We start from the raw sequence: 56632 nt of genomic DNA, 5'->3' as shown, positions 1-56632 counted from the left end.
AGGCGTTGTCGTTGCGGTGAAGCAGGATCAGATCCAGCACGTCCAGCGGATTGATCGGGCGGATGCCGGGCACCAGCGAGTGCTCGCCGTGGCCGTAGAGCATCTGCAGGGCGAAGCGGCAGCAGTAGACCTTGCCGCCCTCGGACATGAAGGCTTCGAGCTGCTTGGCGAAGTTCTGTGCGCCCGGGAACGCCTCGTCGCCGATCGTCGGAAAACCGCGCTGGATGCCCAGGGTGACGCCCGGACCGTAGAGCAGGATCGAGGTTTCGAAGCCCTTGCGCATGAGGCGCTTGGCCTGAAGGATGTTCACGAGGCCGATCGAGCCTTCGAACGCCACCGTATGAAAGGTCACCAGCGCCTTTTCGCCGGGTTTGGCCTTCACGTCCTCGAAGACTTTCTCTTCGTAGTCGACGAAGAAATCGCCCTTCTTGGTGGCCGGGGTGCTGACTGCGGGCATGGCTGCGCTCCTTGGGATGTTCGGTGATGCGGCGGACCGTCCCGCCGACCCCGTGGAGGGCGCAATCGATGTGCCAATTGTTTCGCCGGATTCGAGGTGATGATCCGATCAATGCGAGACATTCCGGAATGCTCAGAAGATTTTTCTGCCGGCGCAGCCGGGCGTCCGGCGGGGGCTTTCGCCGTCGCCGCGAAACACTGCGAAACACCCTGTTTTCAAAGAAATCTGGGCGCACCTGCAGCAGGCGATCGTGCCTCCGGGCGGTGCATGTGCTGCGCCGATTGCGTGCAGCAAAGCGGCGATTTGTTTCGTTCGGATATGCGATCAATGCGGAACGATTCTTGCGATCAACGGGGCACCCCTGTCCTTTCCGCATGTCCCGACATGTCCAACGAAACCAGCCGCTGGGCCGCGGCGATCCGCAACAGCAGCAAACCGGCCTATGTCGCCCTTGCCGATGCGCTCGCCGCGGATATCCAGTCCGGCCAGCTCGCCGCGCTGCAGCGGCTGCCGACGCTGCGCTCGCTCGCAGGGGCGCTCGATCTCAATTTCAGTACCGTTGCGCGCGGCTATGCCGAGGCGCAACGTCGCGGCCTGATCGACAGCCGCGCCGGCAGCGGCAGCTTCGTGCGCGAGACGCTGAGCAGCGGGCCGGTACGGCGCTCGCCGCCGGCGGGCATCATCGACATGACGATGAACATGCCGCCCGAGCCGCGCGACCCGGCCTTGTTGCAGCGTCTGCGCGACGGCTTCGCCAGCCTCGCCGCCGACGGCGATCCGTGGTCGATGCTGCGCTACCAGGAATTCGGCGGCATGCCCGAGGACCGCGAGGCCGGGGCGCGCTGGCTGTCCCGGCATGTGCCGGGAGTCGACGGTTCGCGGGTGCTGGTCTGTCCCGGTGCCCAGGGGGCCTTGCTGGCCTTGTTCGCCCTGCTCGCGCGGCCCGGCGACAGCATCGCCTGCGAGGCCGTGACCTATCCGGGTATCAAGGGCCTGGCGGCGCAGCTGGGCATCCGTCTCGCCGGTCTGCCGGCGGATGATGCGGGCATCGATCCGGAGGCCTTCGGCGCGCTCTGCGCGGCCGACTTGCCGAAGGCGCTGTACCTGAACCCGACACTGAACAACCCGACGACGGCGGTGATGTCGCCCGAACGTCGCGAGGCCGTGGCCGAGATCGCGCGGCGCTACAACGTGCCGATCATCGAGGACGATCCCTACGCCTGCCTGCCGCAGCAGCGGTCGGTCGCGCTGGCGGCGCTGGCGCCGGAGCTGACCTTCCATGTCACCGGTTTCTCCAAGTGCCTCGGTGCGGGCATGCGTATCGGCTACGTCTCGCTGCCCAGCGCACGCTATGCGGCGCGACTGTCGGCGATCATGCGCACGACGACGGTGATGGCTCCGCCGCCGCTGGTCCGTCTGGCCACGCGCTGGATCGACGACGGCACCGTGCGCGCGATGACGCTGGCGATCCGCGAGGAGTCGCGTGCGCGCCAGCGCATCGCCGTGCAGGTGCTGCGTCGCGCCGACTACTTCACGAAGCCGGAAGCCTTCCATCTGTGGCTTGCGGTCCCGGCGCCGTGGACGCGCATCGAGTTCGCGACGCACCTGCGCGCGCACGGGGTCGGTGTTGTCGTGTCCGACACCTTCACCGTCAGCGGCGCCGCGCCGGAAGCGGTGCGCGTCTGCCTCGGCGGCCCGGCGGACCGCGACGGGTGCCGGCATACGCTGGAGATCATCGAGGACGCGATCGAGCAGGCGCCCGCCGTGATGTCGCGCGTGATGTGAGCCCGTGGGGCGCTGCGGCCAATCCGTCGCGGCGCGGACGCTGGCAGGATGCCGGCCATGATGCGCAAGCGGTCCGGTGCACTGCCGGTGCCGTGAGCGCGGTGCGAAGAAGGGGAGAGTCCTATGAATGCGAAGATCCTGCGGCTGTGGGCCGCGACGATGGTGCTCGGGCTGGCCGCCTGCGGAGACGGCAGCGACGCGCCGGCACCGGTCGGCGACGGCGGCGGCGCCAAGTGGTTCACCTACGAGCGCGCGGAGGCGTATCCGGGCGTCGCCCAGATCTCCGGCCTGAAGATCACGATGGCGGACGGCATCGAGCTGTCGGCCAGCGTGGCGTTGCCGGCCGACGCCAGCGGCAACACGGTCGAACAGCCGTTCCCGGTCATCCTCACGCAGACCGGCTACAACAAGAGCGTGCCGGCGATCCCGGCGTCGAACGACTACCTGGTCAAGCGCGGCTACGCGCACCTGTCGGTGGACGTGCGCGGCACCGGGCTGTCGCAGGGGCAGTGGGAGGCTTTCGGCGAGACCGAGCAGGCCGACTATCTGGCGGTGATCGACTGGGCGTCGAAGCAGACCTGGAGCAACGGCACCGTCGGCACCTGGGGCGCATCGTTCATGGCGATCACCCAGCTCTACACGGCGGCGCACCAGCACCCGGCGCACAAGGCCGTGTTCGCCATCGTGCCGATGGCCGACGGCTACCGCGACATCGTCTTCACCGGCGGGCAGACCAACATCGGCTTCATTCCGCTGTGGATGGGCTTGGTCACCGCGCTCGGCGTGCTGCCGGTGGAGCCCGATCCGGCGGCGCCGGTGACGATCCTCGAACACCTGACCAGCGCGCTGCTGAATTTCCAGGTGCCGGTGATCGCCCAGTCGGCGATCGGTGTCGGCGGCTACAACTACGACGGCCCGTTCTGGCGCACGCGCTCGCCGATCGAGCAGGCCGACCGTATCCGCATCCCGACCTTCATCGTCGGCGGTCTCAACGACATCTTCCAGCGCGGCGAGCCGCTGCTCTACGAGGCGATCTCGCGCAACACGACCACGAAGCTGCTGATCGGGCCGTGGCAGCACCTCGACGGCTCCCAGGGCGCCGGTCTGCCGGCCAACGACGTGCCGGACCTCGACCGCATCGCGCTGATGTGGTTCGACCAGTATCTCCGGGGCATGGACGTGGGCGCGGCCGCAGTGCCGAACGTCACGCAGTACTACTACGGCGCCGAGCGCTACGCGACGACCACCGGCTGGCCGCATCCGCAGGCACGCGCGGAACGCTGGTATCTGCGCGGCGACCGCAGCCTCAGCCGCGAGGCACCGGGAACCGACGAAGCAGGCAATGTGGTGCTGCAGCAGCCGCTCAACGGCATCTGCTCGACCAGCACCTCGCAATGGACCGCCGGCATCCTCGGCCTGGTGCCGCTGCCGTGCTTCGACAGCAACAACCTCAACGAGAATCCGCTGTTCGAGGTCGCCTTCACCACCGACGCGATGGCCGAGGACTACGTGGTCAACGGGCCGATCCAGGCCGACCTACACATCTCGACGACCGCGCTCGATGCCGGCGTGCTCGTGCGCGTCACCGAGGTCTCTCCGGACGGCACCTCGCGCGAGCTGACCAACGGCATCCTCACGGCGTCGCTGCGCCAGGTCGATGCGGCGCGCTCGCGCTACCTCGACGGTCAGATGATCCAGCCCTGGCATCCGTTCACCGAAGCCTCGCGCGAGGATGTCGGCATGAACACCGTGGTGCACCTGCCGGTCGAGGTGTTTCCGTCGAGCTTCGTGATCAAGGAAGGCTATCGGCTGCGCGTCACCGTCGGCGCCAGCGATTTCCCGCATGGCCTGCCGCCGCTCGTCGATCTGGTCGACCAGCTGGTCGGTGCCATGACCGTGTACAGCGACGCGGCGCACCCGTCGAGCATCGTCGTGCCGGCGGTGCCGCTGAGCGCGCTGCCGCAGGACTGAGCTTTTTATTCCGCGCGCGGCAGCCGCAGGCGCCAGTGGGCGCCGCGCGCACTGTCGAGCAGCTCGATGCCGCCGCCGTGCGCGGCGAGCAGTGCACGGATGATCGCGAGGCCCAGGCCGGTGTTGCCGCCGTCGCGCGCGGTGGTGAAGAAGGGTTCGAAGATGCGTGCGCGGTTCGCTGGTGAGATGCCGTTGCCGTCGTCGGACACGTCGAGCTCGACGTCGTCCGCGGTGTCGCGCCATGCCAAGCGCGCGCGGGCGCCAGCGCCCGCGTGCTGCCGGACGTTGTCGAGCAGGCTGCCGAGCATCGAATCGAGCAGTTCGGCGGCGACCGTGACGTGCAAGGGCGCGCCGCCGTCGATCTCGACCGACAGGCCGCTTTCGCGGTGGCGTGCGGTGACCGCAGCAGCCACGATGGCGAGGTCTGCACTGCCGCCGCTCACCGGCTGCATGTCGGCGCGGGCCAGCTCGAGCAGGCGCTGCACGAGCCGTTCGAGCCGCGTCGCATCGGCAGCCAGAATGCCGAGGAACCGCGCGCGCTCGTCGACGGACATACCCTCGCCATGGTCGCGCAGCAGTTCGACCGACCCCTGGATCGCGGTCAGCGGCGTCTTGAACTCGTGCGAGACGTGCGCGGCGAAGTCGCGGATGTAGCGCGCCCGTGCTTCGAGAGTCTGTGCCATGCCGGCCACCGTCTCCGACAGCTCGGCGATCTCGCGCGTGCCCGGGCGCTTCAGCGGCACCACCGCGTTCTGCTCGCCGCGTGCGGCGCGGCGCGCCTGCTCGATCAGACGTTTCACCGGCCCGGTGATCGTCACCGACATCAGCAGCGTCAGCGTGATGACGACGAGCAGCAGGCCGATGCCGGCGCGCAGCAGCGGCTTGCGCTTACCGTAGATGGCCTGCCGGATGTTGGCCGGCGTACGCACCAGCAGCACGGCACCGATCACGCGACCGTCGCGCTCGATCGGTTCGGTGACGTAGACACGGATGCGCGTGCCGCGCGAGATCGAATCCAGCGGCGGTGGGGGTGCTTCCGCGCCGCGCCAGCGCATCGCGCTCACAGCTTCGCCGGTCAGCGCGCGCCGCACCTCGTCCTGCGCCGCGAGCGACAGGCCGATGTCGTCGGCGCGCTCGTCGCCGGTCGAGGCGACGATCAGGCCGCCGGCATCGACGATGCGCATGCCGGCCAGTGTCGTCTGCTGCGCGGCACGCAGCATCGGCGTGAGCTCGCGGCCGATCGTGCGCGCAATGCGGTCCGGTTTGCGCGTGGTCGGTTGCGGATCGGCCGGGGCCGGCAGCACCGGATCGGTGGCGAGGTCGAGATCGGCCCAGCGCGGTCGCCAGCGACCCTCCGGATCGCTCGGCGGCGGCGGGGCGATCGCCGGCGTGCCGTAGTCTCCCGGCACGCGCTTCTGGCGCGCGAGCGCCGCAAGGTACGCCGCCTCGATGAACGCGGCCTGCGCGATCAGCTCGGATTCGGTCTGGCGGATCAGGGCACTCTCGTACAGCCGCAGCCAGGTGATGCCGCCGAGCGGCAGCGCGAGAATCACCAGATTCACCAGCAGCAGCACCGTGCGCAGGCGCAGCCGGCGAGCGCCCGCACAGGGATGTGCGGGCAGGGGTCGGGAAGAGGCCGGTGGTTGCGCCATGGACCGCTACGACGACGCCTGTGACAAGCGGCTTCTCATACGCACGGCCCGAGCTTGTAGCCGACGCCATGCACGGTTTCGATCGGGTGAGCCGGAGCAAGGTGAATGTCCGGTGGACATTCACCCCGGCGAACGCCCGCACAGGGATGTGCGGGCAGGGGGTGGTGGACGCGATGCTGCCGCGCCAGGGATGGCGGCGACGCCCAGGCCGGTGCGGCGCGGGATGCGAGGCTCATGTGCAGGGTCCAAGCTTGTAGCCGACGCCATGGACGGTTTCGATCGGATCTGCTCCTACCTCGTCGAGCTTGGCCCGTACGCGGCGCAGGTGGCTGTCGATCGTGCGGTCGGACACGATCCTGTGCAGCGCATAGGCCTCGTTCATCAGGTGGTCGCGCGTGCACACGCGGCCGGGCCGGGTGATCAGGGTGCGCAGGATGCCGAATTCGGTCAGCGTCAGCACCAGCTCGCGTTCGTCCCACCAGGCCTTGTACTGCTCCGGGTCCAGGCGCAGGCGGCCATGCTGCAGCAGCGCCGGTGCCGCGTCGGCGGCCGGACGGCGCAGCCGCGCGCGCACGCGCGCCACCAGTTCGCGTGGCGAGAACGGCTTGGCCATGTAGTCGTCGCCGCCCAGTTCGAGTCCGAGGATGCGGTCGATCTCGTCGTCCTTCGAGCTCAGGAAGATGATCGGTACGCCGGCGTTGCGCGGGTCGGCGCGCAGCCGTCGGCAGACCTCGGTGCCGTCGAGCTCCGGCATGAGGATGTCGAGCACGACGAGATCCGGCCGTTCCGCAACGAAGCGCGCGAGGGCCTGTTCGCCGTCGGCCGCGGTCGTCGTCGCATAGCCGGCCTTGGCGAGCGCGAAGCAGACGACCTCGCGGATGTTGGCGTCGTCGTCGACGACCAGGATCTTCGTCATCGGAATCGGTCCGGGGAACGGATCGCAGCTTAGCAGCGCCCTGTCGCGTCGCCGCCAGTCTGCACACCATCTGCACGAAGTTCCGCTGAAGCTGCACATCGTCGCGTCGGCGCCTGCACGGCCGGCACACAGACTGCCCGCCATCGAAGACAGCGGAGCGGATCGATGGTGGCGGCGATGCGAGCGAGGGTGGGGGTCGACCGGATCGGACCGGCGCCGGTGTTGCTAGTCGCGGCCCTGCTGCTTGCCATCGAACCGGCGGGGTGGCTGCTGCGCAGCTGGCGCGACGCCGCCTACAACCCGCAGGGGCTGTGGGTCGGTCTGGCAGTCGCCGCGCTGTTCCTGTGGTCGTGGGCCAGCGAGCAGCAGCCGGGATCTGCGCAGAACCGCCGCTATGCCTTCGCGCTGCTGGCCGTCAGCGCCCTGGTACGGCTGGTCGGCCAGGTGTTGCGCGTCAACGTGATCGGTGCGCTGACGCTGGCACTCGACGTGTACGCGCTGGCGACGCTGGCCGGACTGCGGACGCGCGAGCGCGCCGTGTCGCCGTTCTGGCTGTCGCTGCTGTTCGCGTTCTCGCTGCCGCTGGAGCGCGTCGTGCAGCGCCTGGCCGGCTACGGCCTGCAGCAACTGTCGGCATCCGGAGCGTGCGAACTGCTCGGCTGGTTCACCGATGGACTGCTGTGCGTCGGCACCCGCCTGCTGCTGGACGGGCAGGACCTGCTCGTCGATCTGCCGTGCTCCGGGGCCCGCGGACTGATGCTGGTGCTGACGCTGTACGCCGGCCTGTGTGCGCTGCGACGTCCGCGGCCGGCTCAGGCGCTGATCGGCCTGCTGTTCACGCTGGCCGGGGCCTGGCTGTCGAACACGCTGCGCATCGTCGCGCTCGCCGTCGGTCTGGTGCAGGCGCCGCAGCTCGATCTGATGAACGGGCCGGCACACGAAGCGTTGGGGCTGTGTGCCCTGCTGCTGGCGGCAGTGCCGGTCCTGCTGTGGGCGCGACGTATCACCCCGTTCTCTTCGCCGGCGAGGGAACGCGTCCTTGCCGGTGCCGGTGCCGGTGCCGCGCGTGGCGATCGCGAGCCTCGGTCCGCCCCGCTCGACCCGGACGCCGCCGCGCCGGCGATCGGTAGCGCGAACCCGGCACCGGCGCGCGCACGGCCCTGGGCCTGGCTGCTGCTCGGTTTCGCCATCGTCGCCGTGTCGGCGCCGGCGCGACCGGTCGACGTCGTGCGCGACACGCCGCCGCCGCAGGCACCCGTCGTGCTCGGCGCCTACGCGGCGCAGCCGCAAGCCCTCGATGCGGTCGAGCGCGAGTATTTCGCGCGCTATGGCGGCGGTGCCGCGAAAGCCTCTTACGGTCCGTTCGGTCTGCTGCTGGTGTCCACGCGTGCGCCGCTGCGGCATCTGCATGCGCCGGACGAGTGCCTGCGCGGCAGCGGCTATCGCGTCGACTACCTCGGCCTCGAACACGCCGGCCTGCCGAGCGCGCTCTACCGCGCCACCGATGCGGGCGGTCGTAGCTGGCGCGTTGCCGTGTCCTACGTGTCAGACCGTGGCGAGCATGCCGCCAGCGTTGGCGAGGCCGTGTGGCGCTGGCTGCGCGCGCCGGAGGCGACGTGGACGATGGTCCAGCGCATCGCGCCGTGGCCCGGCGCCGAAGACCCCGAACGTCGCGACTGGGAGAGCGCCCTGCTGCGCGCGCTCGACCTGCCGTCGGCGCCCGTCCATCTCGTTCACCGCGTACCTGACGCAATCTAGGGAGTCCGAGTCATGCGCAACCGTTTGCTGTTTTTCGTCAGTTTCGTCCTCGCCCTGTTCCTGGTGCCGGCTTTCGCGGCGCGTGCCGAGGCGCCGCGGCTGGCCGGCACGATCGAGGCCGATATCGATGGCCGCGTGGTGCGCCTGCCGCTGCTGAAGACCGATATCGAAGTGGACATCGCCGGCGATCTGGCTTCGGTGGGCATCGTGCAGACCTTTGCCAATCCGGCGCAGCAGGCGATGCACGCGACGTACCTGTTTCCGCTGAACCACGACGCCGCCGTTCACGAGATGTGGATGGAGGTCGGCGCCGAACGCATCCGCGCGCAGATCCAGGAGGTGCAGCAGGCCGAGCGCACGTTCGAGCGCGCGAAGTCGGAAGGTCGCGCCGCCGCGTTGCTCAAGCAGCACCGGCCGAACATGTTCACGCAGCAGATCGCGAACCTGATGCCGGGCCTGCCGGTCCGCGTGACGCTGCGCTACGTGCAGACCGTGCCGAAGGTCGACGGCGACTACGAACTGGTGCTGCCGCTGGTCGTCGGTCCGCGCTTCCAGCCGCCGGGCGCCGATCGGCCGCCGGCACCGGTGGACGAGCCGGCTGCGGTTCGCGAAGGGACGTGGGCGCTGGCGGCGTTGCCGGACTACGCGCCGGTGTTCGGCCTCGACCTGCCGCCCACCATCGACGATGCGCGCGTCGGCTTGCGCATCCGCATCGACGGCGGCTTGCCGGTGCAGCGCGTCGAGAGCCGCACGCACGCGATCGCGACGCAGGCCGAGACCGCGACACGCTGGACGGTCGGCCTGCGGCACGGCCGCACGATCGACAACCGCGATTTCGTATTGCGTTACCGCCTCGCCGGCGCGGCGACGAACGCCGGGCTGCTGGTGCAGGCCGACGAGACGGGGGGCTATTTCTCGCTGCTGATCGAGCCGCCGGCGGCGCCGGCCGATGCGGACGTCACGCCGCGCGAAATGGTGTTCCTGCTCGACTGCTCCGGCTCCATGCACGGTCTGCCGATGGACGCCAGCAAGGCCTTCATGCGCGAGGCGCTGCGCAAGCTGCGGCCGACCGACAGCTTCCGCATCATCCGCTTCAGCGACGACGCCACCGAGTTCAGCGAGGCGCCGTTGCCGGCGAGCGCCGACAACATCCGCCGCGGCCTGGCCTACACCGACCGCCTGCGCGGCGAAGGCGGCACGATGATGGCGCGCGGCATCCGCCAGGCGCTGGAAGTCCCGGCGCCGGCCGGCAGCCTGCGCATCGTCACCTTTCTCACCGACGGCTACATCGGCAACGAGGCCGAGATCCTGCGCCTAGTCGGGGAGTTGCGCGGCGGCGCGCGCCTGTACGCCTTCGGTGTCGGCACCGGCGTCAACCGGCATCTGCTCGACGAGCTCGGACGCACCGGCCGCGGCTTCAGCCGCTACATGGACCCGACCGAGGACGTGGAGCGCGTCGCCGCCGAACTCAGCGAGCGCCTGCAGTCGCCGGTGCTGACCGACATCGCCATCGACTGGAACGGCTTGCCGGTCACCGACATCGTGCCGGAGACGATACCGGACCTGTTCGCCGGGCAGTCGTTGCGCATCCAGGGGCGCTACACACAGCCCGGGTCCGGCCGGATTCGCGTGCACGGCCGGTCGCGCGGGCGTGCGGGGACCTTGATGCTGCCGGTCGAACTGCCTGCGCGCACCGCGAAGGATGCGCCGGTGGCGCGTCTGTGGGCGCGGGCCGCCATCCGCGACGCCATGACGCGGATGACGCTGCCGCCGATGTACTTCCAAGCGCGCGGCGAGCCGGTGCCGGACTTCGAGACGCTCAAGAACGAAGTCACCGATCTGGGATTGCAGTTTTCGCTGGTCACGCGCTGGACCGCTTTCGTCGCGGTGTCCGAACAGATCTACAACGCGGCGCCGCAGGACACCGTCGACGCTGCGGTGCCGCTGCCGCCGGTCGCGGGCGTCACGCCCCGCGCCTACGGTTCGACCGCGAACAGCTTCGTCGGCGCGGCCGGGCCCGAGGCTTCGGTCTGGGGCGGCATGCTGGCATTGCTGCTGGCGGCCGGCCTGCTGCGGCGCCGGCGGGGCGCGGTTTGCGCGGCCGCCCCCCCTGTTTAGGGGTGAAGTGCATTTACCAGCGCCCGGTTTCTGGCGTGCGCCCCCTGGTCGCGCTTACCATGGTGATGGTTGTGGGGTCCGGGGGGACCATGTTGAAGCACCTTGCCAGCGGCGCGCTGCTTGCGGCGGCTGTGGCGGGATCGTCGGCCTCGGCCGAGGTGTCCGCATTCGCGGACGGACTCGGCGCGTTCCTCGACGATGTCCGTCACGGCGAACTGCGCACGCCGCAACGCTATACCACTCAGCTGCCGCTGATCACGAGCCGCGACAAGCGGCGCGCCGTCGCGCCCGAGCTCGACGTCGTGGCCGGCCGGCTCGACGCCCGCACCTGCCTCTACCAATTGAGGCTCGGCCTCGAATGGTCGGGCAAGGCGCTCGACGAGGACGATGCGGCCGTCGGCGGACGCACGCTGATCCAGCAGGCGCCCTGCGCCACGCTCGTCAACGAGGTCGTCGCCGTGGCGATCTACGAGATCTCCACGCTCGAACGCCGGCTGCACCAAGGCGGGCGTTTCGCGATGAACCGCGAGCGCGACAAGATCATCGCGGCGGCGCGCCGCATGCCCGACTCCGACGTGCCGGTGCAGGCGGTCCTGACTGCCGTGACCATCGACGGGCGCGTGAACCTGCGCATGGCGCCGTCGCTCAAGGCGCCGGTCATGGCCAAGCTGGCGCCGGCCTCGGTGATCCAGGTCGCGCCGACCGCGAGCGGCGACTGGTTCGCGCTTCACGGCCAGCCGGGCTTCGTCCACGCGAGCGCACTGCAGTCGGTCGAGCATGCCGATGAAGCGGGCACGCCGGCACCAGTCACGGTGGCGGCGGCGTCGTTCATCCAGGCCACCGTCGGCAGCGCGCACCTCGCAGTCCGTGAGCGGCCGTCGATCAACGGCCGTGTCGTGGCGCGGCTCAAGCCGGGGACCGCCGTGCAGCTGGTCGAGACGGCGGAGCAGGGCTGGTTCGAGCTGGCCCAGGGCGACGGTTTCGTGCACGAATCGGGACTCGTGCAGGCCCTCAAGGCGGCCTACCGCGGCGGTTCGGGCGGCGGCGTCCGCCTGCCCTGAGGTTCGCCTTCGGCGCGCCGCCCGCGGGCGCGGACGATCGCGTCGACCTCCGCCTGCCAGCGCGCCATCGCCTCGGTGTAGTCGTCCAGCACGCACTGCGCGCAGCCGCCGAAGCAGCAGTCCGGCCGTTCCGGCGGCGGCGGTAGGCCCGGCTCGTTCTCCATCCTTTCGCCGTTCATGCGAAGCGGCGCCCGCCGAGTCGCCGCGCGGCCATCGCCTCCTGGGCCGTCACCACACGCCCGCCCGGCCACTGCAGGCGCGTGATCTCGAGGCTGCCGCTGCCGCAGGCGACGCGCAGGTCGTCCGCGGCGACGATCGTGCCCGGCGGCAGGTCGACGGCCGGCGCCGGCCGCGCCGCGAGGATGCGGACGCGCTCGCCGTCGAGTTCGCTCCAGGCCACCGGAACCGGATTGAACGCGCGAACGCGCCGCGCAAGCCCTGCGGCGTCGGACGCCCAGGCGACGCGCGCTTCTTCCTTGCTGAGCTTGGACGCATAGGTCGCCCCTGCGGCAGGCTGCGCCTGTTCGCGCAGCGTGCCCGCCTCGAGCGCAGCCAGCGCTTCCACGATCAGTCGCGCGCCCAGCGGCGCGAGGCGGTCATGCAGAACGGCCGCTGTGGTGTCTTCGTCGATCGGCACCGCCTCGCGCAGCAGCATCGGCCCGGTGTCGAGGCCGGCGTCCATGCGCATGATGGTGATGCCGGTTTCGGTGTCGCCGGCCTCGATGGCCCGCTGGATGGGGGCGGCGCCGCGCCAGCGCGGCAGCAGCGAGGCGTGGATGTTGAGGCAGCCGCGAGGCGGGATGTCGAGCACTGCCTGCGGCAGGATCAGGCCGTAGGCCACGACCACCATGATCTCGGGCGCGAGCAGGCGCAGCTCGGCCTGCGCTTCTGCGCGCAGCTTTTCCGGCTTGTACAGCGGCAGCCCCAGCGCCGCGGCCCGTTGCGCAACCGGCGATGGCATGAGCTTGCGTCCGCGGCCGGCAGGGCGATCCGGCTGGGTGAAGACGCCGACGATCTCGTGCCCGGCGCCGTGCAGGGCGTCGAGCGCCGAGACGGAGAACTCCGGCGTGCCGGCGAAGACGAGCCGCATGAGGGCAGCCTTCAGCGGCCGGCTGCCAGGTCCCGGCAGCGCCGCTTCGGGTCTGGAATCCGGAAAGGAAGAACCGCTCGTCTCACGCCGCGTTCCGCTGCTTGGCCAGCTTCTTGAGCAGGCGCTCGCGCTTGATGCTCGACAGCCGGTCGATGTAGAGCTTGCCGTCCAGGTGGTCGATCTCGTGCTGGATCGCCTGTGCCAGCAGGCCTTCGGCTTCGACCTCCCACGGCTGGCCGTGACGGTCGAGGGCGCGCATCTTCAGGCGCGCGTAGCGTTCGACCTTCTCGCCGACGCCGGGCACCGACAGGCAGCCCTCTTCCATGATCTCGGCCTGCTGCGGTTCGCTGATCTCGGGATTGATCATGACCATCGGCGCCGGCTGGCCCTTGTCCTCGGCACAGTCCATCACCGCCACGCGCAGCGGCACGCCGACCTGGGTCGCGGCAAGACCCACTCCGGGCGCCGCGTACATGGTCTCGAACATGTCGTCGATCAGCTTCTGCAGGGCCTCGTCGAAGTCGCGCACCGGCCGCGCCTTCTGGCGCAAGCGGGGGTCGGGGTGATGCAGAATCGTGAGCAAAGCCATCGTGGCAAACCGACTGCGTGTAGAAATGACCCTCAAAGTTGACGGCAAACGATTGAGCCGTCTACAGTTTGGCCGTTCAGGCGCAACCCGCGGGGAAGGTGCCGCCATGCCCGATTATACCGGTTCGAGGACGCTGCCCGGCATTGCCGCCGTGGCCTTGTCGTGCCTTGCCGCCTGCGCGCAGACCGGCGAACGCCGCGAATACGTGCCCCCGCCTGCGTCGGCAGCGCCCGCCGTGTCGACGGCGCCGACCGCCACGCCGATGGCGGAGCAGGCGCCCCCCGTGGCCCGTCCCCGCGACGTCGCGCAGGTCCGCGAGGACGCGCCGCTGCGTTACGTGGTGCAGCCCGGCGACACGCTGTGGGATGTGTCGAAGCGCTTCCTGCTCGAGCCCTGGCAGTGGCCCGAGATCTGGTACGTGAACGACCAGGTGGCCAACCCGCATCTGATCTACCCCGGCGACGTGCTGACGCTGATCTGGCGCGATGGTCGGCCGATGGTCGCGCGCGAGGCTCTCGACGTCGAGTACCTGTCGCCGCGGGTGCGCGAACTGCCGCTCGAGGCAGCGATCCCGACGATTCCGCTGGAAGCGATCCGCGATTTCCTGCGCCGCGCCCGCGTGGTGTCGGCGGAAGACCTGCGGACCGCGCCCTACGTGCTCGGCTTCGCCGATCCGCGCCTCGTCGTCGGCGCCGGCAGCGAGGTCTACGTGCGCAACATGCCGGCGGACGAGACCTATCAGTACGACGCCGTGCGCATCGGCGAGCGCTACGTCGACCCGGACAGCGGCGAGTTCCTCGGCTGGGAGGCGATTCCGGTCGCCGACATGGAAGTGCGTCGCTACGGCGAGCCGGCGACGGCGATGGTCGCGCGCAGCTACCGCGAGACGCGTGCCGGCGACCGCCTGCTCGAACCGGAGCCGGACGCTTTCACCGCCAACTTCTACCCGCGCCCGGCCGATGCCGGGCTCGCCGGCCGCATCATCTCGGTCTTCGACGGCGTGTCCCAGATCGGCCAGTACCAGGTCGTGACCCTGAGCCGCGGGGCGGTCGACGGCGTCGAGGTGGGACACGTGCTCAACGTGTTCCAGTCCGGACGTCGCACACGCGATCCGTACAGCGGCGTGCACGTGCCGCTGCCCGAGGTGTTCGCCGGCACGGTGATGGTGTTCAAGCTCGAGGAGCGCGTGAGCTTCGCGCTGGTGGTCGACGCCGAGCGCGAGATCCATCTCTACGATCGCGTGCGCGGACCGCAGGCCGGGGGCTGAGGCCACACCGCCCTTGCGGCCGCTCCGGCTTCGGGCGACGCTAGCGTGGTGGACGCACAGGCCCTGAGACCCTGGCTGGTGCTGTGCCGCGCGCCGCGGGTCGGCGGTGCGGCCATCCGCCACCTTCTCGATCGTTTCCCCAGCGCCCACGACGCGGTCTCCGCGAGCCGGGCCGCGCTCGCTGCTGCCGGTCTCGATGTCGCCCAGATCGAGGCGGTGCAGCGTCCGGATGCCGATGCGCTTGCCCGCGATCTCGACTGGCTGGCCGCTCCGGGCCGGCGCCTGCTGACGTGGCGCGACGACGACTATCCGGCGGCGCTGCGCGAGATCGCGCAGCCCCCGGCCGTGCTGTTCGTGCAGGGCGACGCGGACTGGCTCGCGGTGCCACAGATCGCGATCGTCGGCAGCCGCCATGCCAGTCCGCAGGGCCTCGAGAATGCCCAGGCATTCGCCGGCGAGCTGGCGCGCCGGGGGCTGGCGGTCACCAGCGGACTGGCGCTGGGCATCGATGGCGCCGCGCACCGTGGCGCGCTCGTTGCCGGCGGCGGTACCGTCGCGGTCTGCGGCACCGGGCTCGACCGCGTGTACCCCGCACGGCACAAGGCCCTGGCCCATGACATCGCCGCCAGCGGTGCGCTGGTCTCCGAGTTTCCGCCCGGCGTGGCCGCGCTTGCCGAGAACTTTCCACGCCGCAACCGCATCATCAGCGGCTTGTCGATCGGCGTGCTGGTGGTCGAGGCGGCGCGCGAGTCGGGTTCGCTGATCACCGCGCGGCTGGCGCTGGAGCAGGGTCGCGAGGTCTTCGCGATCCCCGGTTCGATCCACAACCCGATGGCGCGTGGCTGCCACGCGCTGATCCGTCAGGGTGCCAAGCTGGTGGAGACCGTCGATGACATCCTCGTGGAGATCGGCCCCCTGCTTGGCACGCGGCGTGCGACACTGTTGCCGGCGGCGGCCACCGCCGCACCCGCGGTGTCGGACACGGGGGACGAGATGGAGCGTGCATTGCTGCAGGCGATGGGCGACGAAACCGTGGCCGTGGACACGCTCGCGGCCCGCGTGCAGGCGCCGGTCGGCGAACTGCAGGCCGCCCTGACGCGGCTCGAACTGGCCGGCGCCGTGGCCGGCGTACCGGGAGGACGCTATCAGCGGCTCGCACGGTCGCGTTCATGAAGCCGCAACGCACAGATGCGATGTCACGGGCAGCCGGCGGCGCCCCCGGCTGCGAGACCCGAACAACGATCGGCAAGGAGCAGGCGAGATGAAGGAAACGGTCCTGGACGTGCTGATGTACCTGCTGGAGAACTACCAGGAGGGCGAGTTTTCCGATACCGACAATCAGGACGCGCTGCATGAGGAACTCGTCGCCGCAGGCTTTGCCGACGATCAGGTGCGCCAGGCGTTCAACTGGCTCGACGGCTTGGCGGCGCAGCGTCAGTTGCCGATCGTCTTCGGGCCTAGCGGTGCGATGCGCTTCTACGCCCGCGAGGAGACGACGAAGATCCCGGTCGATTGCCGCGGCTTCCTGATGTACCTCGAACAGCTCGGCATTCTCGACGGCACGCTGCGCGAACTGGTGATCGACCGGCTGATGGCACTCAGGGAAGAGATCGATCTGGAGCGCACCAAGTGGGTCTGCCTGCTGGTGCTGATGAACCAGCCGGACGCCGAGGAAGCATTCGGTCATCTCGAGGAAATGGTCTATTACCAGGGGGAGTTCAAGCATTGACGATGCCTCGCGCGCGCGGGCATACGCGCGCGCGGTTGGCCTAGACAGCGGCTCGGGCTTGCGCTTATAAGGCGCGCAACTCGACCACCAACCGGTGGTTCAACATGCCGAGCTACATGAGCAAAAACCTGGTCATCGTCGAGTCGCCCGCCAAGGCCAAGACGATCAAGAAGTATCTGGGCAAGGACTTCGAGGTCCTTGCGTCCTACGGGCACGTGCGCGACCTGGTGCCCAAGGACGGCGCCGTCGACGTCGCCAACGGCTTCGACATGAAGTACCAGGTCATCGACCGCAACGAGAAGCACGTCAAGGCCATCGCGACGGCGCTCAAGGGCTCGGACGAACTCTGGCTGGCGACCGACCCCGATCGCGAGGGCGAGGCGATCTCCTGGCATCTGGTCGAGCTGTTGCGCGAGAAGAAGCTGCTCGCCGGCAAGCCGGTCCGGCGCGTCGTGTTCTACGAGATCACCCAGCGTGAGGTGCAGAACGCGATCCAGAACCCGCGGGAGATCTCAGACGATCTGGTCAATGCGCAGCAGGCGCGGCGCGCGCTCGACTACCTGGTCGGCTTCAATCTGTCGCCGCTGCTGTGGCGCAAGGTCCAGCCCGGCCTGTCGGCCGGCCGCGTGCAGTCACCGGCGCTGCGTCTGATCTGCGAGCGTGAGGAGCAGATCAAGGCCTTCGTGCCGCGCGAGTACTGGACGCTCGAGGCCAGTGCGCAGAAGGACGGCGACAAGGGGCCGCAGGCGTTCACGGCCAAGCTGATCGAACTGCAGGGCCGCAAGGTCGAGCAGTTCACGCTGACCAACACGGTTTCGGCGCTCACCGCCAAGAACATCATCGGCAAGGCGGCGCAGGGCGAGCTGACCGTCGCCGCGGTCGACAAAAAGCAGCGGCGCCGCAATCCGGCGCCGCCGTTCACCACCTCCACCCTGCAGCAGGAAGCCAACCGCAAGCTGGGCTTCACCGCCAGCCGCACGATGCGCGCCGCACAGCAGCTCTACGAAGGTGTCGATCTCGGCGGCGAGACCGTCGGCCTGATCACCTACATGCGTACCGACTCGGTGAGCCTCGCGCAGGACGCGCTCGCCGAGATCCGCAACACCATCGTCGCGCAGTTCGGCCCGGCCGCGCTGCCGGACGAGCCGCGCTACTACAAGACCAAGTCCAAGAACGCCCAGGAGGCGCACGAGGCCGTGCGGCCGACGGCGGCGTCGAGACTGCCGAAGGACGTCGTCGCCTACCTGGCGCCGGACCAGGCCAAGCTCTACGAGCTGATCTGGAAGCGCACGGTGGCCTGCCAGATGCAGCAGGCGGTGTTCGATACCGTGGCGGTCGAACTGCGTGCCGGTGCCGACAACGCCTTCCGCGCCAACGGTTCGGTGCTGGTCGAGCCCGGATTCATCGCGGTCTACAGCCAGGGTGTCGACTCGCCCAGCGGCAAGGATGACGATGACGACGACAAGCGCCTGCCGGCGCTGGAGGTCGGCGAACGCGTCAGGCTGCTCCACCTGATCGCGGACCAGCATTTCACCGAACCGCCGCCGCGCTACACCGAAGCGAGTCTGGTGAAGACGCTGGAGGAGTACGACATCGGCCGGCCGTCGACCTACGCCAGCATCATCTCGACGCTGCTCGCGCGCGACTACGTGCGGCTCGAAGGCAAGGCCTTCAACCCGACCGACGTCGGCATGATCGTCAACAAGTTCCTGACCGATCACTTCACCCGCTACGTCGACTACGAGTTCACCGCGCACTTGGAAGACGATCTCGACGCGGTGTCCCGCGGCGAGAAGCAGTGGAAGCCGCTGCTGGCCGAGTTCTGGCAGCAGTTCAAGCAGCGCGTCGACGAAAAGCAGGAGCTGAGCCGCTCGGAGGTCTCCGAGGCCCGCCAGCTCGGCACCGATCCGGTGTCCGGCAAGCCGGTTTCGGCGCGGCTCGGGCGTTTCGGCCCGTTCGTGCAGATCGGCACCAAGGACGACGAGGACAAGCCGCGGTTCGCCTCGCTGCGCGCCAACCAGCGCATCGACACGATCACGCTCGACCAGGCACTGGCCCTGTTCGCCTTGCCGCGCAAGCTCGGTCAGCTGCCCAACGGCGAGGAGGTCGAGGTCAACATCGGTCGCTTCGGCCCGTACGTGCGTCACGGTTCGAGCTTCGTCTCGCTGAAGAAGGACGACGATCCGTACACGGTGGAGCTGCCGCGCGCGATCGAGCTGATCGAGCAGAAAGCCGCTGCCCTGGAGGCGGCGACGATCAAGCGGTTCGGCGACACCGGCATCCGCATCGTCAAGGGGCGCTTCGGTCCGTACATCACCGACGGCAAGCGGCGCGCGCGCATTCCCAAGGGCAAGGACGCCGAGGCGCTCAGCGTCTTCGAGTGCGAGGCCTACCTGGCCGAGGCGGAGAAGGCGGCACCGAAGAAGGGCGCGCGCAAGACGGCGAAGAAGGCGACTGCGGACGCCGCGCCCAAGGCGGCGAAGAAGGTGACGACCAAGGCGGCCGGGAAAACGGCGAAGAAAGCCGTGAAGAAGACCGCGAAGAAGGCGGCCAAGAAAACCGGCGACAAGACCTGAGCATGGGCTTCGACATCGCGCCGTGGCATCTGCGCCGGGCGCTGGATGCGCTCGAGGACGGCGGTATCGTCGCCTGTCCGACCGAGGCGGTCTGGGGGCTGTCCTGCGATCCGCTGAATCGCAGCGCCTGCCTGCGGCTGCTCGACATCAAGCAGCGCGACTGGCGCAAGGGACTGATTCTCGTCGCCGCCCACTTCGACGACCTGCCGATGTTCGTCGAGCTGCCGTCGAACAGCGCGATGAAGCGCGCGACCGCAACCTGGCCCGGGCCGGCGACGTGGATCTTTCCGGCGTCGCCCGACGCGCCGCCGTGGCTCACCGGCGAGCACGACGGCATCGCCGTGCGCGTGACCGCGCACCCGTTGCTGCGGGCGCTTTGCAGCCGGTTCGGGCCGCTGGTGTCGACCAGCGCGAACCGCAGCGGCCGCGAGCCGGCGCGTTCGGTGGCCGAGGTCCGCATGCAGCTCGGCGGCGACGTCGACATGATCGTGCCGGGTGCGCTCGGCGGGCTCGCCAAGCCCACGACCATCCGCGACGTGCAGACCGGACATATCCTGCGCCGATGAGCGGGATCGACAGCAACGCCGTCGAGGCCTATCTGCGGGACCTGCAGGCCCGCATCTGCGACACGCTGGGCGCGATCGACGGCTCCGCCTTCGCGATCGACGACTGGCACAAGCCTGCCGACAGCCCGCTGCAGGGCAGCGGCCGCACGCGTGTGCTCGCCGACGGCGCCGTGATCGAGCGCGGCGGCGTGGCGTTCTCGGATGTCTCGGGCAGCCGTCTGCCGCCGTCGGCTTCGCAGAACCGCCCGGAACTCGCCGGGCGCTCGTTCCGGGCGATGGGCGTGTCGCTGGTGATCCATCCGCGCAATCCGCACGTGCCGACCTCGCACGCCAACGTGCGCTTCTTCGTCGCCGAGAAACCCGGCGAGGACCCGGTCTGGTGGTTCGGCGGCGGATTCGATCTGACGCCGTACTACGGGTACGACGAGGATGCGCGACACTGGCACGCGACGGCGCGCGACGCCTGCGCGCCCTTCGGCGCCGAGGTGCATCCGCGGCTGAAGCGGTGGTGCGACGAGTACTTCTTTCTCAAGCATCGCGACGAGCCCCGCGGCATCGGCGGCCTGTTCTTCGACGACTGGGCTGCCGGCGGCTTCGATGCCAGCTTCGCGCTGATGCGCAGCGTCGGCGACCACTACCTGTCGGCGTTCGTCCCGATCGTCGAGCGCCGCAAGGACACGCCCTACGGTGCGCGCGAACGCGACTGGCAGCTCTACCGGCGCGGCCGCTACGTCGAATTCAACCTCGTCTGGGATCGCGGCACGCTGTTCGGCCTGCAGTCCGGCGGTCGCACCGAGTCGATCCTGATGTCGATGCCACCGCTCGCGGCATGGCGTTACGACTACCAGCCGGAACCCGGATCGCCGGAAGCGGCCCTGCTCGAACGCTATCTGCAGGTGCGCGACTGGGTATGAACCAGCGTGGAGACGCTTGTGTAGCATTGCTTGTATTGAAAGTCGGTGCCATGGATGGCGCCGGCTTGCACAGGATGTACCAACTCCCATGACGCTGACCGAACTGCGGTATCTGGTGAACCTCGACAAGGAGCGGCACTTCGGCCGCGCCGCCGAGCGCTCTTTCGTGTCGCAGCCCACCCTGTCGGTCGCGCTCAAGAAGCTCGAGGACGAACTCGGCGTGATCCTGTTCGAGCGCAATCGCGGAGAGGCGCGGCCGACGCCGGTCGGCGAGCGCATCATCGAGCAGGCGCGACGCGTGCTGTCCGAGGCGCGGCTGATCGAGGATCTGGCGCGCGACGGTCGAGACGAGATCGCCGGACCGCTGCGCTTGGGTGCGATCTACACGGTCGGGCCCTACCTGCTGCCCAGTCTCGTGCCGCTGCTGCGCACGCGCGCGCCGCAGATGCCGCTGATGATCGAGGAGAACTTCACCGCCAAGCTGCTGGAGCAGCTGCGCGACAACGAACTCGACGTGATTCTCGTGGCGCTGCCGGTGGACCTCAACGGTCTGCAGGCCTGGCCCGTGTACGACGAGGATTTCGTCGTCGTCATGCCTCCGGATCATCGCTGGGCCGATACGCAGAATATCCCGGCCAAGCAGCTGGCCGGCGAAAAGCTGCTGCTGCTCGGCCCCGGGCACTGCTTCCGCGAACAGGTGATCGAGGCCTGCCCCAAGTGCGTCGATGCCGATGCCGACGGCCCCAAGCCGCAGACCGGCAGCTCGCTGGAGACGATCCGGCACATGGTCGTCAGCGGGCTCGGCATCACCGTGCTGCCGCGCTCGTCGGTGGACAACCGGCCCGAGGACAGCCTGCTGCTGGCCCGGCCGTTCGTGCCGCCGGCGCCGACGCGGCGCATCGCGCTGGTCTGGCGCAAGACCTTCCCGCGGCGCAAGGCGATCGCGATGTTGCGCGAGACCATTCTCGCCTCGGGCATCAAGGGTGTGACGATGCTGCCGGACGCCGACGCCCCCGGCGACTGAAGTCCCCGTTCAGGCGATCAGCATGCGCGCGCCGACCGCCAGCAACAGCAGCGCGAAGGCGCGCTTGAGGGTCGCCGCCGACAGCCGGTGCGCCAGCCGCACGCCCAGCGGCGCACAGAGCACACTGGTGCCGGCGAGCGCGACGAAGGCACCGAGGCTGACATAGCCCAGGTGCGGCGCCGGCACGCCTGGCGCGTCCCAGCCGGCGACGACGAAGCCCAGCGCACCGGCCCAGGCGATGGGCATGCCGCCGGCTGCCGCCGAACCGACCGCCCGGTGCACCGGCATGCCGCGACCGCTCAGGTAGGGCACGCTCAGCGAGCCGCCGCCGATGCCGACCAGCGACGACAGCAGGCCGATCACCCCGCCGGCAGCGAACAACTCGATCGCACCGGCGCGCAGTCCCGGCGGCGCCGAACTCGCGCGACGCGGAAGCGCCATCTGCACGGCGACCAGGATCGCCCCGGTTCCGACGATGCGCTGCAGCGCCGTGCCGGTCAGCGCGTCGGCGACGAAGGCGCCCGCGAGTGCGCCGAGTGCGAGCCCCGGTGCAAAGCGCTGCAGCGTGTGCCAGTCGACGCTGCCGCGACGGTGATGGGCGAGCGTCGACGAGATCGACGTGGCCGAGATCACCGCCAGCGAAGTGCCGATGGCAACCTGCATGAACACGCGTTCCGGCACGCCCTGCAGCGGCAGCACCAGGGCCAGCGCCGGCACCATGATCAGGCCGCCGCCGACACCGAACAGCCCGGCGAGCACGCCGGCAGCCGCGCCGGTGACGAGAAAGATCAGCCATTGCTCCATGGTCGCGGGGTTCCTGCTTCGGGGGGCGTTCAGGATGGTCGACTACAATGCGGCGCGCGCATCCTAACCCGATGATGAAACGGACTCTTCCCATCCTTGCGCTTGGCCTGACCGTGCTGCTGCCGCGCACGGCCGAGCCTGCGACGCCCGAGGTTCGCGCACAGTTCCGGGCCGCCCTGGAGGCCGCCGAGCAGGGTGCGGTTCCCGCGGCGCCCGACAGCGCCGGGCTGCGTGCCTACCTGCTCTATCCCGACCTGCAGGGCGCACGCTTGCTGGCCCAGTTGCAGCGCGCGCCGACACCGGCGCTCGATCGCGGGATCGCCGCCTTCGTCGCGGCCGAACCGTCGCTGCCCGTCACCGGCGAACTGCGCCGCGCCTGGCTGCTGAGCCTCGCCGAGCGTCGCCTGTGGACCGACTACCTGCGCCATTACGCCGTCGACAGCGCGGAGCCCGCGCTGGTCTGCCACTACTACCAGGCGCGCATCGAGACGACGACGCAGCCGCAGCTGCTCGCCGACCAGCTGCTCGATTTCTGGCAGACCGCGCCGCAGATGCCGCAGGCCTGCGTGCCGCCGTTCGACTGGCTCAAGACACAGGGTCGCTGGACGCCGGATGCGGTCGAACGCCGTGCGCGCAAGGCGCTGGCCGACGGCAACCCTGGCCTGGCGGCGTGGCTGATCCGCACGCTGCCGGAGGCACGCGCCCGGCCGTTGCAGCAATGGGAGCAGTTGCTGCGCGATCCGTCCGCCGCGCTGGCGCGACTCGCGGCCGACGCGAACGCGCGCGTCGAATTCGCCGCCGTCGAGGCGGCGTTCTCGCGGCTGGCGCCGCGCAGCCCGATGCGGGCCGCCGAGCTGCTCGGACAGCTCGGGCGCGAGCGCTTCGACGAGGGCCAGTACGCGGAGCTGCAGCGCTGGGTGGCCCTGGGACTGTCGTGGGATCGGCGCCCGGAGGCGATCGCGTGGTTCGAGGCCTTGCCCCGGAGCCACGTCGACGAGCGCGTCCACGAATGGCGGGTGCGTGCCGCACTCTGGCAGCAGCGCTTCGACCTGGCATCGATGTGGCTGCATGCCATGCCGCCGACCATGGCTGCCGAGCAACGCTGGACCTACTGGCGGGCCCGCAGCCTGGAGCTGCTCGGGCGCGATCGTCAGGCGCGGCCGCTGTACGAGCAGCTGTCGCGGGAGAACGGCTACTACTGCCTGCTGGCCGCGTGGCGGCTCGGGCAGCGGTATGCGCCGTCGTCGCGGGCATTCCCGGACGACCTGATCGTGCAGAGCGAACTGCTCGAACGCGACGGCGTCCGGCGTGCGCACGAGCTGTTCCTGGCCGAACGCGACCGCTGGGCCAACGAGCAGTGGCGGCGGGTGGTCGCGGATCTCGATGCGACGCGCAAGCTGCAGGCCGCCCGCCTCGCGTCCCACTGGGGTTGGCACATCCAGGCGGTGACCCTGCTCGCCGGGCTCGACATCCACGACATGTTCGAGCTGAGCTATCCCGATCCCTATGCCGGCACCATCCGCGAACAGGCCCGCGCCGTCGGCCTGGCGCCGGAGATCGTCTACGGCGTCATGCGCCAGGAGAGCCTGTTCAATCCGCGCGCGACCTCGCCGGCCAATGCCTACGGTCTGCTGCAACTGCTGCTGCCGACGGCGCGCGAAGTCGCGCGTCGCCGCGGCGACGCGCGCCCCGACCGCGACGACCTGATGCAGCCGCAGGTCAACATCCCGCTCGGCGCCACCTTTCTGCGCGAGCTGCATGCGCGCTTCGACGGGCAGTGGCTGCCGGCACTGGCGGGTTACAACGCCGGGCCCAATGCGGTGAAGCGCTGGTTGCCGAAGGAAGCACTCGCGCCCGACATCTGGATCGAGAACATCCCGTACAACCAGACCCGCGGTTACGTGCAGAAGGTGCTGTGGCACGTCACCGTGCATCGCTGGCGCCGCAGTGGCGAGCCGCAGGCGCCGTCCGACCTGCTGCATCCCGTGCGCGAACCGTCGTGAAGCACTACCTGGTGGGAGGCGCCGTCCGCGATCGTCTGCTCGGCCTCGAGCCGGCGGAGCGCGACTGGGTCGTGGTCGGGGCTACGCCCGATCAGATGCGCGCGGCCGGCTACCAGCCGGTGGGGCAGGACTTTCCGGTCTTCCTGCATCCGGACACCAAGGAAGAGCACGCGCTGGCGCGCACCGAGCGCAAGTCGGCGCCGGGCTATCGCGGCTTCGTCTTCCACGCCGATCCGGGCGTCACGCTCGAGGACGATCTGCGCCGCCGCGACCTGACGATCAATGCGATCGCCGAGGACGAGGACGGCGTGTTGATCGATCCGTACGGCGGCCGGCAGGACATCGCGGCGCGCGTGCTGCGTCACGTTTCCGAGGCGTTCGTCGAGGACCCGGTGCGCGTGCTGCGCGTCGCACGCTTCCACGCGCGTTTCGCGCACCTGGGATTCCGCGTCGCCGACGAGACGCTGGCCTTGATGCGGCGCATCGTCGACGACGGCGAGATCGATCATCTCGTGCCGGAACGTGTCTGGAAGGAGATGAGCCGGGCGCTGATGTCCGAGCGCCCGGGCGTGTTCTTCGACACGCTGCGCGCCTGCGGTGCGCTCGCGCGCATCCTGCCGGAGGTCGACGCGCTGTTCGGCGTGCCGCAGCGCGCCGACTACCATCCGGAGATCGACACCGGCGTGCACACGCTGATGTGCGTCGATGCCGCCGCGCGTGCCGGGACTTCGCTGCCGGTGCGCTACGCCGCACTGGTGCACGATCTCGGCAAGGGGCTGACGCCGGCCGCGGAATGGCCCTCGCACAAGATGCACGAACATCGCGGCGTGCCGCTGGTCGAGGGCGTGAGCGCGCGCCTGCGCGTCCCGGCCCTGTGCCGCGACATCGCCGTCGTTCACACCCGCGAGCACCTGAACGTGCATCGCGTGCGCGAACTCAAGGCCTCGACGCTGCACGACCTGATCGAGCGTCTCGGCGCCCTGCGTCAACCCGATCGCTTCACCCTGATCCTGCAGGCCTGCGAGTCGGACGCGCGCGGACGACTCGGCTTCGAGGACAGCGAGTATCCGCAGACCGACTATCTGCGCGAGGCGGCGAAGGTCGCGCGCGGTCCTCAGGCACGCGACGTGATCCCGCTCGGTTACGAAGGCGCGGCGATCGGCGAGCAGCTGCGCCTGCGGCGCATCGCGGCGTTGCGCGACTGGCAGGCGGCCCTGCCCCGGGAGTCGGCGTGATGCGCAGGTGCCGGTTGTGGTCCGGCGTGATCCTGGTGCTCGCGTCCGTTCAGCTGCCTGCAGCGCCGCCGGCCGGGCCGTCGTGGCGGGAGCGCCCGGACTGGGCGGCACTGTTCGACGCTGCCGGAGTTCCGGGCACGCTGGTGGTGGTCGACCGGCGGGACGACCGGCACTGGGTCCACGATCACGAACGCGCACAGCGGCGCTACCTGCCGGCCTCGACCTTCAAGATTCCGCACACGCTGTTCGCACTCGACGCCGATGCCGCGCTGACGCCGGACAGCCAATTCGCCTGGGACGGCACCGAGCGCAGCTTTGCCGCCTGGAACCGCGACCACAGCCTGCGCAGTGCCTACGCGCACTCGGCGGTCTGGGTCTATCAGGAGCTGGCGCGGCGCATCGGCCTGGCGCGCGAGCGCGCCTACCTGCGCCGCATCGGCTACGGCAATGCCGATCCCGGCGGCGGGCTGACGCAGTTCTGGCTCACCGGCGCGCTGCGCATCTCGGCGTTCGAGCAGATCGGTTTCCTGCAGCGCCTGTACGACGAAGCGTTGCCGTTCGATCGCGAGGATCAGCGCACGGTCAAGGACATCATGCTGCTCGAACGCGGCGACGGCTGGACGCTGCACGCCAAGACCGGCTGGGCCTTCGATGTCGAGCCGCAGATCGGCTGGTATGTCGGCTGGGTCGGTCGCGACGGAGGCGCGGTGTTCTTCGCCCTGAACATCGACATGCCCGACGGCGCCGGCGACGTCGGCAAGCGGACGCAGATCGTGCGTGCGGCGCTGGCGTCGATCGGGGCGCTGCCGCCGGCGCAGTAGAACCGGCTCAGTAGAAGATGACGATCAGCGCGCCGCCGAGCGCCAGCCGATAGATCACGAACGGCATGAAGCCGATGCGCTGCACCAGCCTCAGCAATACGTGGATGCTCACCAGCGTGCTCAGGAAGGCCACCGCCATGCCGACGGCCATCAGGCCCCAGGCCACCGGTTCGTCGCCGAGCGCGAGCTGCAGCAGCTTGTAGCCGCCGGCGAGCAGGATCACCGGGATCGACATCAGGAACGAGAAGCGCGCGGCGCCGATGCGCGACAGACCGAGGAAGCGCCCCGCGGTCATGGTGATGCCGGACCGCGAGGTGCCGGGAATCAGCGCCAGCGCCTGTGCGCAGCCGATGATCAGCGCGTCGCGCCAGCCGGTCTGCAGTTCGCTGCGGCCTTCCGGCGCGCGCCGGTCGGCCCAGCCGAGCAGCAGGCCGAAGCCGATCAGCGTGAACACGATCACCAGCGGCGAGCGCAGGTTGGTCTCGATGAAATCGTTGAAGGCGAGCCCGGCGATTGCCGCCGGAATCGTCGCGAGCACGAGGCGCCAGGCGAACAGCGCCTGTCCGTCGAGCGGCCGCCGGCCGATGGCCGAGCCGGTCCACGCGCCGAGCATGCCGACGACCTCGCGGCGGAAGTAGGTCATCACCGCGAACAGGGTGCCGACGTGCAGCGCGACGTCGTAGGCGAGGCCCTGATCGGGCCAGCCGAGCAGGTGCGGGACCAGCACCAGGTGTCCGGAGCTGGAGATCGGCAGGATTTCGGTCAGGCCCTGGATCAGCGCCAGGACGATGGCTTGCAGCAGATCCATCGGCGGAGGATGCGGTGTCGTGAGAGGAGGTGCCGGCGCGGCGCGCGCGGGCGGCTGCATAGAATACGCCGATGATCGATACGAAAGCCCGAACGAAAGTGGCACTGGTCACCGGCGCCGCGCGGCGCATCGGGGCCGCCATCGCCGACGCCCTGCACGGCGACGGCTGGAACGTCGTCGTCCATGCGCATACGTCGATCGGCGCCGCCCGCGAACTCGCGGAATCGCTCAACGCGCGCCGGCCGGACAGCGCCGTCGCCGTCGCCGCCGATCTGCGCGACGCCGCGGCGATCGAGCCGCTGGCCAAGGCCGCGCACGCCCGCTGGCAGCGTCTCGACGCACTGGTCAACAACGCCTCCAGCTACCACCGCACGCCGCTGGGTGCGATCGGTGTGGCGCAGATCGACGAGCTGGTGGCGAGCAACCTGCGCGCGCCGCTGTTGCTGATCCAGGCCTGCGCGCCGCTGATGGGCGAAGGCGGCGCGATCGTCAATATCGTCGATGCCCTGCTGCGCCGGCCGATGCCCGGCTTTGCCCCGTACTACGCGGCGAAGGCCGGACTGGCGTCGTTGACCGAGACGCTGGCGCTGGAGCTGGCGCCGGGGATTCGCGTCAACGGCGTCGCGCCCGGCCACATGCTGTGGGCCACCGGCAACGAGATGAGTGCGGCACAGCAGGACGCCGAACTCGCGCGCATCCCGATGCAGCGGCTCGGCGGCGGCGAGGAGATCGCGCGCGCGGTGCGCTACCTGCTGTCCGCAGAAGCCGCATATGTGACCGGCTCGATCCTGCCGGTGGACGGGGGACTGCGGCTGAAATAGCTGGCCGAAGAAGGCCCTCCATGGCCTTTTTCAGGGCGCTCCGGAAGGACATGGCTTTTCTTCTGCGCGCCCGGGAATCAAGCGCGGGTGGCGCCTGATTTCCGCCGACACATCCTCGTGTCAAATGAGCTTCTTCGTCGCGTTCTCTATCTCCAGCAGCCGCTGCTTGCGCCACAGCCCACCGCCATAGCCGCCGAGCTGACCGTTCTTGTTCACGACGCGGTGGCAGGGAATGAGGATGGCGATGCGGTTCTTGCCGTTGGTGGTGCCCACCGCACGACAGGCGCCGGGGCGGCCGACGGCCCTGGCCAGCTCGTCGTAGGAACAGGTGCGGCCGTAGGGGATGTCGAGCAGGGCGCTCCACACCGTGCGCTGGAAGTCCGATCCCGGGTAGGCCAACGGCAGGGTGAAGGTCCTGCGCGTGCCGTCGAAATACTCCGCGAGTTCGGTCCTGAGCCGTGCGAGGTGGCGGTGCTCGCCCGGCACCAGCGGTACGCCGAAGTGCCGGCGCAGCGTGTCGAACTGTGCTTCGAGCATGCGCCGCTCGGTGAATTCGAGCAGCACGATGCCTTCGTCGCGCGCGGCCGCGAGCAGCGGTCCGAGCGGGCTGTCGAGCCAGGCGACCCGGATCGGGTCGAGCCCGGCATCCGCCGGCGGCTGGCCGAAGCTGCGCGCGAACGCGGCACGAAAGCCGCTTTCGGATTCGAAGCCGTGACCGATCGCCAGATCGGTCACCGACTCGCCGTTGCGGATGGCCTGCAGTGCGGTGTTCATGCGTCGTCCCCGGCAATAGGCGGCAAAGCTCATGCCGCAGTGATTCTTGAACCAGCGGCGTACGCGCGCCGGATCGAGCCCGCGTGCGCGCAGCTCGTGTTCGCGGATGCGGCGCGACGGGTCGCACTCGATGTCCTCGATCAGTCGCGCGATCCATGGCGGTGGCGTGCCCGGCGCTTCCAGCGGCCGGCAGCGCTTGCACGCGCGGTAGCCGGCGAAGGTCGCGGCCCGGGGGTCGGGAAAGAACTCGACGTTCTCGGGCCTGGGCTTCTTCGCCCGGCAGGACGGCCGGCAGAAGATGCCGGTGGTGCGTACACCCAGGTAGAACACGCCGTCGTAGCCCGCATCGGAGGCGAGATAGGCGCGCTGCATCTCGGCGGTGGGGGGCAGTTGCTGCATGCCGCGATGCTAGGCCGCCCGCCCCGGCGCGACCAGCGAAAAAGCGACAATCAATTCGACGGGGCGAGCTGCAGGGATTCGACGGTGTGCCCGGTCGGGACCCCGTGCGGGCCGAAGCGGTGCTCGGTGAACAGCGCGTGACCCTGCCGGTCGATGGTCAGCACGGTGCTGGCCCGCGTGCCGTAGCGGTCGCCGCGGATGAACGCGGGTGCGAGGAAGCGCTCCATGGCTTCGCCGACGCCGGTGTCCGGCAGCACGGCGTCGTCGGCCACGCGGTCGCGGGCAAGCGCCGTCAGCAGCTCGACGGTATCGGTGCGCCCCTCGGCACACCAGTCGCGCACCGTGTCGCGCAGCGCGACCAGCTTGGGCCAGGGCGTGTCGAGCGCGGCATTGCTGACCGCGTGCACCCCTGCGGCGAGGCGTTCGCGCCGGAAGCCGTCATGGTTGCTCAGGTACCAGGCGCCGGCGGCATCGCCGAGCAGCAGGTTGAACCCGGCATAGCGGTCGGCTTCCGGTTCCAGCGCGCCGGCGTAGGCGGCAGCATCGTCGCTCTGCCGCAGGTAGTGGGCGACGAGTCTGCCGCGCGACGGCGCATTCGGATCGGGCGGGATCATGCGCCGGACATTGGTCACCGCCGCCCAGCGGCCGTCGCGCGCCAGCGCCAGCCAGGTGCCGTGACTCTGCAGGTCGCGCCCGCCGAAGATTTGCGGCGCGTCATCCCACCACGAGGCCGGCGCCGTCGGGCGGTGATGGAACTCGTCGCGGTTGGCCGCCAGGACCAAGGCATACTGCGGATGCGCGTCGAGCGCGAGAGCAATCAGGCACATGGCGCGAGAATCGTTTTCGCGCCGCGGGCTGTCAAACACGGGTGTCAGCGAGGAGGACGGGATGCCGCACGCACGGATCAACGGCCAGAACCTGTACTTCGAGGACAGCGGCGGCAGCGGCCTGCCGGTGATTCTCGGGCACGGCTTCTTGATGGATCACGAGATGTTCGCGCCGCAGGTCGAGGTTCTGGCCGGCGAGTTCCGCGTGATCACCTGGGACGAGCGCGGCTTCGGCCTGACCGAGTTCGACGGACAGCCGTTCAGCTACTGGGATTCGGCCCGCGACTGTCTGGGGCTGATGGATCATCTGGGACTCGAGCGCGCCGTCGTCGGCGGCATGTCGCAGGGTGGCTACCTGTCGCTGCGGCTCGCGCTGAGCGCGCCGGAGCGCGTGCTCGGCCTCGTGCTGATCGACACGCAGGCCGCGGCGGAGCATGACGACAAGCGGGCCGCCTACCGGCAGATGCTCGACGCCTGGGCCGAGCACGGACCGGTCGACCCGCTCGCGCAGACGATTGCCACGATCATCATCGACGAGCCTGCCGAGAACGCGCGCTGGATCGCCAAGTGGCGCGCGCGGCCGAAGGCGCTGATCCGCGAGCCCGGCCGCTGCCTGCTCGAGCGCGACGACATCAGTCCGCGTTTGTCCGAAATCACCTGTCCGGCGATCGTCATCCACGGTACCCGCGACAGCGCGATCGGCATGGAGGCCGCGCAGGCGCTGGCCGACGGCCTGGGTGGCTGCGACGGTGTGGTCGCCGTCGATGGCGCCGCCCATGCCGCGAACCTCACGCATCCCGACCAGGTCAATCCGCCGTTGCAGGCCTTCCTGCGCCGGCTCGCCGCAGCGCAACCATGAGCGAAACCCCGCCGATCGACGACTACGCCTGGGCGCGCCGCGCCGAGATCGAGCGCTGGCTGGCGGCGCCGCCGGACTGGGGCACCCGGGTCATGTCGCGGCCGGGGCAGGTCGCGGCCAAGGCAGCGCAGCGACTGGTTCCGGTGGAGGTACTGCGGGCGAGTCTGCGCGCGCTCGATCGCACCGCGGGGCGCTTTTCCGGGCCGCGCGACATCCTGCGCTGGGCCGGCGCCGAGCACGTCGCCGACATCGCCGGGTTCGGGCTGCAGCGCTGCGACGAGCTGGCCTTGCGCGTCGAGCGTCGGGCAATGGCGCTGGGCGGCGGCAGCGGCGCTGCCTTCGGCATCGGTGGCGCCGCCGGCATGGTCGCCGACGTGCCGACGCTGCTGACGCTGGCACTGCGCACGATCCATCGCAGCGCCTACTGCTACGGCGAGGACTGGCACGCCGAAGGCGGGCTGTCGATCGGCGTCTTCGCGCTGGCCTCGGCCAACAGCTTCGAGGAGAAGCAGCAGGCCTGGGAGGCGCTCAGGCGCGACGTGCCGATGCTCGACGCGGCTTGGCGCGACGGTGTCGAGCGCGTCGCCGAACGCGAGCTGGCCAAGGACGCCGCGCAGTTCAGCCTCAAGACCTTGTCCGGGCGCATCGGCCTGCACCTGGGCACGCGCAAGGCGGCCGGCGTGGCGCCGGTGATCGGTGCGGTGATCGGCGGCGTGATCAATGCCGGGTACATCCGCGACATCGCCCGCGTCGCGCGCTATGTGCTGCAGGACCGCTGGATGCGTCGCCGCTTGCCGCAGCTCGAGGACGAGGTCGAGCGCACGCGCTGACCGGCGGCGCGCGGAGGCCGCGCCGCGAGCGCTGCTAGCGCTGCTAACAGGCGGCTGTGATTGCGTTCCACCGGGGCCGGCCCTAGGCTTTTGTGCGCTGCAACATCGCAGCGATGCCTACGGGATGCTCCGCATTTGGACGCGCAACACCATGTGGTCATCGTCGGCGGCGGCTTCGCCGGCCTGCACGCGGCCCTGCGGCTCGGTCGCGCCGGCTGCCGCGTGACGCTGCTCGACAAGCGCAACTTCCAGCTGTTCCAGCCGCTGCTGTACCAGGTGGCGACCGGCGCGATCCCGCCGGGCGACATCGCCATCCCGCACCGCGTCGTGCTGCGGCGGCGGCGCAACGTCACCTGCCTGACCTCGGCGGTCTACGAACTCGATCCGCAGGCGCGGCGGCTGCACCATGAGCACGGCACGCTGGCGTACGACACGCTGATCGTCGCGACCGGCGTCAAGCACCACTACTTCGGACGCGACTCGTGGTCGGCGTTCGCGCCGGGCCTCAAGACGGTCGAGCATGCCCTGGAAATCCGCCGCAAGCTGTTCCAGGCCTTCGAGCGCGCCGAGGCGACGGACGATGCGGCCGAGCGGGCAAGACTGCTGCGCTTCGTCATCGTCGGTGCCGGGCCGACCGGCGTCGAACTCGCCGGCGCGCTCGGCGAACTCGCGCACAAGACCATGGTGCGGGACTTCCGCCGTATCGATCCGCGCAGTGCCCAGATCCTGCTGGTGGAAGGGGCCGACGAGGTCCTGCCCGTCTACGCGCCGAAGCTGCGCACCGCGGCCCGCCGGCATCTCGAGGAACTGGGCGTCACCGTGCGCACCGGCACCAAGGTCGAGGAGATCGGGCCGGATTTCGTGCGCATGCGGCGCGGCAGCGAGGACGCCGAGCGGGTCGAGACGGCGACGGTGCTGTGGGCCGCCGGCGTCAAGGCCTCGTACTTCGGCGAAATTCTCGCCGAGCGCACCGGCGTGCTGCTGGACCGCGGCGGTCGCGTGAAGGTCGAGGCCGACTGCTCGCTGCCGGGGCACCCGGAGATCTTCGTGATCGGCGATCTGGCGCGGCTCACCGATGCGCGCGGGCGCGAGGTGCCCGGCCTTGCGCCGGCCGCGATCCAGCAGGGGCGCTACGTCGCCGGCGTGATCCGTGCGCGGCTGCGCAACCGGCCGGCGCCGGCGGCGTTCCGCTACCGCGATCTGGGTTCGATGGCGGTCATCGGCATGAACAAGGCCGTCGGCGACCTGCGCGTGATGCGCGTTTCCGGCGTCCTCGCCTGGTTCGTCTGGGCCTTCGTGCACATCATGTCGCTGATCGATGCCGAGCAGCGCGTGCGCGTGTTCCTGCAGTGGGCGTGGAAGTACTTCACGCGCAAGGAGGGCGACCGGCTGATCACCGGCGCGCCGCCGAAGACGCGTGCACTGCGCCTGGAACGCGAACAGGCCGCGACCGGTCGCTGAGCGCGGGGCTGTCACCTTTCGGCCACCGGGCTGTCATAGACTGACAGACCGTTCGTGACCGGGTGTCGAGGATGACCAAGGAACCACCGGCGCTGCCGGACCTTTCCGAGCAGGGATTTGCGCCCGCCGACCTGTTCCTGAACCGCGAGCTGAGCCTGCTCGAGTTCAACCGGCGCGTGCTCGAGCAGGCGCTCGACGAATCCGTGCCGCTGCTGGAGCGGCTCAAGTTCCTGTGCATCGCCAGCGCGAATCTCGACGAGTTCTTCGAGATCCGCGTCGCCGGCGTGCAGCAGATGGCCGAACTCAACCCGCTGCAGCGCGGCGCCGACGGCATGACGCCGGCCGAGACCCTGGCGGCGATCAGCAAGCGCGCGCACGAGCTGGTCGACGCCCAGTACCGGCTGTTCAACGACGTCATCATCCCGGCGCTCGATCGCGAGCGCATCCGCTTCGTGCGCCGCTCCGAATGGTCGACGGAGCAGGATGCCTGGCTGAAGAACTACTTCCACAACGAGCTGATGCCGGTGCTCTCGCCGATCGGCCTCGACCCGGCGCATCCGTTTCCGCGCATCCTCAACAAGTCCCTGAACTTCATCGTGCAGCTGTCGGGCAAGGACGCGTTCGGGCGCAACACCGGCTTCGCCATCGTGCAGGCGCCGCGCGCGCTGCCGCGGCTGATCCAGATTCCGCCCGAGGTGCCGGGAACCGGGCCGCACGACTTCGTGTTCCTGTCGAGCGTCATCCATGCCTACGTCGACGACCTGTTCCCGGGCATGGAGGCGACCGGCAGCTACCAGTTCCGCCTGACCCGCAACTCCGACCTGCTGGTCGACGAGGAAGAGGTCAAGGACCTGATGGAGGCGCTCGAAGGCGAGCTGTCGCAGCGGCAGTGGGGCGACATCGTGCGCCTCGAGGTCGCGCACAACTGTCCCGAGCATCTCTGGCAGTACCTGATGGACGTCGCGCAGCTCACGCCCGCCGACGTCTACCAGGTCAACGGCCCGGTGAACCTGCACCGCCTGATGACGATTCCGGACATGGTCGACCGGCCGGAACTCAAGTATCCCCCGTACACGCCGCGCATCCCCAAGGCCTTCGCCGGCCCCGACGTGTTCGCGGCGATCCGCGAACGCGACCAGCTGCTGCAGCACCCGTACGAGTCGTTCATGCCGGTCGTGGATTTCCTGCGCCACGCGGCGCGCGATCCGCGCGTGCTGGCGATCAAGCAGACGCTGTACCGCACCGGCGACAAGTCGGCCGTGGCCGAAGCGCTGATCGAGGCGGCGCGCAACGGCAAGGAGGTCACCGTCGTCGTCGAGCTGCGCGCGCGCTTCGACGAGGAAGCCAATATCGACCTTGCCGAACAGCTGCAGGAGGTGGGCGCACACGTGGTCTACGGCGTCGTCGGCTACAAGACGCACGCGAAGATGTGCCTGGTCGTGCGCCGCGAGGACGCCACCAGCGTCGGCGGCTCGACGCTGCGCTATTACGCACACCTGGGCACCGGCAACTACCACCCGCGCACCGCGCGCATCTATACCGACTACGGCCTGTTCACCGCCGATTCGCAGATCTGCAAGGACGTGCACGCCGTCTTCCTGCAGCTCACCAGTCTGGGCAAGGTCACCAAGCTGCACCGCCTGCTGCAGTCGCCGTTCTCTCTGGCCAGGCAACTGCAGTCGAAGATCGAGCGCGAGATCGCGCATGCGGTTGCAGGCCGGCCGGCGCGCATCATCGCCAAGATGAATGCGCTGGTGGAGTCGGAGACGATCCTCGCGCTGTACCGGGCATCGCGCGCCGGCGTGAAGGTCGACCTGATCGTGCGCGGCATGTGTTCGCTGCGTCCGGGCGTGAAGGACCTCTCCGAGAACATCCACGTGCGCTCGATCATCGGTCGCTTCCTCGAGCATCACCGCTGCTACTGGTTCGCCAACGACGGCGACGCCGAGCTGTACCTGTCGAGCGCGGACTGGATGGAGCGCAACCTGTTCCGCCGCGTCGAGGTGGCGTTTCCGGTGCTCGACAAGAAGCTGCGCGAGCGGGTGCTCGAACATCTGCACGCCTATCTCGCCGATACCGCCCAGAGCTGGGTGCTGCAGCCCGACGGCAGCTACCTGCGCCCAGCGCAGGACGGCAGCAAGCCGGTGCAGCTGCGCTTCATGGAAGAGGCCTGAAGCGCCTTCTTTGCGGCGGTCTCAGCTGGCGAGCTTCAGGCGCAGCTGCGCGCTCGCCAGCACTTCGGCTTCCCGCTCGAGATCGGCGAGCGTGAGCGGGTGCTTGTCGAGCCAGTGCTTCTGCGTGAACTGCAGCTCGTAGCCGCGTCGGTTCGCGGTCACGCGCACCGGCGGGCGCAGGTCGGGCGAGCGCGAGCGGTGCAGCAGGTAGGCCAGACGCAGGATCATCGCCATGCGCTTGACCGGCTCGACCCAGATCGTCGGCAGCTCGTCGAGCGTCTCCAGTGCGAAGCGGCCGCGATGCAGGCGGACCAGCGCCGCCAGCAGCTTCTGCTCGGTCTGCGAGAAGCCCTGCAGGTCGCTGTTGCGCAGGATGTAGTGGCTGTGCTTGTGGTAACCGTTGTGCGTGATCACCAGCCCCACCTCGTGCAGTTGCGCGGCCCAGTGCAGGAACTGGCGTGCCACGCGCATGTCGAGGTTCCAGCTGCGGCCGGCCTGATCGAGGATCTTCAGCGCCGTGCGCGACAGCTCCCCGGCATGACGGACGTCGACCGCATAGCGCGCCGCCATTGCCTGCACCGACTCGTCGCGCACGTCGTGGTTCGACAGGCGGCCGAGCAGGTCGTAGATCAGGCCCTCGCGCAGCGCGCGTTCCGAGGTCTCCATCGCCTCGATGCCGAGCGTGTCGAAGATGCCGGCCAGCACGGCGAGTCCGCCGATGAACACCGGTCGGCGATCCTCGCGCAGGTCGGGAAAGTCGATCTGGTCGACGTGACGGCGCTGCAGGACGAGGTCGATCGTCTTCTCCAGCCCCTCGCGGGTGATGTGCTGCCGGCTCCAGCCCTGACCCATGATCACGCGCCAGATACCGCGGATCGTGCCGCTCGAACCGATGGCGACGTCCCAGCCGGCGCGGCGGTAGGGCCGCTCGAGAAATTCGAGCTCGACACGCGCGGCGAGGCGGGCCCGCTTGAAGCGCGCCGCCGAGATCTCGCCGTCCTCGAAGAAGCGCTGCGTGTGCACGACGCAGCCCAGCGAAACCGATTCCATCAGGCGCGGCTCGCTGCGACGGCCGATGATCAGCTCGGTACTGCCGCCGCCGATGTCGACGACGAGGCGGCGTGCCTGCTCGGCGCGCATGCCGTGGGTGACGCCGCCGTAGACCAGCCGCGCCTCCTCCATGCCCGAGATGATCTCGATCTCGTGGCCGAGCGCCGCCTCCGCGGCGGCGTGGAAATCGCGACTGTTGCGCAGCTTGCGCATCGTGTTGGTGCCCACCGCCCGCACCCGCTCGGCGGGGATGCCGCGCAGGCGTTGCCCGAAGCGTTGCAGGCAGGAGAGCGCCCGCATCGCGGCGTCCGGTTGCAGGCGCTTGTCGGCGTCCAGGCCGGAGGCCAGGCGCACGGGTTCGCGCAGGCGATCAATGACCTGCACCTCGGCGCCGTCGCTGCGCGCCACCATCATGTGGAAGCTGTTGGACCCCAGGTCAACCGCCGCAATCTCCTGGGAGGCGTCCGCCGCCGGCCGGATCACGGCACTCATCGCGGCCCTCGCGGCAGGCGGTCCGGGCCTTCGCAGGAAGAACCGGTGCCGGCACGGAGAAACGTGGGGACGGAAGGCATGCGAAACGCTGGCCGGATCACGGAGAACGGACGTGCAGGGCGGTGGCGCGAGGGTAGCAGCTTACGGCGGCACCGATCCCGGCAACGTACCGACGCGTTGACCCCGCGGGGCAATTCCCGGAACATATCGCGCCTTTGCTCAAGGCCCACCCGGTTTTCCTGGAGTCCCAGACATGAAGTTTGCGCGTTGGGGCGTACTTGCCCTTGCCGCCTCCCTGACCGCGCCCGCGGCGTTCGCGCAAGGCGATGCCGAGGCCGGTCGCGTCAAGTCCAGCACCTGCATGGGCTGCCACGGCATTCCCAAGTACAACAACGCCTACCCGACGTACCGCGTGCCCAAGCTCGGCGGCCAGCCGGCCGCGTATCTGGCATCGGCGTTGAAGGCCTACCGCAGCGGCGAGCGTCCGCACCCGACGATGCACGCGCAAGCGGCGAGCCTGTCCGACCAGGACATCGCCGACATTGCCGCGTTCCTGTCGTCGGCCCCCGCCAACTGAGGTCAGCTTCATGAAGCGCATCACCTGCATCGCCCTGCTCGCCCTGCTGCCGCTGGGCGCCTTCGCCCAGGCGCCGGAAAAGGCCGCGGCCTGCGCCGCCTGCCACGGGGAGGGCGGCGCCAAGCCGATCCTGCCGGAGTACCCGGTGCTGGCCGGACAATACGCGAACTACCTCGAGCACAGCCTGCGCGGCTATCGCGACGGCGAGCGCAAGAACGCGATCATGGCCGCACAGGCCGGCGCGCTCAGCGACGCGGACATCCGCGAGCTGTCGCGGTACTTCGCGGCCCAGCCCGGCCCGCTGTACACGCCGAGCGTTCACGCCGCGAGCGGGCCGTCCGCCGAGTAGGCAGCGCCGGCGCCCGTGGTTCGGAAAAGGCACGCATGGCGTGCCTTTTTTGTGGCCGTTGCCCGGCACTGCCGCCCGAAGGATGCGGTCGCTATACTCCGGCGGGCCTGAGGCGCGGCGCCGGAAGCCCGGCGCGGATACGAATAATCGGAGGACAACATGACACGGGTTGGGAGAGCAATCAGAGGCACGGTCCCGGCAATGCTGTTCGGCGGCCTGCTGGCGGCGTCGTCGGCCGCCACGGCGGCCGACATGGCCTACCTCGACATCTACTACATCGCGGACTCGACGCTGGAGTTCGACTTCGACGGTGCCGCTGCGGTCGAATCCGACGACGGGGACGGTTTCGGCGTCAAGCTTGCGGCGATGCTCGGCGAGAGCGTGTTCCTGTCGGGCGAATACCAGTCGACCGACAACGACTTTCCGACCGCCACGGCAACCGTCGAGACGACGCGGATCGGCCTCGGCTACAAGACGCCCTGGCCGCTCTACGGGCTGGTCGAGTATGTGCGCAACGATCTGGAAGTCGCGCAGACGCTGTTCTCCGGGGAAGGTGAGGAGAGCGGCTGGGGCGGGCATCTGGGCCTCAAGGCCGACCTCGCCCGCTTCGTCACCCTCGACGCGCGCGTCGGTTACCTCGACGTCGGCGACAGCGACGGCCTCGAGTACGTCGTGGGGCTGGGCTTCAATCTGGACCGCAGCTTCGGCCTGTTCGCCGACTACCGGGTCAGCCAGCTGGAGAACGACGACGGCGAGGCCACCGTCGAGGACGTTCGGGCAGGCATGCGCTTTCGCTTCTGAGTCGCACACCCCGCCGCCGTACCAGGAACCCCGCGCAAGCGGGGTTTCTGCTTTTACGGGGGTGCTTTCAGCGTGCAGCAATGTATCGGCAGGCTAGATGTGCGCCGCGACCCACCGCAGAGCAGGGGGCGCACGACTCAGGAACGTCCAGGACCCATCAGGAGAACGACCATGCGCATGCTTGAATCACTCTGTGCGGCGGCGGCCCTTGCCGCGCCGCTGACCGCGGCCGCCCAGGAGCTGTCATACAACTACGTGGAAGCCGGCTATGTGCAGGTCGAGCCCGATGAAGGCGACATCGAGTACGACGGATTTCGCGCCAAGGTTTCGGGGCAGATCGCCGAGCAGGCCTATCTGTTCGCCAGCTACGGCGAGATCGAGAGCGACGAATTTCTCGGCGGTGCGACGCTCGAGCAGGAAGTGATCACGGCGGGGCTCGGCTACCGGATCCCGCTGGCACCCGTGACCGACCTGACCGCCGAAGCGGCGTTCGTGAGCGTCGAATTCAGTTCCGACGGAACGATTGCCGACGGCAGCGAGGACGACACCGGCTACGGCCTGGGTCTGGGACTGCGGCACCTGTTCACGCCCTATGTCGAGGGCGCGGTGAACGTCGACTACGTCGATGTCTTCGACGAGGACGAGACCACGCTGACCCTGTCCGGGCTGTTCCACCTGACGCCGGCCCTGTCGCTGGGCGCGGGCTACTCGATCAGCGACGATGCCGACGGCTGGACGGTGGGCGGACGGTTCAACTTCTGAGCCCCGTCCGATCCCGCAAATGAAAAAGCCCCGCATTGCGGGGCTTTCTCGTTGCATCCGAGAGCGAAGCTCACTCTTCCAGGAAGCTGCGCAGGTAGTTGGCGCGGCTCGGGTGGCGCAGCTTGCGCAAGGCCTTGGCCTCTATCTGACGGATGCGCTCGCGGGTGACGTCGAACTGCTTGCCGACTTCCTCGAGGGTGTGGTCGGTGGTCATGTCGATGCCGAAGCGCATACGCAGCACCTTGGCCTCGCGCGGCGTCAGGCTGGCGAGGATCTGGTGCGTGGCCTCGGCGAGCGAGCGCGAGGTGGCGTCCTCGAGCGGCGAGACGGCCGAGGAGTCCTCGATGAAGTCGCCGAGGTGCGAATCCTCGTCGTCGCCGATCGGCGTTTCCATCGAGATCGGTTCCTTGGCGATCTTGAGCACCTTGCGGATCTTGTCCTCCGGCATCTCCATCTTCTTCGCCAGCTCTTCGGGCGTCGGCTCGCGGCCCATCTCCTGCAGCATCTGCCGCGAGATGCGGTTGAGCTTGTTGATCGTCTCGATCATGTGCACCGGGATGCGGATGGTGCGTGCCTGGTCGGCGATCGAGCGCGTGATGGCCTGGCGGATCCACCATGTGGCGTAGGTCGAGAACTTGAAGCCGCGGCGGAACTCGAACTTATCGACCGCCTTCATCAGGCCGATGTTGCCTTCCTGGATCAGGTCGAGGAACTGCAGGCCGCGGTTGGTGTACTTCTTGGCGATCGAGATCACCAGGCGCAGGTTGGCCTCGACCATCTCCTTCTTCGCGCGGCGGGCCTTGGCCTCGCCGACGTTCACGCGGCGGTTGATGTCCTTGATCTCGTCGAGGGAGAGCAGGTTGTCGCCCTCCATCTTCTTGAGCGTCTCCTGCAGCGCGAAGATCTCGTCCTTGCGGTTGTTCAGCTCGGAGGAGTACTTGCGCTTGGCGCGGATCGCCTTGTTGATCCAGTCCGGATTGGTGGCAGCGCCGGCCTCGCGGTAGGACTTGAGGAACTCGTCGCGTCCCATGCCGGCGTCGACCACGCAGATGCGCATGATCTGGCGCTCGGTGCGGCGGATCAGGTCGATCTTCGCGCGCAGGTTGCGCGTGATCTCGTCGACGATCTTCGGCGAGAGCTTGAAGGTCATGATGTGGTGGGCCACGGCCTCGCGCTTTTCCTGCGTCTTCTTGTCGTGGCTGCCGCGCTTGAGCAGCGCGTCCCAGGCCTTGTCGTAGAGCTTCTGCAGCTCGGCGAAGGCCTCGGCGGTGAGCACCGGGTCCGGTCCGGTGTCGACGGTTTCCTCTTCGTCGCCGTCACCGTCGTCGTCATCGTCGTCGTCGTTGTCGTCGGCGGACGGCGGCGGGGCCGGCGGCGGAATCTCGTCGGGTGCGTTCGGGTCGAAGAAGCCGGTGATGATGTCACCCAGCCGCTTGTTGCCCTGCTTGTAGTTCTCGAAGGCCTCGAGCAGGATCGCGACCGTTTCCGGGTACTGCGCCATCGCGAACATGGCCTCGTTGAGGCCTTCCTCGATGCGCTTGGCGATGCGGATCTCGCCCTCGCGGTCGAGCAGTTCCACCGAGCCCATCTCGCGCATGTACATGCGCACCGGGTCGGTAGTGCGACCGAACTGGTCGTCGAGCGCGGCGATTGCGGCGGCGGCTTCCTCGGCGGCCTCTTCCTCTTCCTCGTTGGTCGCGACGACCGCCGGTTCCGAGAACAGCTGCTGATCCTCTTCCGGGGCTTCCTCGTGGACCGGGATGCCCATCGCCTGGATCATGCTGATGATGTCTTCGATCTGCTCGGTATCGACGATTTCCGGCAGATGGTCGGCGACCTCGGCGTAGGTCAGGTAGGCCTTTTCCTTGCCGAGCGCGATCAGCACCTTGATCTGGGACTGCTTCTGCGCCTGCTTGTCGCTCAGAAGCGCCTTTTCGTGCTTGTCGCTGTTGCCCGCCTTGTCGCTGTTCGTTGCCATGCAGATCTCGTGTGACGACGCCCCGGCATCAGACCGGCGCAAAGAACCCCGTATTATACCCTCAACCGCCCTCCGCGGGCGATGTTTTGACCGATTCGCGCCCAGTCCGGTTGCCGATCTGTCGCGTGATCGCATCGATTTCGCGCGTCTCGGCCTCGCTGAGACTGCGCAGCCGCGCCTGCGCCAGCAGCTCCTGTACCCGTGCGCGCAGCGCCTTGTCGCGCAGCCGCGCCAGCCCGTCGAGAAATTCGGCCTCGATCGCCGCATCGTCGAGCGCGACGCTGCCCTGCGCCAGCAGACGGCCGACGGCCCGGCCGCGTGGCTGGTCCTTCCACGCCTCCAGCAACTGCGCCGCGTGCGCGTCCGGATGGGTGTGGAACCAGTCCACCGCTTCGATCAGCACGTCGATTCCGGGAGCGCCGGCCTGCAGCAGCAGCGGAATGTTGTCGACACGCTCCGCCAGATCGGGGCGTTCCAGCAGCAACTGCAGCAGGCGCCGCACCGGACGGGCGGCTCCGGGTGGCACCGCTTCGACTGGGCCGGTTGCCGCCGACGCCATGGGTTGCGGCGGCTCCTTGCGCATCGCGGCGTCCACGTCGCCGCGACCCATGCGTGCGAGCCGGGCCAGTTCGTCGAGCATCAGGGTGCGCAGCGGCCCCTCGCGCAGCTTTTCCAGGTGTGGCCGCGCCAGGGCAATCAGGCGCGCGCGCCCTTCGAGCGTGCCGAGGTTGACCTGCCTGCCCAGCTCGCCGAGCAGGAACTGCGACAGCGGCTGCGCCTGGCCGATGCGGGACCGGAACGCCTCGGCGCCCTCGGCCTGCACCAGCGTGTCCGGATCGTGGCCGTCGGGCAGGAACATGAAGGCGCATTCGCGGCCTTCAAGGCTTTCCGGCAGCGCCTGCTCAAGCGCGCGCCAGGCGGCGGAGCGACCGGCGCGGTCGCCGTCGAAGCAGAACACGACCTTGCTCGTGGACTTGAACAGCAGTTGCAGGTGCTCGCGCGTGGTGGCGGTGCCCAGGGTCGCGACCGCCTCGTGAATGCCGTGCTGCGAGAGCATCACCACGTCCATGTAGCCTTCGACCACCAGCAGGTACGGAAGTGCGGCGGTGCTCGCCTGCCTGGCCTCGTACAGGCCATAGAGATTGCGGCCCTTGTGGAACAGGGGCGTTTCCGGGGAGTTCAGATACTTGGCCGGGTCGTTGCCGAGTGTGCGACCGCCGAAGCCGATCACGCGGCCGCGGGTATCGCGGATCGGGAAGGTGACGCGGTTGCGAAAGCGGTCGTAGGCGCCTCCCTGCTCCTTCTCGATCAGCAGGCCGGCGTCGATCGCGTGGCGCGTGTCCTTGAGAAAGCGGGTGAGGTGGTCCCAGCCGTCGGGCGCGAAGCCGATGCCGAAGTGCTTGGCCGTGTCGCCGGAGACGCCACGTTTCTTGAGGTACTCGATCGCCTGCGGCGCCTCGCGCAGGCGCTCGCGGAAGAAGCGCTGCGCGGCGGCGAGTGCGTCGAGCGGTCCGTCCATCACCACGCGGGCGTCCTGTCCGCCTTCGCGCGGCACCTCGATGCCGGCGCGCTGCGCCAGATCCTCGACCGCCTCGACGAAACTCAGGCGGTCGTACTCCATTAGAAAGCCGATGGCGTTGCCGTTCTTGCCCGAGCTGAAGTCGAAGAACATCTGCTTGTTCGGGTTCACGTAGAACGAGGGGGTCTTCTCGTTGGTGAACGGCGACAGGCCGCGCAACTCGCGTCCGGCGCGCTTGAGCTCGATGCGCGCGCCGATCAGCTCGACGATATCGGTGCGTGCGAGCAGGTCGTGGATGAAGGCGTCGGGGATGCGGGACATTTGTCGTCCTGACAAGCCGCCGCCATCCATGGCGGCGACTTTCAAAACAAGCGGAGCCCCAATCTACCCGAGTTTCGCTTTGATCAGGCCCGACAGCTTGCCCATGTCGGTGCGACCCTGGGCCTTGGGCTTGATCCAGCCCATGACCTTGCCCATGTCCTTGCCGCCCGCGGCGCCGGTCTCGGCAATGGCCTGGTCGATCAGCGCGGCGACCTCGGTTTCGCTGAGCTGTTGCGGCAGGTAGTCGAGCAGTACGGCGATCTCGGCGGCTTCCTTGTCGGCGAGATCGGTGCGATTGGCGTTGCGGAACTGCGACTCCGAGTCACGACGCTGCTTGACCATCTTCTCGACGGCCGCGTGGATCACGGCCTCGGTCAGCTCGACGGCATCGACGACCTCGCGCTGCTTGAGCTCGGCCTGCAGCATGCGCAGGACCGACAGGCGCGGCTTGTCGCCGGCGCGCATCGCGGTCTTCACGTCTTCGGTGATGCGGGTCTTGAGGTCGCTCATCGCTTTATCTCCACAAACACAAAACGCGGCCCGAAGCCGCGTGTTGTTCTTGTCTGAACCGTCGCGGCCGGTGGCCGCAACGGGGCAGGACGCCGATCAGAACAGGCGAATCCGCCGGTTCGATTCGCGCTGGACCTTCTTTGCCTGGCGCTTGACCGCGGCAGCGCGCTTGCGCTTGCGCTCCTGGCTCGGCTTCTCGTAGTACTCGTGCTTGCGCAGGTCGGTCAGGACGCCGGCCTTTTCGCAGGTGCGCTTGAAACGGCGCACGGCCACTTCGAAAGGCTCGTTCTCGCGAACGCGGACAGAAGGCATAAACGCTTACTCGCTTTGTGATCGGGCAGGGCCATTCGACCCAAAAAGGGCCGCGATTCTAGCGGGATCGCCAAGACGGTGCAATACGGCCCCGGCGGGTCGTGCACGGCGACGCTGGCTGTCGCCCGCCAGTCGTGATTGACTGTCGGCCTGTTCCGGGCGAACCCGCCGTGATAGCGACCTACGACAACACCCTGGTGCTGCTTTCCATCGTCGTCGCGACGATGGCGTCGTACACGGCCCTCGATCTGGCGGGTCGCGTCACCCACAGCAGCGGCCGGACCGCGACACTGTGGCTGCTCGGCGGTTCGGCCGCGATGGGGGCCGGCATCTGGTCGATGCATTTCATCGGCATGCTGGCGTTCGAGCTGCCGATCCCGGTCTTCTATGACGGCTGGATCACCGCCGCCTCCCTGCTGATCGCGGTGGTGACTTCCGGCTACGCACTGAGTGTCGCCAGCCGCCGCGTGCTCGGCGCGCTGAGTCTGCTCGGCGCCGGGATCATCATGGGCGGCGGCATCGCCGCGATGCACTACGCCGGCATGGCGGCGATGCGCATGTCACCACCGATCGAATACGACCCGGGATGGTTCGCCGCGTCGATCGGCATCGCGATCGCCGCGGCCACCGCGGCGCTGTGGCTGGCGTTCACCCTGCGCTCGACGACTTCGCATCTCGCCGTGGCCGGCAAGCTGGTCAGCGCGCTGGTCATGGGCTGCGCTATCGCCGGCATGCACTACACCGGCATGGCGGCAGCGAACTTCGCCGAAGGCAGCACCTGCCTGGTGGCGGGGGGCGGTCTCGGCCTGAGTCCCGAGGGGCTGGCGGCCGCGCTGGGCAGCGTGATCCTGAGCCTGCTGATCGCCACGCTGGTGGCGTCCTCGCTCGACCGCCGGCTGGCGACGCGGACCGCCCGCATGCTGGGGGAGGTCGAACAGGCAAATGCCGCACTGCTGGCTGCCCAGGAATCGCTGCGCGAGAGCGAGGAGCGGTTCCGCTCCGCCTTCGAGTCGGCGACGATCGGCATGGGTTTGGTGTCGCTGGACGGGCACTGGCTGCGCGTCAACGGCTCGCTGTGCCGGATCTTCGGTTACCCGGAGTCGGAGTTGCTCAGCGCCGACTACCAGAGCATCTCGCACCCCGAGGATCTGCAGGCGGATACCGAGCAGGTGCGGCGCCTGGCCAACGGCGAGCTGCAGTCCTACCAGATGGAGAAGCGCTACTTCCACAAGGACGGCCACGTCGTCTGGGTCAACCTGAGCGTTTCGGCGGTCCGGGACGCACGGGACGTACCGCGCCACTTCGTCGTCCAGATCGAGGACATCTCGGCGCGCAAGCAGGCCGAGGAGGCGCTGCAGAACATGCTGCGCGAACAGGCGCTGCGCGATCCGCTGACGGCGCTGTTCAATCGCCGCCACCTCGAAGACGCGGTCGAGCGCGAGTTCGCGCGTGCGCGCCGCAACGGCGAGCCGCTGGCGATCATCATGGTCGACATCGACCACTTCAAGTCGATCAACGACCGTTTCGGCCACGCCTGCGGCGACGCCGTGATCCGCCGCGTCGCCCAGTTGCTGGTCGGCGGTGTGCGTCGCAGCGACATCGCCTGCCGCTACGGCGGCGAAGAGTTCCTGCTGCTGCTGCCCGGGGCACCGGCATCGCGGGCACTCGAACTGGCGGAAGTGATCTGCCGGTCCGCCCGCGACCTGCATCACGACTGCGACGGTCGCAGCATCGGCGCGGTGACGGTGTCCTGCGGCATCGGCCTGTTCCCGGATCACGGCGCCACCGCCGAGGTGGTGATGAAGGCGGCGGACCGCGCGCTGTACCGCGCCAAAGAACAGGGGCGTGACCGCGTCGTGCTGGCCGAGTCGGCCATCCGCAGGCAGGGCTGAACGCGCCCGTCGCCGGCCGCCGTTGTTCCGGCAGGCCCTAGAATGCCCCCATGGCTGCCCCGATCCTCGGTATCGAGACCTCCTGCGACGAAACCGCTGCCGCGATCTACTGCGGCGAACGCGGCCTGCTCGCGCACGTGCTGCACAGCCAGGTGCGGCTGCACGCGGAGTACGGCGGGGTCGTGCCGGAACTGGCCTCGCGCGATCACGTCAGCCGCATCAACGGTCTGATTCGCGCGGCGCTGGGCGAGGCGGGCGTGAGCCCCGCGGATCTCGGCGGCGTGGCCTATACGGCCGGCCCCGGCCTGATCGGTGCACTGATGGTCGGTGCGTCGGTCGCCGCCGGCCTCGCCAGCGCGCTCGGTGTGCCGCTGATTCCGGTTCATCACATGGAGGCGCACCTGCTGGCGCCGATGCTCGAGGACCCGCCACCGCGCTTTCCGTTCCTCGCGCTGCTGGTGTCCGGCGGTCACACGATGCTGGTCGACGTCCGCGGGTACGGTGTGTACGCCCTGCTCGGCGAGAGCCTCGACGATGCCGTCGGCGAGGCCTTCGACAAGACGGCGAAGCTGCTCGGCCTGCCGTATCCGGGTGGGCCGGAACTGGCGAAGCTGGCCGAATCCGGTCGCGATGGCGTGTTCCGCTTTCCGCGTCCGATGACCGATCGCCCGGGCCTCGAGTTCAGTTTCAGCGGCTTGAAGACCGCGGTGCTGACCGCGCTGCCGCCCGACGCCGATGCGCAGACGCGGGCCGACCTCGCACGTGCTTTCGAAGAGGCAGTCACCGATACCCTGGTCATCAAGGTCGAGCGCGCCCTGCAGGCGGCAAAGCTCGACCGGTTGGTGGTGGCCGGCGGCGTCGGCGCCAACCGCCGGCTGCGCGCAAAACTGGCAGAGCGTGCACGGCACCTGGGTGTCGCGCTGCACTTTCCGCGACAGGCGTTCTGCACCGACAACGCGGCGATGGTCGCGTACGCCGGCTGGGTGCGGCGTCATGGCGGGCAGGCCGCGGGTGGCGCCCTGTTCACGACGCCGCGCTGGCCGCTGGATACCCTGACGCCGCCGCGCGCGGCAGCCTGACCCGAGCAGGAACCATGGACACTATTTTCATCCGCGGGCTGCGTGTCGAAACCGTCATCGGCGTTCATGCCTGGGAGCGGCAGCTCGAGCGGCCGCTGGTGTTCGATCTGGAACTCGGCGCGGATACGCGCGAAGCCGCGTCCAGCGACCGCGTGCGCGATGCCGTCGACTACGCGGCCGTGGCCGAAACCGTCACGCGGATCGCGAAGACCTTGCAGCCGGCGCTGCTGGAGACCCTGGCCGAACGCCTCGCGCGGCAGCTGTTCGAGGACTTTCCGATCCAGCGCCTGCGTCTGGTCATCGACAAGCCCGGCGCGGTGCCGGACGTGAAGCAGGTGGGGGTGGCGATCGAACGCGTGCGCGAGGACTTCTCGGCCTGTGGGTGAGGCGGGGCTTTCCGGTTCGTCCGGCGGACGAACCGGCCGCTGAACGCCCGGCCATGGATGGTCGGGCCGGGGTTAGATGAAGAGAACATGGCTGCGCCATGGATGGCCACGGCGCGTGACAGGTCGAGGTGCGTGCTTACGAGATCTGCGGCAAGGCCTGTTGTGCGGCGATCAGCGCGCCGGCGTAGGCGGCGAGATCGTCGTAGACCGCCACGCCCCGCAACTCGGCCTGGTGCCGGGTTTCGGTCCGTCGGCCGTTGCCGGTGCGCACCAGGATCGGCTGCGCCCGGGCGGCGCGCGCGGCCTCGATGTCCCGCCAGGAATCGCCCACGAACGGAATCAGGTCCGCACTCACGTTCAGGCGCCGCGCCAGATCCAGCAGCATGCCGGGCGCCGGCTTGCGCATCGCCGTAGGTGCGTCCGGATGGTCCGGCGCGAAGGCGATGCCGTCGATGCGTCCCCCGAGTTCGGCGAGCTGCTGCTGCAGGCGGTCGTGGATGCTGCTGAACGCGTCGTAGTCGAACAGCCCCTGCCCGAGCCCCGACTGGTTGGTGGCGACGAAGACGCGAAAGCCCGACTGGCACAGCCGCGCGATCGCTTCCAGGCTGCCGGGAACCGGACGCCACTCGGCCAACGACTTGATGTAGTCCGGCGAGTCCTCGTTGATGACGCCATCGCGGTCGAGAATCACGATCTTCATGTCGCGACTCTAGCGCGCCGTGAGTTCAGCCGGGCAGGCAGGACAGATCGGCCACCGAGCGGCACAGGCGATCGAGTCGCGCCAGCAGCGCCAAGCGGTTGCTGCGGACCGCGGCATCGGGATCGTTGACCATCACGCCGTCGAAGAATGCGTCGACCGGTTCGCGCAGGGCGGCCAGATGGATCAGCCGTGCGCCGTAGTCGGGGGTGGCCGCGTTGAGTGTTTCGAGCTCGCCGAGCTTCGAGAACAGTGCGTGTTCGGCGTCGTGCGCGAACTTCGCCGGGTCGACGCTGCCGGCACTGTCGCCGGCCTGCTTGAGAATGTTGCGGATGCGCTTGTTCGCGGCGGCGAGGTTGGGCGCCGCGGCATCGGCGACGAAGTCGCGCACGGCAGCCAGGCGGCGCTGGAAATCCAGCGGCTGTTCGACCTGCATCGCGCGGACCGACTCGAACATCTCCGCGGTGATGTCGCCGCCGACGAGGTAGGCGCGCAGCCGCTCCATCACGAACTCGACCAGCTCGTCGAGCGTGGCGGCGTCACGCTTGCCGGCGGGCTGCGCATCGAGCGCGGCCTTGAGCAGGGCGCGCAGGTCGAGCGGCAGTTCGGCCTCCAGGCAGATGCGCAGCACGCCCAGAGCCGCGCGGCGCAGGGCGTAGGGGTCCTTGCTCGCCGTCGGCTTCTGGCCGATGGCGAAGATGCCGGCGAGGCTGTCGAGCTTGTCGGCAAGCGCGAGGATGCGGCCGGCCGGCGTCGACGGCACCGGCGTGCCCTGCTGGGTCGGCAGGTAATGCTCGCGGATGGCCTGTGCCACGTCGGGGGATTTGCCGGACTTCGCGGCGTAGTAGCCGCCCATCAGTCCCTGCAGTTCCGGGAACTCGTAGACCATCTTGGTGACGAGGTCGGCCTTGCACAGCGTTGCGGCGCGCTCGACGGTGGCGCGGTCGGTGCCCAGCTCGCCGGCGATCGTCGATGACAGCGCACGGATGCGGCCGGCCTTGTCGCCGATGCTGCCGAGGTCCTTCTGGAAGGTGACGCTGTCGAGGTTCTCCACGTACGCCGATAACGGCTGCTTGAGATCCTGCTGCCAGAAGAACAGCGCGTCGGCGAGGCGCGGTCGCACGACGCGTTCGTTGCCCGCGATCACCTGCGCGACATCGCGCGACTCGATGTTCGACAGCGTGATGAAGGCGTGCGTCAGCCGCGTCTGTTGCGCGTCCTCGAACACAGTGAAATAGCGCTGGTTGGTCTCGACGGTGGCGACGATCACCTCCGGCGGCAGTTCGAGGAAGCGCGGCTCGAAATGCCCGGTGATCGCCACCGGCCACTCGACCAGTGCGGTGACTTCGTCGAGCAGATCTTCGGTGATGCGCACATGCCCGCCGAGGGTGCGTGCCTCGTTCTCAATCTGGCGGCGGCATTCACGCTTGCGGACAGCCGGATCAGCCAGTACCCGGGCGGCGCGCAGGGACGCTTCGTAGCCTGCGGGCGCATCCAGCGTGATGGCGGCAGGCGCATGGAAGCGGTGGCCGTAGGTGAGCCGGCCGGCGGTCAGCCCGAACCGCGCCAGCGGCACGACCTCGTCGCCCAGCAGGCAGGTCAGCCACTGCACCGGGCGCACAAAGGTTTCGTCGCCCGCGCCCCAGCGCATGCGCTTGGGCACCAGGGCATCCATCGCCTTGAGCGTGTCCTCGAAGATCTCCGGCAACAGGTCGGCGGTCGTGCGGCCGGGCGCCTGCCTGACGAAGTGCAGCTTGCCGTCCTTCTCGCCGAGTGCCGCGAACTCGACCCCGCAGGAGCGGGCGAATCCCAGCGCGGCCGGCGTCGGCTGGCCGTCCTTGAGCGCAGCGGCCAGCGCCGGGCCGAGGCGTTCGAGGGTCTGGTCGGGCTGGCGCTCGGGAACGGCGTCGATCAGCACGGCGATGCGCCGCGGCGTCGCGAACAGCCGCGCCGTCCCGCCCGTGAGTCCGCGCTTGTCCAGGCCGCCGGCGACGCCATCGCGCAAGGCTTCGGCGAGCGGCATGACGTAGCGGGCCGGCAGGTCTTCGGTGCCGATTTCGAGCAGCAGATCGCGGGACATGTGCGGACAGCAGGCGGGTCACAAAGGGCGCGTAGTGTCCGGGATCGCTGGCGATTTCGCCAACCATGCGCAGCGGCAAACAACAGCCGCAGCCTATCGATCGGTAACGAACAATCAATTTCAACAATGAAACCGGCAGGCGTAGAGTGCCGTACTGCACCCGAGCCACCCACCAGGAGGAGCCGCTCATGTCCAACGAAGCGAAGTGTCCCTTTCACGCCGGTACCGGCGGCGGTACGTCCAACCGCGAGTGGTGGCCGAAGCAGCTGCGCGTCGACCTGCTGCGCCAGCATTCCTCGAAGTCCGATCCGATGGGCGCCGGGTTCGACTACGCCGAGGCATTCAACAGTCTCGACTACGCGGCGCTGAAGAAGGATCTGCACGCGCTGATGACGGACTCGCAGGACTGGTGGCCGGCGGATTTCGGCCACTACGGGCCGCAGTTCATCCGCATGGCCTGGCACTCGGCGGGCACCTACCGCACCGGCGACGGCCGCGGCGGCGGCGGTCGCGGGCAGCAGCGGTTCGCGCCGCTCAACAGCTGGCCGGACAACGCCAACATCGACAAGTCGCGCCGCCTGCTGTGGCCGATCAAGCAGAAGTACGGCAACAAGATCTCGTGGGCCGATCTGATGATCCTGGCCGGCAACGTCGCGCTCGAATCGATGGGCTGCAAGACGATCGGCTTCGGCGGCGGCCGCGCCGACACCTGGGAGCCGGATCAGGACGTCTACTGGGGGCGCGAGAGCACCTGGCTGGACGACCAGCGCTACACCGGCGACCGCGAGCTGGAGAATCCGTTGGCGGCGGTGCAGATGGGCCTGATCTACGTCAACCCGGAAGGGCCCAACGGCAACCCCGACCCGGTGGCCGCGGCGCGCGACATCCGCGAGACCTTCGCCCGCATGGCGATGAACGACGAGGAGACGGTGGCGCTGATCGCCGGCGGCCACACCTTCGGCAAGGCGCACGGCGCCGGCGACACGGCGCTGGTCGGCGCCGCGCCCGAAGGCGCGGAACTGGAGGAGCAGGGCTTCGGCTGGACCAGCACGCACGGCAGCGGCATGGGTGCCGACACCATCACCGGCGGGCCGGAAGTCACGTGGACGACCACCCCGTCGAAGTGGGGCCACGACTTCTTCAAGCATCTGTTCGCCTATGAGTGGGAGCTGACCAAGAGTCCCGCCGGCGCGCACCAGTGGGTCGCGAAGAACGCCGACGCGATCATTCCGGACGCGCACGATCCGTCGAAGAGGCTCAAGCCGATGATGCTGACGACCGATTTGTCGCTGCGCTTCGATCCGGCCTACGAGAAGATCTCGCGGCGCTTCCTCGAACACCCGGACCAGTTCGCCGATGCCTTCGCGCGTGCCTGGTTCAAGCTGACCCATCGCGACATGGGGCCGCGCGCCCGCTATCTCGGGCCGGAAGTGCCGGCGGAGAGCTTCCTCTGGCAGGACCCGGTGCCGGCCGTCGATCACCCGCTGGTCGACGACAAGGACGTCGCCGCGCTCAAGCAGAAGATCCAGGCGTCGGGCCTGTCGGTGTCCGAGCTGGTGTCGACGGCCTGGGCCTCGGCCTCCACGTTCCGCGGATCGGACAAGCGCGGCGGCGCCAATGGCGCGCGGATCCGGCTCGCGCCGCAGAAGGACTGGGCGGTCAACCAGCCGGCGCAACTGGCCAAGGTGCTCGGGGCGCTGGAGCAGGTCCGCACCGACTTCAACGGTGCGCAGCCGGGCGGCAAGAAGATTTCGCTGGCCGACCTGATCGTGCTGGCCGGCGGCGTCGGCATCGAGCAGGCGGCGAAGAAGGCCGGACACGACGTGACCGTCCCGTTCACGCCGGGCCGCACCGACGCGACCGCCGAGCAGACGGACGCCGAGTCCTTCGCGCCATTGGAGCCGGTCGCCGACGGCTTCCGCAACTACCTCAAGGCGCCGTACGCAGTGCCGGCCGAAGCGCTGCTGATCGACAAGGCGCAGCTGCTGACGCTGACCGCGCCCGAGATGACGGTGCTGGTCGGCGGGCTGCGCGTGCTCGGCGCCAACGTCGACGGCGCGGGCCACGGCGTGCTGACGCGGCGGCCCGGTGCGCTGACCAACGACTTCTTCGTCAATCTGCTCGACATGCGCACGAAGTGGAAGCCTGCGTCCACCGACGGCCTCTACGAAGGCGTGGAGCGCGCCACCGGCAAGCCGCGCTGGACCGGCACGCGGGTCGACCTGGTGTTCGGGTCGAACTCGGAGCTGCGCGCAGTGGCGGAGGTCTATGCTGCGGCCGACGCGGGCGGCAAGTTCGTCGACGACTTCGTCGCCGCGTGGACCAGGGTGATGAATCTCGACCGCTACGATCTGGCCTGAAACGGCCGCGAAGGAGAAACGACATGGCAGTCAAAGTGCTCTACACCGCCCACGCGGTCGCCAGTGGCGGCCGCAACGGCCACACCGAGTCGCGCGACGGCATCGTCAAGGCCGACCTGTCGGTGCCCAAGGCCATGGGCGGGCCCGGCAAGCCGGGCACGACGACGCCGGAAGATCTGTTTGCCGCCGGCTATGCGGCCTGCTTCGGCGGCGCCGTCGACTTTCTCGCCGGCAAGATGCAGCTCAAGCCCAGCTCGGTCGAGATCGAGGTTGCCGTGGGCATCGGCACCGACGACACCGGCTTCGGCCTGACGGCCGACATCACCGCGTGGATCGGCGGGCTGGATCAGGCGGACGCCGACAGGCTCGTCGCGGCCGCGCACGAGTTCTGCCCGTACTCCAAGGCCACGCGCGGCAATATCGCGCATGGCCTGAAGGTGGTGGTCGTCTGAGGCGCGACGCTCGCTGGCCGGTTCAGGCGCCGGCCAGCGGGCGCGTCACACGTACCGCGAACGGCATCGTGATCTCGAAGGTGATGCCGTTGCCGCTCGCGCCGTTGCGGCCGTTGCGCTGTGCGCTGCAGTAGAAGCGGCGGCCGTCCGGCGAGAACGCCGGGCCGGTGACCTCCGAACCGCCGGTCTCGTCCGGCAGGCGCAGCAGCGGAACGACCGTGCGATCCGGCAGCAGCACCATCGCGCGCATGTCGCCGCCGTCCTCGACGACGATCATCTCGCCGTCGTCGGTCATGCACAGGTTGTCGACGCCCTGCAGCGGCGGTTCGTTCGGGTCGACCGGCGAGCCGATCGGCTGCGACTCCGGCGAGTAGATGCTCTCGATCGTGTTGCCGATCGTGTCGATCGCCCAGATGTTGTTGTCGCCTTTCGACGAGAAGAACACGAAGCCCTTGAGAAACCAGACGCCCTCGTTGCCGGAGAAGATCGTCGTTTCCGGCAGGTAGACCTGGCGCTGCGGCCGCCCGTCGTTGACGACATCGACCCAGCGGATCGGTGCCGGCCCGTTGCGTGCGGCTTCGACACCACCCTCGACGACGAGCGCCTGCAGCACGCCATCGTTGAAGGCGGGGCGGCCGCCGGCCGGCCAGTCGGTTTCGGTGAAGACATTGCGGTAGAAGCGGTCGTCGCCGCCGAAATCCTCGGTGTGGTAGATCGCGCGGCCGGCGACATCGATCGCGACCTGTTCATGGCCGAAGCGGCCGAACAGGTCGAGCCGCCGCCCGTCCGGATTCGTCCCCAGCGGGTCGCACTCGAACATGTAGCCGTCGGCGATCTCTTCGCCGCAGATCCAGGTGCCCCAGGGTGTCGCGGTGCCCGAGCAGTTCGTCGTGGTGTCGTGCAGGATCGTGTAGGCGTCGACCAGCGTGCCGTCGGCCGCGAAGCGCAACGCGCTCGCGCCGCCGCGCAGCAGGCCCAGGGCGGCGACCGTCTCGCGCGACAGGATCGGCTGCAAGGGGTCGATCAGCCCGCCGCTGGTGGCGTCGCGAACCTCCGCATTGGACACGTACAGCCAGCCACCGTCGGCCAGCGCGAAGCTGCCGGCGCCGTCGGGATCGCGGTGCCACACGAAGCTGCTGCCCGGCACCGGGGCCTCGCCGGCGACGGCGACGACACGCGACGTGAAGCCGGCCGGCAATTGGATGCCGTTGGCATCCGGCGCCTGCAGCGGGCCGATGTCGGCGAAGCGGCTGCGGCCGGGCGCCGCCACCGAATTCAGCGGCGAGCTGCTGCCGCAGGCGCTGAGCCACGATGCCGTCGAGACGCTGCCGGCGGCAAACAGCAGGTTGCGCAGGAAGTCGCGGCGCGAATGGCCGGAGCGGATCGCCTGGGCGAGCAAGGGATTCATGCGTCGGTCCTGGGTGGGAAGCGGTGGATGCGAAAGCATACCGATCGCCGATACCGCGATGATGACGTCACGCCGCGGCAGTCGGCTGCGTGCGTCTTCTACGTCGATTGCGGGGCTGCGAACGGCAGGCGGATCTCGCGAAACGCCGGCAGGGCCTCGCAGCGCGCGACGCGACGCATCAGCGCCGGCCGACGGGAGGCATCGAGCGCCAGCGCGTCGGTGAGAAAGGTGGTGACGCAGGCAATGGTGATGTCGACCTGCGTCATGCGTCCACCGACGAACCATTCGCCGCCGTGCGTCGCGGCGTCGCGCTCCAGTTCGTCGAGCGCCGCATCGCTCTGGCTGCGGCAGCGTGCGACCCAGCCGGCGTGACGCTTTTCGGGCGGGCGGAATGCCTGCTCGTAGAGTTGCAGCACGCCTTTCTCGGCGCCGCCGATGGCGATGGCCATCAGCTTGAGTGCGCGGCGGCGTTCGGGGCCTGCAGCGGGCAGCAGCGCGCGCTCCGGCGTGGCGCATTCATCGAGGTAGTCCAGGATCACGGACGATTCGATCAGCGTTTCGCCGTCGTCGAGCACCAGCGTCGGCACGCGGCCGAGCGGGTTGTAGTGACGGATCGCGTCGAAGTCCCGGCCGACCGACCAGTTGCGGTGTTCGAACGGCAGACCGAGCAGCCGCATGCTGATCGCCACGCGGCGCACGAACGGCGAATCGAACATGCCGATGAGGATCACGGCCGGTCCTACGCTGCCCTGGCTGTATCCGGCAGCATCGGGAATCCCAGCGCCTCGCGGGCCTTGAAGTAGGCCTCGGCGCAGGCGCGCGCCATCGTGCGCACGCGCAGGATGTAGGCCTGGCGCTCGGTGACGCTGATCGCGCCGCGGGCGTCGAGCAGGTTGAAGGCATGCGAGGCCTGGATGGTGCGTTCGTAGGCCGGCAGCGGCAGCGGCGTGGCCAGCGCGAGCAGGTGCTGGCACTCGGCCTCGGCCTTGTCGAAGCGCGCGAACAGGGTGGCGACGTCGGCGTGCTCGAAGTTGTAGGTCGACTGTTCGACCTCGTTCTGGTGGTAGACGTCGCCGTAGGTGACGATGCGCTCACCCCCTTCCGGCGAACGGTGCCTGGACCAGACCAGGTCGTAGACCGATTCCTTCTTCTGGATGTACATCGCCAGGCGTTCGAGCCCGTAGGTGATCTCGCCGGCGACCGGCCGGCATTCTAGGCCGCCGACCTGCTGGAAGTAGGTGAACTGGGTGACTTCCATGCCGTTGAGCCAGACCTCCCAGCCGAGCCCCCAGGCACCGAGCGTCGGCGACTCCCAGTTGTCCTCGACGAAACGGATGTCGTGCGTCAGCGGATCGAAGCCGAGCATGCGCAGCGAATCCAGATACAGCGCCTGGATGTTCGGCGGCGAGGGCTTCATCAGCACCTGGAACTGGTAGTAGTGCTGCAGCCGGTTCGGGTTGTCGCCGTAGCGGCCGTCGGTCGGGCGGCGGCTGGGCTGCACGTAGGCGGTGTTCCAGGGCTCGGGTCCGAGCGCGCGCAGGAAGGTGGCCCAGTGAAAGGTGCCGGCGCCCATCTCCATGTCCATCGGCTGCACGATCGTGCAGCCATGCCCGGCCCAGAAGGCCTGCAGCTTGAGGATCAGGTCCTGGAAGGAAAGGGGTTCCTGTGAAGTCATGGCGCGGCGCACCCGAAGCGGGCGCGGAGTATAGCAACGGGTACCGGTCCTCCCGATCGCAGAGTGTTTGTTTATAGTGCCGACGCCATGAACCGACTCGACCATCTTTTCGAACAGAACGCGACCTGGGCCGCCGAGCGCGTCGCCGAGGACCCCGAATTCTTCCGTCGCCTCGCCGACGGGCAGCGTCCGCAGTACCTGTGGATCGGTTGTGCCGATTCGCGGGTGCCGGCGAACCAGCTCCTCGGCCTGCCGCCGGGCGAGGTGTTCGTCCATCGCAACATCGCCAACGTCGTCGTTCACACCGACTTCAACTGCCTGTCGGTGATGCAGTTCGCGGTCGAAGTGCTCAAGGTCCGGCACATCCTCGTCGTCGGCCACTACGGTTGCTCGGGTGTGCATGCCGCGCTGCATGCGACGCGGATCGGCGTCGCCGACAACTGGCTGCGGCACATCCGCGATGTCGCCGACCGTCATCGGGAGCGTCTGGACCGCGTGGCCGACGATGGCGACCGGCACGACCGGCTGTGCGAACTCAACGTCGTCGAGCAGGTGCTGCACGTGTGCCAGACCACGGTCGTCGAGGACGCCTGGGCACGCGGGCAGTCGCTGTCGGTCCACGGCTGGGTCTACGGTCTGCAGG

General features: G+C 69.2%; 50 protein-coding genes (2 of these 50 cut by a window edge). 30 read left to right on the top strand and 20 right to left on the bottom strand.

The genetic code is table 11. The features are described 5' to 3' along the window. Positions 1–457 carry the 5' portion of an MSMEG_0572/Sll0783 family nitrogen starvation response protein gene (locus tag C8D93_RS13485; RefSeq protein ID WP_110265721.1) on the bottom strand. Its footprint begins 26 nt before the window's first position, so the window shows 457 of its 483 coding nt (coding positions 1–457); the start codon lies at positions 455–457; the stop codon falls past the left edge of the window. Between the two features lie 384 nt (positions 458–841). Between C8D93_RS13485 and C8D93_RS13480 the strand changes: the two genes are divergently transcribed. Next, positions 842–2242, top strand: a complete 1401-nt coding sequence (locus C8D93_RS13480) for an aminotransferase-like domain-containing protein (RefSeq protein WP_110265720.1) — start codon at positions 842–844, stop codon at positions 2240–2242. Between the two features lie 123 nt (positions 2243–2365). Next, positions 2366–4213, top strand: a complete 1848-nt coding sequence (locus C8D93_RS13475) for a CocE/NonD family hydrolase (protein WP_110265719.1) — start codon at positions 2366–2368, stop codon at positions 4211–4213. Between the two features lie 5 nt (positions 4214–4218). On the opposite strand, the gene C8D93_RS13470 is transcribed toward C8D93_RS13475, so the two are convergent. Together C8D93_RS13470 and C8D93_RS13465 are read right to left on the bottom strand one after the other, a co-directional pair. Next, on the bottom strand, positions 4219–5865 hold the full coding sequence (locus C8D93_RS13470) for a sensor histidine kinase (RefSeq protein ID WP_110265718.1): 1647 nt from the start codon (positions 5863–5865) through the stop codon (positions 4219–4221). A 232-nt stretch (positions 5866–6097) separates the two neighbouring features. Continuing rightward, the gene (locus tag C8D93_RS13465; RefSeq protein WP_110265717.1) at positions 6098–6781 is read right to left on the bottom strand and encodes a response regulator transcription factor; all 684 of its coding nucleotides are present in this window, start codon (positions 6779–6781) and stop codon (positions 6098–6100) included. A gap of 219 nt (positions 6782–7000) precedes the next feature. Between C8D93_RS13465 and xrtT the strand changes: the two genes are divergently transcribed. The 3 genes from xrtT (at position 7001) to C8D93_RS13450 (ending at position 11718) form a co-directional block, all read left to right on the top strand. Beyond that, positions 7001–8539, top strand: coding sequence for an exosortase T (gene xrtT, locus C8D93_RS13460; protein ID WP_170124026.1), 1539 nt, complete (start codon positions 7001–7003; stop codon positions 8537–8539). Positions 8540–8551: 12 nt separating this feature from the next. After that, positions 8552–10657 (top strand): VIT and vWA domain-containing protein, encoded by a 2106-nt coding sequence (locus tag C8D93_RS13455; RefSeq protein ID WP_110265715.1) that lies wholly within the window; start codon positions 8552–8554, stop codon positions 10655–10657. A gap of 89 nt (positions 10658–10746) precedes the next feature. After that, positions 10747–11718 (top strand): SH3 domain-containing protein, encoded by a 972-nt coding sequence (locus tag C8D93_RS13450; protein ID WP_110265714.1) that lies wholly within the window; start codon positions 10747–10749, stop codon positions 11716–11718. Here the strand turns inward: C8D93_RS13450 and C8D93_RS13445 are convergent. The 3 genes from C8D93_RS13445 to def all read right to left on the bottom strand — a co-directional run bounded on the left by C8D93_RS13445 (position 11679) and on the right by def (position 13397). After that, entirely contained in the window at positions 11679–11897 is a 219-nt protein-coding gene (locus tag C8D93_RS13445; protein WP_110265713.1) for an oxidoreductase-like domain-containing protein, read from the bottom strand. The genes C8D93_RS13450 and C8D93_RS13445 overlap by 40 nt on opposite strands. Continuing rightward, on the bottom strand, positions 11894–12808 hold the full coding sequence (fmt, locus tag C8D93_RS13440; protein ID WP_110265712.1) for a methionyl-tRNA formyltransferase: 915 nt from the start codon (positions 12806–12808) through the stop codon (positions 11894–11896). The genes C8D93_RS13445 and fmt overlap by 4 nt, the downstream gene beginning before the upstream one ends. Positions 12809–12890: 82 nt before the next feature. After that, entirely contained in the window at positions 12891–13397 is a 507-nt protein-coding gene (gene def / locus C8D93_RS13435; RefSeq protein WP_110265711.1) for a peptide deformylase, read from the bottom strand. A 106-nt stretch (positions 13398–13503) separates the two neighbouring features. Here def and C8D93_RS13430 point away from each other — a divergent pair, with 106 nt between their 5' ends. The 7 genes from C8D93_RS13430 (at position 13504) to C8D93_RS13400 (ending at position 21473) form a co-directional block, all read left to right on the top strand. Then, on the top strand, positions 13504–14664 hold the full coding sequence (locus tag C8D93_RS13430; protein ID WP_245903908.1) for a LysM peptidoglycan-binding domain-containing protein: 1161 nt from the start codon (positions 13504–13506) through the stop codon (positions 14662–14664). A 48-nt stretch (positions 14665–14712) separates the two neighbouring features. Next, positions 14713–15837, top strand: a complete 1125-nt coding sequence (gene dprA, locus C8D93_RS13425) for a DNA-processing protein DprA (protein WP_110265710.1) — start codon at positions 14713–14715, stop codon at positions 15835–15837. An 88-nt stretch (positions 15838–15925) separates the two neighbouring features. Beyond that, entirely contained in the window at positions 15926–16393 is a 468-nt protein-coding gene (locus tag C8D93_RS13420) for a Smg family protein (protein WP_110265709.1), read from the top strand. 116 nt (positions 16394–16509) lie between these two features. Further along, entirely contained in the window at positions 16510–18969 is a 2460-nt protein-coding gene (locus C8D93_RS13415; protein WP_110265801.1) for a DNA topoisomerase I, read from the top strand. Between the two features lie 2 nt (positions 18970–18971). Next, entirely contained in the window at positions 18972–19535 is a 564-nt protein-coding gene (gene tsaC / locus C8D93_RS13410) for an L-threonylcarbamoyladenylate synthase type 1 TsaC (RefSeq protein WP_110265708.1), read from the top strand. Then, a complete protein-coding gene (gene hemF, locus C8D93_RS13405) occupies positions 19532–20449 on the top strand; it encodes an oxygen-dependent coproporphyrinogen oxidase (protein WP_110265707.1) in 918 nt (305 codons plus the stop codon). Before tsaC ends, hemF begins: the two co-directional genes overlap by 4 nt. An 88-nt stretch (positions 20450–20537) precedes the next feature. Then, on the top strand, positions 20538–21473 hold the full coding sequence (locus C8D93_RS13400) for a hydrogen peroxide-inducible genes activator (protein WP_110265706.1): 936 nt from the start codon (positions 20538–20540) through the stop codon (positions 21471–21473). Between the two features lie 9 nt (positions 21474–21482). On the opposite strand, the gene C8D93_RS13395 is transcribed toward C8D93_RS13400, so the two are convergent. Further along, complete coding sequence (locus tag C8D93_RS13395; RefSeq protein WP_110265705.1) at positions 21483–22277, bottom strand: sulfite exporter TauE/SafE family protein; 795 nt, start codon at positions 22275–22277, stop codon at positions 21483–21485. Positions 22278–22348: 71 nt separating this feature from the next. On the opposite strand from C8D93_RS13395, the gene C8D93_RS13390 reads away from it, so the two are divergent. The 3 genes from C8D93_RS13390 to blaOXA are packed head-to-tail and all read left to right on the top strand — an operon-like array spanning position 22349 to position 26336. Next, on the top strand, positions 22349–24280 hold the full coding sequence (locus C8D93_RS13390) for a lytic transglycosylase domain-containing protein (RefSeq protein WP_211307342.1): 1932 nt from the start codon (positions 22349–22351) through the stop codon (positions 24278–24280). Then, entirely contained in the window at positions 24277–25515 is a 1239-nt protein-coding gene (locus tag C8D93_RS13385; RefSeq protein ID WP_110265703.1) for a multifunctional CCA addition/repair protein, read from the top strand. Before C8D93_RS13390 ends, C8D93_RS13385 begins: the two co-directional genes overlap by 4 nt. Beyond that, positions 25515–26336, top strand: coding sequence for a class D beta-lactamase (gene blaOXA, locus C8D93_RS13380; protein WP_110265702.1), 822 nt, complete (start codon positions 25515–25517; stop codon positions 26334–26336). Before C8D93_RS13385 ends, blaOXA begins: the two co-directional genes overlap by 1 nt. Positions 26337–26343: 7 nt before the next feature. Here the strand turns inward: blaOXA and C8D93_RS13375 are convergent, their stop codons facing one another. Further along, entirely contained in the window at positions 26344–27144 is an 801-nt protein-coding gene (locus tag C8D93_RS13375; protein ID WP_110265701.1) for an undecaprenyl-diphosphate phosphatase, read from the bottom strand. Positions 27145–27215: 71 nt separating this feature from the next. Here C8D93_RS13375 and C8D93_RS13370 point away from each other — a divergent pair, with 71 nt between their 5' ends. Beyond that, positions 27216–27965 carry a pteridine reductase gene (locus C8D93_RS13370; RefSeq protein WP_110265700.1) on the top strand — a complete coding sequence of 250 codons (750 nt, stop codon included), beginning with the start codon at positions 27216–27218 and terminating at the stop codon, positions 27963–27965. 120 nt (positions 27966–28085) lie between these two features. On the opposite strand, the gene C8D93_RS13365 is transcribed toward C8D93_RS13370, so the two are convergent. Beyond that, positions 28086–29138: a bifunctional transcriptional activator/DNA repair enzyme AdaA gene (locus tag C8D93_RS13365; protein WP_110265699.1), complete on the bottom strand. Its 1053-nt coding sequence runs from the start codon at positions 29136–29138 to the stop codon at positions 28086–28088. A gap of 50 nt (positions 29139–29188) precedes the next feature. After that, the gene (locus tag C8D93_RS13360; RefSeq protein WP_110265698.1) at positions 29189–29965 is read right to left on the bottom strand and encodes an NRDE family protein; all 777 of its coding nucleotides are present in this window, start codon (positions 29963–29965) and stop codon (positions 29189–29191) included. A gap of 61 nt (positions 29966–30026) precedes the next feature. Here C8D93_RS13360 and C8D93_RS13355 point away from each other — a divergent pair, with 61 nt between their 5' ends. The 4 genes from C8D93_RS13355 to ppk1 all read left to right on the top strand — a co-directional run bounded on the left by C8D93_RS13355 (position 30027) and on the right by ppk1 (position 35289). Beyond that, a complete protein-coding gene (locus tag C8D93_RS13355; RefSeq protein WP_110265800.1) occupies positions 30027–30824 on the top strand; it encodes an alpha/beta fold hydrolase in 798 nt (265 codons plus the stop codon). Then, the gene (locus C8D93_RS13350; protein WP_110265697.1) at positions 30821–31654 is read left to right on the top strand and encodes an EcsC family protein; all 834 of its coding nucleotides are present in this window, start codon (positions 30821–30823) and stop codon (positions 31652–31654) included. The genes C8D93_RS13355 and C8D93_RS13350 overlap by 4 nt, the downstream gene beginning before the upstream one ends. Before the next feature lie 135 nt (positions 31655–31789). Further along, on the top strand, positions 31790–33115 hold the full coding sequence (locus C8D93_RS13345; protein WP_211307341.1) for an NAD(P)/FAD-dependent oxidoreductase: 1326 nt from the start codon (positions 31790–31792) through the stop codon (positions 33113–33115). Positions 33116–33186: 71 nt separating this feature from the next. Then, positions 33187–35289 (top strand): polyphosphate kinase 1, encoded by a 2103-nt coding sequence (gene ppk1, locus C8D93_RS13340; RefSeq protein ID WP_110265695.1) that lies wholly within the window; start codon positions 33187–33189, stop codon positions 35287–35289. Between the two features lie 21 nt (positions 35290–35310). On the opposite strand, the gene ppx is transcribed toward ppk1, so the two are convergent. Beyond that, the gene (gene ppx, locus C8D93_RS13335) at positions 35311–36831 is read right to left on the bottom strand and encodes an exopolyphosphatase (protein ID WP_110265694.1); all 1521 of its coding nucleotides are present in this window, start codon (positions 36829–36831) and stop codon (positions 35311–35313) included. A 253-nt stretch (positions 36832–37084) separates the two neighbouring features. Between ppx and C8D93_RS13330 the strand changes: the two genes are divergently transcribed. The 4 genes from C8D93_RS13330 (at position 37085) to C8D93_RS13315 (ending at position 39320) form a co-directional block, all read left to right on the top strand. Then, positions 37085–37408, top strand: a complete 324-nt coding sequence (locus C8D93_RS13330; RefSeq protein WP_110265693.1) for a c-type cytochrome — start codon at positions 37085–37087, stop codon at positions 37406–37408. Between the two features lie 10 nt (positions 37409–37418). After that, the gene (locus C8D93_RS13325) at positions 37419–37757 is read left to right on the top strand and encodes a c-type cytochrome (protein ID WP_110265692.1); all 339 of its coding nucleotides are present in this window, start codon (positions 37419–37421) and stop codon (positions 37755–37757) included. Between the two features lie 201 nt (positions 37758–37958). Beyond that, entirely contained in the window at positions 37959–38558 is a 600-nt protein-coding gene (locus C8D93_RS13320) for an outer membrane beta-barrel protein (protein WP_170124024.1), read from the top strand. Positions 38559–38729: 171 nt separating this feature from the next. After that, positions 38730–39320, top strand: a complete 591-nt coding sequence (locus C8D93_RS13315) for an outer membrane beta-barrel protein (protein WP_110265690.1) — start codon at positions 38730–38732, stop codon at positions 39318–39320. 70 nt (positions 39321–39390) lie between these two features. Here C8D93_RS13315 and rpoD read toward each other — a convergent pair whose 3' ends face one another. From rpoD to rpsU, 4 genes are all read right to left on the bottom strand, one after another. After that, positions 39391–41298, bottom strand: a complete 1908-nt coding sequence (gene rpoD, locus C8D93_RS13310; protein WP_110265689.1) for an RNA polymerase sigma factor RpoD — start codon at positions 41296–41298, stop codon at positions 39391–39393. Between the two features lie 61 nt (positions 41299–41359). Then, complete coding sequence (gene dnaG, locus C8D93_RS13305; RefSeq protein WP_110265688.1) at positions 41360–43138, bottom strand: DNA primase; 1779 nt, start codon at positions 43136–43138, stop codon at positions 41360–41362. Positions 43139–43201: 63 nt separating this feature from the next. Continuing rightward, a complete protein-coding gene (locus C8D93_RS13300) occupies positions 43202–43648 on the bottom strand; it encodes a GatB/YqeY domain-containing protein (RefSeq protein ID WP_110265687.1) in 447 nt (148 codons plus the stop codon). 96 nt (positions 43649–43744) lie between these two features. Beyond that, complete coding sequence (rpsU, locus tag C8D93_RS13295; protein ID WP_110265686.1) at positions 43745–43960, bottom strand: 30S ribosomal protein S21; 216 nt, start codon at positions 43958–43960, stop codon at positions 43745–43747. A gap of 170 nt (positions 43961–44130) precedes the next feature. Between rpsU and C8D93_RS13290 the strand changes: the two genes are divergently transcribed. From C8D93_RS13290 to folB, 3 genes are read left to right on the top strand one after another with little or no spacing between them, the layout of a single operon-like run. Beyond that, on the top strand, positions 44131–45852 hold the full coding sequence (locus C8D93_RS13290) for a sensor domain-containing diguanylate cyclase (protein WP_110265685.1): 1722 nt from the start codon (positions 44131–44133) through the stop codon (positions 45850–45852). Positions 45853–45902: 50 nt separating this feature from the next. Continuing rightward, the gene (gene tsaD / locus C8D93_RS13285; RefSeq protein WP_110265684.1) at positions 45903–46931 is read left to right on the top strand and encodes a tRNA (adenosine(37)-N6)-threonylcarbamoyltransferase complex transferase subunit TsaD; all 1029 of its coding nucleotides are present in this window, start codon (positions 45903–45905) and stop codon (positions 46929–46931) included. Positions 46932–46945: 14 nt separating this feature from the next. Next, positions 46946–47317, top strand: coding sequence for a dihydroneopterin aldolase (folB, locus tag C8D93_RS13280; RefSeq protein WP_110265683.1), 372 nt, complete (start codon positions 46946–46948; stop codon positions 47315–47317). Between the two features lie 136 nt (positions 47318–47453). Here folB and gmhB read toward each other — a convergent pair whose 3' ends face one another. After that, positions 47454–48017, bottom strand: a complete 564-nt coding sequence (gene gmhB, locus C8D93_RS13275; RefSeq protein ID WP_110265682.1) for a D-glycero-beta-D-manno-heptose 1,7-bisphosphate 7-phosphatase — start codon at positions 48015–48017, stop codon at positions 47454–47456. Positions 48018–48042: 25 nt separating this feature from the next. Continuing rightward, positions 48043–50094 (bottom strand): glycine--tRNA ligase subunit beta, encoded by a 2052-nt coding sequence (gene glyS, locus C8D93_RS13270; protein WP_110265681.1) that lies wholly within the window; start codon positions 50092–50094, stop codon positions 48043–48045. A gap of 188 nt (positions 50095–50282) precedes the next feature. On the opposite strand from glyS, the gene katG reads away from it, so the two are divergent. After that, positions 50283–52454 carry a catalase/peroxidase HPI gene (gene katG, locus C8D93_RS13265; RefSeq protein WP_110265680.1) on the top strand — a complete coding sequence of 724 codons (2172 nt, stop codon included), beginning with the start codon at positions 50283–50285 and terminating at the stop codon, positions 52452–52454. A gap of 23 nt (positions 52455–52477) precedes the next feature. After that, a complete protein-coding gene (locus C8D93_RS13260) occupies positions 52478–52906 on the top strand; it encodes an organic hydroperoxide resistance protein (protein WP_110265679.1) in 429 nt (142 codons plus the stop codon). Between the two features lie 22 nt (positions 52907–52928). Here the strand turns inward: C8D93_RS13260 and C8D93_RS13255 are convergent, their stop codons facing one another. From C8D93_RS13255 to glyQ, 3 genes are all read right to left on the bottom strand, one after another. Then, positions 52929–54314, bottom strand: coding sequence for an alkaline phosphatase PhoX (locus tag C8D93_RS13255; protein ID WP_146216600.1), 1386 nt, complete (start codon positions 54312–54314; stop codon positions 52929–52931). A 98-nt stretch (positions 54315–54412) separates the two neighbouring features. Beyond that, on the bottom strand, positions 54413–55045 hold the full coding sequence (locus C8D93_RS13250) for a glutathione S-transferase family protein (RefSeq protein WP_110265677.1): 633 nt from the start codon (positions 55043–55045) through the stop codon (positions 54413–54415). Between the two features lie 8 nt (positions 55046–55053). Further along, positions 55054–55989: a glycine--tRNA ligase subunit alpha gene (gene glyQ, locus C8D93_RS13245; protein ID WP_110265676.1), complete on the bottom strand. Its 936-nt coding sequence runs from the start codon at positions 55987–55989 to the stop codon at positions 55054–55056. Between the two features lie 87 nt (positions 55990–56076). Here glyQ and can point away from each other — a divergent pair, with 87 nt between their 5' ends. Further along, on the top strand, positions 56077–56632 hold the 5' portion of the coding sequence (can, locus tag C8D93_RS13240; RefSeq protein WP_110265675.1) for a carbonate dehydratase. Its footprint extends 95 nt past the window's final position; the window shows 556 of its 651 coding nt (coding positions 1–556); it begins with the start codon at positions 56077–56079; its stop codon lies beyond the right edge, outside the window.

Origin of the sequence: Sinimarinibacterium flocculans (assembly GCF_003201205.1) — a bacterium.
Taxonomy (GTDB): domain Bacteria; phylum Pseudomonadota; class Gammaproteobacteria; order Nevskiales; family Nevskiaceae; genus Solimonas; species Solimonas flocculans.
This window is presented reverse-complemented; position numbering and strand designations above follow the sequence as displayed.

What these genes read in the sequence shown, in the direction of transcription:
- folB (WP_110265683.1), top strand. Translation starts at nt 46,946, where the DNA reads ATGGACACTATTTTCATCCGCGGGCTGCGTGTCGAAACCGTCATCGGC.
- C8D93_RS13415 (WP_110265801.1), top strand. Translation starts at nt 16,510, where the DNA reads ATGAGCAAAAACCTGGTCATCGTCGAGTCGCCCGCCAAGGCCAAGACG.
- glyS (WP_110265681.1), bottom strand. Translation starts at nt 50,094, where the DNA reads ATGTCCCGCGATCTGCTGCTCGAAATCGGCACCGAAGACCTGCCGGCC.
- C8D93_RS13450 (WP_110265714.1), top strand. Translation starts at nt 10,747, where the DNA reads ATGTTGAAGCACCTTGCCAGCGGCGCGCTGCTTGCGGCGGCTGTGGCG.
- dnaG (WP_110265688.1), bottom strand. Translation starts at nt 43,138, where the DNA reads ATGTCCCGCATCCCCGACGCCTTCATCCACGACCTGCTCGCACGCACC.
- C8D93_RS13320 (WP_170124024.1), top strand. Translation starts at nt 37,959, where the DNA reads ATGCTGTTCGGCGGCCTGCTGGCGGCGTCGTCGGCCGCCACGGCGGCC.
- C8D93_RS13260 (WP_110265679.1), top strand. Translation starts at nt 52,478, where the DNA reads ATGGCAGTCAAAGTGCTCTACACCGCCCACGCGGTCGCCAGTGGCGGC.
- blaOXA (WP_110265702.1), top strand. Translation starts at nt 25,515, where the DNA reads ATGCGCAGGTGCCGGTTGTGGTCCGGCGTGATCCTGGTGCTCGCGTCC.
- C8D93_RS13370 (WP_110265700.1), top strand. Translation starts at nt 27,216, where the DNA reads ATGATCGATACGAAAGCCCGAACGAAAGTGGCACTGGTCACCGGCGCC.
- C8D93_RS13390 (WP_211307342.1), top strand. Translation starts at nt 22,349, where the DNA reads ATGATGAAACGGACTCTTCCCATCCTTGCGCTTGGCCTGACCGTGCTG.
- C8D93_RS13445 (WP_110265713.1), bottom strand. Translation starts at nt 11,897, where the DNA reads ATGAACGGCGAAAGGATGGAGAACGAGCCGGGCCTACCGCCGCCGCCG.
- C8D93_RS13475 (WP_110265719.1), top strand. Translation starts at nt 2,366, where the DNA reads ATGAATGCGAAGATCCTGCGGCTGTGGGCCGCGACGATGGTGCTCGGG.
- C8D93_RS13360 (WP_110265698.1), bottom strand. Translation starts at nt 29,965, where the DNA reads ATGTGCCTGATTGCTCTCGCGCTCGACGCGCATCCGCAGTATGCCTTG.
- katG (WP_110265680.1), top strand. Translation starts at nt 50,283, where the DNA reads ATGTCCAACGAAGCGAAGTGTCCCTTTCACGCCGGTACCGGCGGCGGT.
- rpoD (WP_110265689.1), bottom strand. Translation starts at nt 41,298, where the DNA reads ATGGCAACGAACAGCGACAAGGCGGGCAACAGCGACAAGCACGAAAAG.
- glyQ (WP_110265676.1), bottom strand. Translation starts at nt 55,989, where the DNA reads ATGACTTCACAGGAACCCCTTTCCTTCCAGGACCTGATCCTCAAGCTG.
- tsaD (WP_110265684.1), top strand. Translation starts at nt 45,903, where the DNA reads ATGGCTGCCCCGATCCTCGGTATCGAGACCTCCTGCGACGAAACCGCT.
- C8D93_RS13255 (WP_146216600.1), bottom strand. Translation starts at nt 54,314, where the DNA reads ATGAATCCCTTGCTCGCCCAGGCGATCCGCTCCGGCCATTCGCGCCGC.
- C8D93_RS13350 (WP_110265697.1), top strand. Translation starts at nt 30,821, where the DNA reads ATGAGCGAAACCCCGCCGATCGACGACTACGCCTGGGCGCGCCGCGCC.
- C8D93_RS13465 (WP_110265717.1), bottom strand. Translation starts at nt 6,781, where the DNA reads ATGACGAAGATCCTGGTCGTCGACGACGACGCCAACATCCGCGAGGTC.
- ppk1 (WP_110265695.1), top strand. Translation starts at nt 33,187, where the DNA reads ATGACCAAGGAACCACCGGCGCTGCCGGACCTTTCCGAGCAGGGATTT.
- gmhB (WP_110265682.1), bottom strand. Translation starts at nt 48,017, where the DNA reads ATGAAGATCGTGATTCTCGACCGCGATGGCGTCATCAACGAGGACTCG.
- C8D93_RS13480 (WP_110265720.1), top strand. Translation starts at nt 842, where the DNA reads ATGTCCAACGAAACCAGCCGCTGGGCCGCGGCGATCCGCAACAGCAGC.
- C8D93_RS13315 (WP_110265690.1), top strand. Translation starts at nt 38,730, where the DNA reads ATGCGCATGCTTGAATCACTCTGTGCGGCGGCGGCCCTTGCCGCGCCG.
- C8D93_RS13365 (WP_110265699.1), bottom strand. Translation starts at nt 29,138, where the DNA reads ATGCAGCAACTGCCCCCCACCGCCGAGATGCAGCGCGCCTATCTCGCC.
- C8D93_RS13325 (WP_110265692.1), top strand. Translation starts at nt 37,419, where the DNA reads ATGAAGCGCATCACCTGCATCGCCCTGCTCGCCCTGCTGCCGCTGGGC.
- C8D93_RS13300 (WP_110265687.1), bottom strand. Translation starts at nt 43,648, where the DNA reads ATGAGCGACCTCAAGACCCGCATCACCGAAGACGTGAAGACCGCGATG.
- ppx (WP_110265694.1), bottom strand. Translation starts at nt 36,831, where the DNA reads ATGAGTGCCGTGATCCGGCCGGCGGCGGACGCCTCCCAGGAGATTGCG.
- C8D93_RS13395 (WP_110265705.1), bottom strand. Translation starts at nt 22,277, where the DNA reads ATGGAGCAATGGCTGATCTTTCTCGTCACCGGCGCGGCTGCCGGCGTG.
- def (WP_110265711.1), bottom strand. Translation starts at nt 13,397, where the DNA reads ATGGCTTTGCTCACGATTCTGCATCACCCCGACCCCCGCTTGCGCCAG.
- C8D93_RS13330 (WP_110265693.1), top strand. Translation starts at nt 37,085, where the DNA reads ATGAAGTTTGCGCGTTGGGGCGTACTTGCCCTTGCCGCCTCCCTGACC.
- C8D93_RS13355 (WP_110265800.1), top strand. Translation starts at nt 30,027, where the DNA reads ATGCCGCACGCACGGATCAACGGCCAGAACCTGTACTTCGAGGACAGC.
- hemF (WP_110265707.1), top strand. Translation starts at nt 19,532, where the DNA reads ATGAGCGGGATCGACAGCAACGCCGTCGAGGCCTATCTGCGGGACCTG.
- C8D93_RS13455 (WP_110265715.1), top strand. Translation starts at nt 8,552, where the DNA reads ATGCGCAACCGTTTGCTGTTTTTCGTCAGTTTCGTCCTCGCCCTGTTC.
- C8D93_RS13420 (WP_110265709.1), top strand. Translation starts at nt 15,926, where the DNA reads ATGAAGGAAACGGTCCTGGACGTGCTGATGTACCTGCTGGAGAACTAC.
- rpsU (WP_110265686.1), bottom strand. Translation starts at nt 43,960, where the DNA reads ATGCCTTCTGTCCGCGTTCGCGAGAACGAGCCTTTCGAAGTGGCCGTG.
- tsaC (WP_110265708.1), top strand. Translation starts at nt 18,972, where the DNA reads ATGGGCTTCGACATCGCGCCGTGGCATCTGCGCCGGGCGCTGGATGCG.
- C8D93_RS13400 (WP_110265706.1), top strand. Translation starts at nt 20,538, where the DNA reads ATGACGCTGACCGAACTGCGGTATCTGGTGAACCTCGACAAGGAGCGG.
- C8D93_RS13430 (WP_245903908.1), top strand. Translation starts at nt 13,504, where the DNA reads ATGCCCGATTATACCGGTTCGAGGACGCTGCCCGGCATTGCCGCCGTG.
- fmt (WP_110265712.1), bottom strand. Translation starts at nt 12,808, where the DNA reads ATGCGGCTCGTCTTCGCCGGCACGCCGGAGTTCTCCGTCTCGGCGCTC.
- C8D93_RS13375 (WP_110265701.1), bottom strand. Translation starts at nt 27,144, where the DNA reads ATGGATCTGCTGCAAGCCATCGTCCTGGCGCTGATCCAGGGCCTGACC.
- C8D93_RS13470 (WP_110265718.1), bottom strand. Translation starts at nt 5,865, where the DNA reads ATGGCGCAACCACCGGCCTCTTCCCGACCCCTGCCCGCACATCCCTGT.